The sequence below is a fragment of the Rhizobium sp. BK008 genome (assembly GCF_014197345.1).
In the GTDB taxonomy this organism is placed as follows: Bacteria; Pseudomonadota; Alphaproteobacteria; order Rhizobiales; family Rhizobiaceae; genus Rhizobium; species Rhizobium anhuiense.
Genome location: NZ_JACIFK010000001.1, coordinates 2,075,957 through 2,132,256 on the forward strand (window position 1 = coordinate 2,075,957; position 56,300 = coordinate 2,132,256).

The 56,300-nt window shown below is 61.2% G+C and carries 53 protein-coding genes, 1 tRNA gene and 3 pseudogenes (2 of these 57 running past the window's edge); 24 read left to right on the forward strand and 33 right to left on the reverse strand.

Annotation, left to right across the window (positions count from 1 at the left end):
* Positions 1-249: the final stretch of a GNAT family N-acetyltransferase gene (locus tag FHT69_RS10210; RefSeq protein ID WP_097631035.1), read on the forward strand. Its footprint begins 993 nt before the window's first position; 249 of the gene's 1,242 nt are visible here — the last part of the coding sequence; its start codon lies beyond the left edge, outside the window; it ends in the stop codon at positions 247-249.
* Between the two features lie 107 nt (positions 250-356).
* Here FHT69_RS10210 and FHT69_RS10215 read toward each other — a convergent pair whose 3' ends face one another.
* Positions 357-2,522: a GumC family protein gene (locus FHT69_RS10215; RefSeq protein WP_183905287.1), complete on the reverse strand. Its 2,166-nt coding sequence runs from the start codon at positions 2,520-2,522 to the stop codon at positions 357-359.
* 192 nt (positions 2,523-2,714) lie between these two features.
* Here FHT69_RS10215 and FHT69_RS10220 point away from each other — a divergent pair, with 192 nt between their 5' ends.
* From FHT69_RS10220 to FHT69_RS10235, 4 genes and pseudogenes are all read left to right on the forward strand, one after another.
* Positions 2,715-3,290, forward strand: a complete 576-nt coding sequence (locus FHT69_RS10220; RefSeq protein ID WP_047616454.1) for a polysaccharide biosynthesis/export family protein — start codon at positions 2,715-2,717, stop codon at positions 3,288-3,290.
* A gap of 3 nt (positions 3,291-3,293) precedes the next feature.
* Positions 3,294-4,464: pseudogene (locus FHT69_RS10225) on the forward strand (glycosyltransferase family 4 protein).
* A gap of 73 nt (positions 4,465-4,537) precedes the next feature.
* Positions 4,538-6,100 carry an undecaprenyl-phosphate glucose phosphotransferase gene (locus tag FHT69_RS10230; protein ID WP_047616450.1) on the forward strand — a complete coding sequence of 521 codons (1,563 nt, stop codon included), beginning with the start codon at positions 4,538-4,540 and terminating at the stop codon, positions 6,098-6,100.
* Complete coding sequence (locus FHT69_RS10235; RefSeq protein ID WP_063474290.1) at positions 6,097-7,341, forward strand: O-antigen ligase family protein; 1,245 nt, start codon at positions 6,097-6,099, stop codon at positions 7,339-7,341. Before FHT69_RS10230 ends, FHT69_RS10235 begins: the two co-directional genes overlap by 4 nt.
* Before the next feature lie 52 nt (positions 7,342-7,393).
* Here FHT69_RS10235 and FHT69_RS10240 read toward each other — a convergent pair whose 3' ends face one another.
* The 3 genes from FHT69_RS10240 to FHT69_RS10250 form a co-directional block, all read right to left on the reverse strand.
* Complete coding sequence (locus tag FHT69_RS10240) at positions 7,394-8,227, reverse strand: carbohydrate ABC transporter permease (RefSeq protein ID WP_183905288.1); 834 nt, start codon at positions 8,225-8,227, stop codon at positions 7,394-7,396.
* Entirely contained in the window at positions 8,227-9,120 is an 894-nt protein-coding gene (locus FHT69_RS10245; protein ID WP_047616639.1) for a carbohydrate ABC transporter permease, read from the reverse strand. Before FHT69_RS10245 ends, FHT69_RS10240 begins: the two co-directional genes overlap by 1 nt.
* 133 nt (positions 9,121-9,253) lie before the next feature.
* Positions 9,254-10,591: an extracellular solute-binding protein gene (locus tag FHT69_RS10250; protein WP_063474288.1), complete on the reverse strand. Its 1,338-nt coding sequence runs from the start codon at positions 10,589-10,591 to the stop codon at positions 9,254-9,256.
* A 177-nt stretch (positions 10,592-10,768) separates the two neighbouring features.
* Here FHT69_RS10250 and FHT69_RS10255 point away from each other — a divergent pair, with 177 nt between their 5' ends.
* Positions 10,769-11,383, forward strand: coding sequence for a GNAT family N-acetyltransferase (locus FHT69_RS10255; RefSeq protein ID WP_025554907.1), 615 nt, complete (start codon positions 10,769-10,771; stop codon positions 11,381-11,383).
* Between the two features lie 20 nt (positions 11,384-11,403).
* Here FHT69_RS10255 and FHT69_RS10260 read toward each other — a convergent pair whose 3' ends face one another.
* Positions 11,404-13,161: a glycogen debranching protein gene (locus FHT69_RS10260; protein ID WP_183905289.1), complete on the reverse strand. Its 1,758-nt coding sequence runs from the start codon at positions 13,159-13,161 to the stop codon at positions 11,404-11,406.
* Between the two features lie 361 nt (positions 13,162-13,522).
* Between FHT69_RS10260 and FHT69_RS10265 the strand changes: the two genes are divergently transcribed.
* From FHT69_RS10265 to FHT69_RS10275, 3 genes are all read left to right on the forward strand, one after another.
* Entirely contained in the window at positions 13,523-14,704 is a 1,182-nt protein-coding gene (locus FHT69_RS10265; protein ID WP_183905290.1) for an ROK family transcriptional regulator, read from the forward strand.
* A gap of 82 nt (positions 14,705-14,786) precedes the next feature.
* A complete protein-coding gene (locus tag FHT69_RS10270; RefSeq protein WP_047616439.1) occupies positions 14,787-15,080 on the forward strand; it encodes a helix-turn-helix domain-containing protein in 294 nt (97 codons plus the stop codon).
* 60 nt (positions 15,081-15,140) lie between these two features.
* Positions 15,141-15,290, forward strand: coding sequence for a hypothetical protein (locus FHT69_RS10275; protein WP_047616637.1), 150 nt, complete (start codon positions 15,141-15,143; stop codon positions 15,288-15,290).
* Positions 15,291-15,293: 3 nt separating this feature from the next.
* On the opposite strand, the gene FHT69_RS10280 is transcribed toward FHT69_RS10275, so the two are convergent.
* Complete coding sequence (locus FHT69_RS10280; RefSeq protein ID WP_029872887.1) at positions 15,294-15,506, reverse strand: hypothetical protein; 213 nt, start codon at positions 15,504-15,506, stop codon at positions 15,294-15,296.
* Positions 15,507-15,700: 194 nt separating this feature from the next.
* On the opposite strand from FHT69_RS10280, the gene FHT69_RS10285 reads away from it, so the two are divergent.
* The gene (locus tag FHT69_RS10285) at positions 15,701-15,934 is read left to right on the forward strand and encodes a DUF982 domain-containing protein (protein ID WP_047616438.1); all 234 of its coding nucleotides are present in this window, start codon (positions 15,701-15,703) and stop codon (positions 15,932-15,934) included.
* Positions 15,935-15,940: 6 nt separating this feature from the next.
* Here the strand turns inward: FHT69_RS10285 and FHT69_RS10290 are convergent, their stop codons facing one another.
* A complete protein-coding gene (locus FHT69_RS10290) occupies positions 15,941-16,156 on the reverse strand; it encodes a hypothetical protein (protein WP_183905291.1) in 216 nt (71 codons plus the stop codon).
* A 499-nt stretch (positions 16,157-16,655) separates the two neighbouring features.
* Between FHT69_RS10290 and FHT69_RS10295 the strand changes: the two genes are divergently transcribed.
* Positions 16,656-17,288, forward strand: a complete 633-nt coding sequence (locus tag FHT69_RS10295) for a class I SAM-dependent methyltransferase (protein WP_063474285.1) — start codon at positions 16,656-16,658, stop codon at positions 17,286-17,288.
* Between the two features lie 196 nt (positions 17,289-17,484).
* Here FHT69_RS10295 and FHT69_RS10300 read toward each other — a convergent pair.
* The 7 genes from FHT69_RS10300 to bcsN all read right to left on the reverse strand — a co-directional run bounded on the left by FHT69_RS10300 (position 17,485) and on the right by bcsN (position 27,523).
* Positions 17,485-17,561 (reverse strand) — tRNA-Pro (locus FHT69_RS10300).
* A gap of 98 nt (positions 17,562-17,659) precedes the next feature.
* A complete protein-coding gene (locus tag FHT69_RS10305; RefSeq protein WP_063474284.1) occupies positions 17,660-18,328 on the reverse strand; it encodes an HAD family hydrolase in 669 nt (222 codons plus the stop codon).
* A 90-nt stretch (positions 18,329-18,418) separates the two neighbouring features.
* Positions 18,419-20,794 (reverse strand): cellulose synthase, encoded by a 2,376-nt coding sequence (locus FHT69_RS10310; protein WP_183905292.1) that lies wholly within the window; start codon positions 20,792-20,794, stop codon positions 18,419-18,421.
* Entirely contained in the window at positions 20,791-21,837 is a 1,047-nt protein-coding gene (locus tag FHT69_RS10315; RefSeq protein ID WP_097631042.1) for a glycosyl hydrolase family 8, read from the reverse strand. The genes FHT69_RS10310 and FHT69_RS10315 overlap by 4 nt, the downstream gene beginning before the upstream one ends.
* Positions 21,834-24,296 (reverse strand): cellulose biosynthesis cyclic di-GMP-binding regulatory protein BcsB, encoded by a 2,463-nt coding sequence (locus FHT69_RS10320; RefSeq protein ID WP_183905293.1) that lies wholly within the window; start codon positions 24,294-24,296, stop codon positions 21,834-21,836. Before FHT69_RS10320 ends, FHT69_RS10315 begins: the two co-directional genes overlap by 4 nt.
* Positions 24,293-26,485, reverse strand: a complete 2,193-nt coding sequence (gene bcsA, locus FHT69_RS10325) for a UDP-forming cellulose synthase catalytic subunit (RefSeq protein WP_047616634.1) — start codon at positions 26,483-26,485, stop codon at positions 24,293-24,295. Before bcsA ends, FHT69_RS10320 begins: the two co-directional genes overlap by 4 nt.
* A gap of 57 nt (positions 26,486-26,542) precedes the next feature.
* The gene (gene bcsN / locus FHT69_RS10330) at positions 26,543-27,523 is read right to left on the reverse strand and encodes a cellulose biosynthesis protein BcsN (protein WP_063474334.1); all 981 of its coding nucleotides are present in this window, start codon (positions 27,521-27,523) and stop codon (positions 26,543-26,545) included.
* Positions 27,524-27,849: 326 nt separating this feature from the next.
* Between bcsN and FHT69_RS10335 the strand changes: the two genes are divergently transcribed.
* A complete protein-coding gene (locus FHT69_RS10335; protein ID WP_063474280.1) occupies positions 27,850-28,164 on the forward strand; it encodes a DUF1236 domain-containing protein in 315 nt (104 codons plus the stop codon).
* A gap of 149 nt (positions 28,165-28,313) precedes the next feature.
* Here the strand turns inward: FHT69_RS10335 and FHT69_RS10340 are convergent, their stop codons facing one another.
* Positions 28,314-29,960 carry an ATP-binding protein gene (locus tag FHT69_RS10340; protein WP_047616423.1) on the reverse strand — a complete coding sequence of 549 codons (1,647 nt, stop codon included), beginning with the start codon at positions 29,958-29,960 and terminating at the stop codon, positions 28,314-28,316.
* A gap of 384 nt (positions 29,961-30,344) precedes the next feature.
* On the opposite strand from FHT69_RS10340, the gene FHT69_RS10345 reads away from it, so the two are divergent.
* Complete coding sequence (locus FHT69_RS10345) at positions 30,345-30,692, forward strand: response regulator (protein WP_018447482.1); 348 nt, start codon at positions 30,345-30,347, stop codon at positions 30,690-30,692.
* A 6-nt stretch (positions 30,693-30,698) separates the two neighbouring features.
* Here FHT69_RS10345 and FHT69_RS10350 read toward each other — a convergent pair whose 3' ends face one another.
* The 6 genes from FHT69_RS10350 to FHT69_RS10375 all read right to left on the reverse strand — a co-directional run bounded on the left by FHT69_RS10350 (position 30,699) and on the right by FHT69_RS10375 (position 35,142).
* Positions 30,699-31,238 (reverse strand): MerR family transcriptional regulator, encoded by a 540-nt coding sequence (locus FHT69_RS10350; protein ID WP_047616421.1) that lies wholly within the window; start codon positions 31,236-31,238, stop codon positions 30,699-30,701.
* Between the two features lie 149 nt (positions 31,239-31,387).
* The gene (locus FHT69_RS10355; protein ID WP_047616420.1) at positions 31,388-31,726 is read right to left on the reverse strand and encodes an integration host factor subunit alpha; all 339 of its coding nucleotides are present in this window, start codon (positions 31,724-31,726) and stop codon (positions 31,388-31,390) included.
* A gap of 106 nt (positions 31,727-31,832) precedes the next feature.
* On the reverse strand, positions 31,833-32,804 hold the full coding sequence (locus FHT69_RS10360) for a beta-ketoacyl-ACP synthase III (protein WP_097631044.1): 972 nt from the start codon (positions 32,802-32,804) through the stop codon (positions 31,833-31,835).
* Positions 32,805-32,824: 20 nt separating this feature from the next.
* Positions 32,825-33,871 carry a phosphate acyltransferase PlsX gene (gene plsX / locus FHT69_RS10365; protein WP_047616628.1) on the reverse strand — a complete coding sequence of 349 codons (1,047 nt, stop codon included), beginning with the start codon at positions 33,869-33,871 and terminating at the stop codon, positions 32,825-32,827.
* Between the two features lie 99 nt (positions 33,872-33,970).
* Positions 33,971-34,525 (reverse strand): YceD family protein, encoded by a 555-nt coding sequence (locus FHT69_RS10370; protein WP_047616418.1) that lies wholly within the window; start codon positions 34,523-34,525, stop codon positions 33,971-33,973.
* 11 nt (positions 34,526-34,536) lie between these two features.
* Positions 34,537-35,142, reverse strand: coding sequence for a ubiquinol-cytochrome C chaperone family protein (locus tag FHT69_RS10375; RefSeq protein WP_052213390.1), 606 nt, complete (start codon positions 35,140-35,142; stop codon positions 34,537-34,539).
* A gap of 187 nt (positions 35,143-35,329) precedes the next feature.
* On the opposite strand from FHT69_RS10375, the gene FHT69_RS10380 reads away from it, so the two are divergent.
* Positions 35,330-35,863 (forward strand): outer membrane protein assembly factor BamE, encoded by a 534-nt coding sequence (locus tag FHT69_RS10380; RefSeq protein ID WP_047616416.1) that lies wholly within the window; start codon positions 35,330-35,332, stop codon positions 35,861-35,863.
* Between the two features lie 68 nt (positions 35,864-35,931).
* Here FHT69_RS10380 and FHT69_RS10385 read toward each other — a convergent pair whose 3' ends face one another.
* From FHT69_RS10385 to ribH, 3 genes are all read right to left on the reverse strand, one after another.
* A complete protein-coding gene (locus tag FHT69_RS10385) occupies positions 35,932-38,070 on the reverse strand; it encodes a sodium-translocating pyrophosphatase (protein WP_047616414.1) in 2,139 nt (712 codons plus the stop codon).
* Between the two features lie 198 nt (positions 38,071-38,268).
* On the reverse strand, positions 38,269-38,751 hold the full coding sequence (gene nusB, locus FHT69_RS10390) for a transcription antitermination factor NusB (protein WP_018241520.1): 483 nt from the start codon (positions 38,749-38,751) through the stop codon (positions 38,269-38,271).
* A gap of 3 nt (positions 38,752-38,754) precedes the next feature.
* Entirely contained in the window at positions 38,755-39,210 is a 456-nt protein-coding gene (ribH, locus tag FHT69_RS10395) for a 6,7-dimethyl-8-ribityllumazine synthase (RefSeq protein WP_004674116.1), read from the reverse strand.
* A gap of 345 nt (positions 39,211-39,555) precedes the next feature.
* On the opposite strand from ribH, the gene FHT69_RS10400 reads away from it, so the two are divergent.
* The 3 genes from FHT69_RS10400 to FHT69_RS10410 all read left to right on the forward strand — a co-directional run bounded on the left by FHT69_RS10400 (position 39,556) and on the right by FHT69_RS10410 (position 41,170).
* Positions 39,556-39,915, forward strand: a complete 360-nt coding sequence (locus tag FHT69_RS10400; protein WP_047616410.1) for a hypothetical protein — start codon at positions 39,556-39,558, stop codon at positions 39,913-39,915.
* Positions 39,916-40,124: 209 nt separating this feature from the next.
* Positions 40,125-40,628 (forward strand): cupin domain-containing protein, encoded by a 504-nt coding sequence (locus FHT69_RS10405; RefSeq protein WP_097543002.1) that lies wholly within the window; start codon positions 40,125-40,127, stop codon positions 40,626-40,628.
* Between the two features lie 26 nt (positions 40,629-40,654).
* Positions 40,655-41,170 (forward strand): GNAT family N-acetyltransferase, encoded by a 516-nt coding sequence (locus tag FHT69_RS10410; RefSeq protein ID WP_063474277.1) that lies wholly within the window; start codon positions 40,655-40,657, stop codon positions 41,168-41,170.
* A 183-nt stretch (positions 41,171-41,353) separates the two neighbouring features.
* Here the strand turns inward: FHT69_RS10410 and FHT69_RS10415 are convergent, their stop codons facing one another.
* The 7 genes from FHT69_RS10415 to FHT69_RS10445 all read right to left on the reverse strand — a co-directional run bounded on the left by FHT69_RS10415 (position 41,354) and on the right by FHT69_RS10445 (position 48,036).
* On the reverse strand, positions 41,354-41,971 hold the full coding sequence (locus FHT69_RS10415) for a riboflavin synthase (protein WP_047616404.1): 618 nt from the start codon (positions 41,969-41,971) through the stop codon (positions 41,354-41,356).
* Positions 41,971-43,209, reverse strand: coding sequence for a bifunctional diaminohydroxyphosphoribosylaminopyrimidine deaminase/5-amino-6-(5-phosphoribosylamino)uracil reductase RibD (ribD, locus tag FHT69_RS10420; RefSeq protein ID WP_063474275.1), 1,239 nt, complete (start codon positions 43,207-43,209; stop codon positions 41,971-41,973). The genes FHT69_RS10415 and ribD overlap by 1 nt, the downstream gene beginning before the upstream one ends.
* Before the next feature lie 3 nt (positions 43,210-43,212).
* Positions 43,213-43,689: a transcriptional regulator NrdR gene (nrdR, locus tag FHT69_RS10425; protein ID WP_003547190.1), complete on the reverse strand. Its 477-nt coding sequence runs from the start codon at positions 43,687-43,689 to the stop codon at positions 43,213-43,215.
* A gap of 9 nt (positions 43,690-43,698) precedes the next feature.
* Entirely contained in the window at positions 43,699-44,997 is a 1,299-nt protein-coding gene (gene glyA / locus FHT69_RS10430) for a serine hydroxymethyltransferase (RefSeq protein WP_183905294.1), read from the reverse strand.
* A gap of 216 nt (positions 44,998-45,213) precedes the next feature.
* Complete coding sequence (locus FHT69_RS10435; protein ID WP_047616400.1) at positions 45,214-46,515, reverse strand: murein L,D-transpeptidase; 1,302 nt, start codon at positions 46,513-46,515, stop codon at positions 45,214-45,216.
* A gap of 439 nt (positions 46,516-46,954) precedes the next feature.
* Entirely contained in the window at positions 46,955-47,470 is a 516-nt protein-coding gene (gene ldtR / locus FHT69_RS10440) for a transcriptional regulator LdtR (protein WP_003547156.1), read from the reverse strand.
* Between the two features lie 128 nt (positions 47,471-47,598).
* The gene (locus FHT69_RS10445; RefSeq protein WP_047616398.1) at positions 47,599-48,036 is read right to left on the reverse strand and encodes a DUF6163 family protein; all 438 of its coding nucleotides are present in this window, start codon (positions 48,034-48,036) and stop codon (positions 47,599-47,601) included.
* Positions 48,037-48,266: 230 nt separating this feature from the next.
* On the opposite strand from FHT69_RS10445, the gene hemB reads away from it, so the two are divergent.
* The 6 genes and pseudogenes from hemB (at position 48,267) to FHT69_RS10475 (ending at position 52,352) form a co-directional block, all read left to right on the forward strand.
* A complete protein-coding gene (hemB, locus tag FHT69_RS10450; protein ID WP_183905295.1) occupies positions 48,267-49,280 on the forward strand; it encodes a porphobilinogen synthase in 1,014 nt (337 codons plus the stop codon).
* Between the two features lie 91 nt (positions 49,281-49,371).
* Complete coding sequence (locus FHT69_RS10455; protein ID WP_047616624.1) at positions 49,372-49,830, forward strand: RDD family protein; 459 nt, start codon at positions 49,372-49,374, stop codon at positions 49,828-49,830.
* Between the two features lie 218 nt (positions 49,831-50,048).
* Positions 50,049-50,825, forward strand: a complete 777-nt coding sequence (locus tag FHT69_RS10460; RefSeq protein ID WP_063474272.1) for an arginyltransferase — start codon at positions 50,049-50,051, stop codon at positions 50,823-50,825.
* Positions 50,826-51,710 (forward strand): DMT family transporter, encoded by an 885-nt coding sequence (locus FHT69_RS10465; protein ID WP_063474271.1) that lies wholly within the window; start codon positions 50,826-50,828, stop codon positions 51,708-51,710.
* A 57-nt stretch (positions 51,711-51,767) separates the two neighbouring features.
* Positions 51,768-51,986 (forward strand): annotated as a pseudogene (locus FHT69_RS10470) (AbrB/MazE/SpoVT family DNA-binding domain-containing protein); the annotation flags it as partial.
* An 11-nt stretch (positions 51,987-51,997) separates the two neighbouring features.
* Positions 51,998-52,352, forward strand: a pseudogene (locus FHT69_RS10475) (type II toxin-antitoxin system death-on-curing family toxin).
* Here FHT69_RS10475 and FHT69_RS10480 read toward each other — a convergent pair.
* Complete coding sequence (locus FHT69_RS10480; RefSeq protein WP_063474270.1) at positions 52,336-52,794, reverse strand: SRPBCC domain-containing protein; 459 nt, start codon at positions 52,792-52,794, stop codon at positions 52,336-52,338. The pseudogene FHT69_RS10475 and the gene FHT69_RS10480 overlap by 17 nt on opposite strands.
* A gap of 152 nt (positions 52,795-52,946) precedes the next feature.
* Positions 52,947-55,202 carry a DNA topoisomerase IV subunit A gene (parC, locus tag FHT69_RS10485; RefSeq protein ID WP_183905296.1) on the reverse strand — a complete coding sequence of 752 codons (2,256 nt, stop codon included), beginning with the start codon at positions 55,200-55,202 and terminating at the stop codon, positions 52,947-52,949.
* A gap of 342 nt (positions 55,203-55,544) precedes the next feature.
* On the opposite strand from parC, the gene FHT69_RS10490 reads away from it, so the two are divergent.
* Positions 55,545-56,300, forward strand: partial view of a membrane protein gene (locus tag FHT69_RS10490; RefSeq protein WP_047616388.1) — the 5' portion only. It continues 432 nt past the right edge of the window; the window shows 756 of its 1,188 coding nt (coding positions 1-756); its start codon is at positions 55,545-55,547; its stop codon lies off the right edge, out of view.

The window sequence follows — 56,300 nt, forward strand, 5'->3', positions numbered from 1 at the left end:
TATTGGCAGACCATTTCGGGATTGCATGGCAAGGGTGTCGCGCTGTTCGATTTCGGTCTCGGCGACCAGACCTACAAGCGCTCCTGGGCGCCTGTGGAGACCGCCCACTACGACGTGGTGCTGCCGGTCTCGCGGTTCGGCGTTCTCGCCGGCGCCGCCCACCGGGTCGTCACCCGCAGCAAGGCCCATATCAAGGCGCGCCCGAAGCTTTATAGATTCGCCCAGGGCGTCCGGGCACGAATTGGCTAGAGCGGTTCAGCTTTTAACTGAAACGCAGAACCGCTCTATCCTTTTGTTTTTACGCATGTCGTTGCCGCAAAACCGCGGCACACTTTTGCGCGACATGCTTCAACCGTTCAGGCCGCCCGGCCGAACTCCTGCTTGGCCCCTTCGCCGCCCGACATCAGCACGACGCGCTCATAGCCCGCAGCCTGGAATTCCGTCATCAGTGCAACGAAGATGGTCTCTTCGACTTCAGGCAGCGAGAGGATGATCTCGACGTCGCGGCTGCGCGTCAGCCGCGAGACGCCGGCCACATCGGCCGAACCGCATTCGACCACCACGAGGTCGTAGGCGGCGGCAAGCGCATCGAGCAGCAAGGACAGCCGGTCGACACCGCGCATGGCCCGGCGCACGTCGCTCTGGCCCTGGGGGATCAGATGGGCATCGGACAGGCGGTCGCTGTGGATCGTGTCGCCGAAGGCGGCTTCGCCGCAAAGCAAATCGGTGACGCCAAGGGCGGCCTGATCCTCGACCATCAGTTCCGTGGGGTAGCCGGAGCCGGTCATATCGATGAGGATGACGCGGCGGCCGGCGTCGGCGAGCGTGCGGGTCAGCGAAACCGTCGCCGCCGAACCATTGTCACCGGTCGGGGATATGGCAATTGCCAGCGGCGCACGGCTGCCGGTCAGATAATCCGCAACTGAGGCGATGGAGAATTCATTGTCGTCCTCCGGCGCCTCGGCAGCCTCCACGGCCGCTACCGGCTCATCCTCGTCCGCGACCACGGCGAGCATGCTCGGCTGCACGGGCTTTCTGACTGCTACGGCGATCGGAGCGGCCTGCGGCACATGCTTCTCCTCGACGGCTGCTTCCGCCTCGATTGCCTCCGGGGACGCATCCACCGGGCGGAGCGCCCGGCCGCTGAAAAGTTCGGCCAGCATGGTGATGATGGCGCTCATAATCAGCGTCGCGACGGCAGCGACGACGACGATCGGCACCACCTTGGGGAAATAGGGATCGACCGGCTCGACGGCCCTGGACACGATGCGGGCATCCGCTGGGCTCGAATTGCTGTCGGCGCGGGAGGCGGCCTCGCGATAGCGCACCAGATAGGTTTCGAGCAGCTGGCGCTGGGCGTTGGCCTCACGCTCCAGCGCATTGAGACCGACCTCATCCTCACCGGCGCGGGCGCTGGTGGCCTGCACCGTGTCCGACTGGCGCTCGAGTTCGCTGGCGCGGAGATCTGCGACCTTGGACTCGTTCTCGATGCTCGTCAGGATCTTCTGCGTCTCCTGGCGGATCTGGGTACGGATATCGGCGAGTTGCGCACGCAGGCTTTTCAGCCGCGGATGGTTGTTGAGAAGACTGGTCTGCAGATCGGAGATCTGCGACTGCAGGCCGGATTCCGTCGCCTTCAGCCGCTGGATCGCCTGCGAGGACATGATGTCGGGCAGCGTATCGGAGGCTTCGCCCGAAGACAGCGCATTGCGCACCGCCTGCGCTCTCGCCTCGGCATTGGCCTTGTCGCCCCTGACGCGGGTCAGTTCGGCGGAGATATCGTTCAATTGTTGCGCCGGAAAAGTGGTCGTGCCGTTCGTCTGCAACAGCCCGTGCGAGGTGCGGTATTCGGCGACCTTCTTCTCGGCTTCGCTGACCTTCCGGCGCAGGCCTTCGATCTCCGGCTCCAGCCAGCGGGTCGCCTCGGAGTTGGAATCGAGCTTGGCGCCGCTCTGGGTCGAAAGGTAGACATTCGCCATGGCGTTCGGAATTGCGGCGGCGAGTTTCGGGTCCTTGGAGGTGAAATTGATGCCGATGACGCGTGAACCCGGTACCTGATAGACCTGCAGGCGCTCGACGAAGGCATCGATGACACGCTCTTCCGGCGGATTCTCCAGCGGGTTCTTTTTCAGGTGCAGCTTCACCAGGATGCTGCTCATCGCCGAGCCGTTGGCGGCATCGTCGAATTCCGGCAGGTTGTAGAGCTTCAGGTCGTTGATCACCTTCTTGAGGAGATCTGCCGATTGCAGGAGCTGCACCTGGCTGGCGATGTTGAGTTCATCCATCAGCGGACCGGCGCTGGCGTCGTTGACCTGCTGGGTGTTGGCAAAGGCCGGCGCACGGGGTTCGATGAGGATGCGCGTTTCGCTGCGATATTGCGGCGACATGATCTTGGCGCCGGCAAAGGCGACGCCCGCCCCCACGAGGGTGATCGTCAAAATCCGCAGACGGCGCGCCCAGACCGCGCGGGCCAACTGGCCGAGGTCGATGTCCACATCCTGATCACGAGCTACGCTGGACATGCTCTTACTCCACAACAAAGGTGCCGCAAGCGTAAACGACCATGGTAACTCAACGGTTAATGGCGACCTTGCCAAGTAGAGGAGGGACGATCGATCAAGGATACCGGGAAATTGCAAGCGTCCTTTACCGGGCATTAACCCTAACGGATCGATAACGACTGCACCGAGTTCATTTTCTGTGAGCACAAACGGATGTCTTTCGTCCAGCCCAAGATCTTTTTGGCCCTGAGCCTTGCAGCCATGACGGCAGCACTGGGCGGCTGCACGACGTATAAGCCGGCTCCGAAGGCCTTCAACGAGGCGACCATCCAGCCCTATACGCTCGACAGCGGCGATCGGTTGCGTGTTACCGTTTTCGACCAGCAGAGCCTGACCAACACCTATACGGTGGATCAGGCCGGCTATATCGCCTTCCCGCTCATCGGCCAGGTCCCTGCCCGCGGCCGGACCCTGCAGCAACTCTCGGGGCAGATCGCCCAGAAACTGCAGCAAGGCTATCTTCGCGATCCCGACGTCACCATCGATGTCGATCGCTACCGTTCGATCTTCATCATGGGTGAAGTCGGCCAGCCCGGCCAGTATGCCTATGTTCCCGGCATGACGGTGCAGAATGCCATCGCGGTTGCCGGCGGCTTCACCAGCCGCGCCAACCAGAGCATGGTCGACGTCACCCGCAAGATCAACGGACAGGTGCTGACCGGCCGCATCAACATATCGGGCCCGATCATTGCAGGCGACACGATCTACGTTCGCGAACGGCTCTTCTGAGCAATGTCAAAACAGAGACCGCTCCGCATCCTCCATTGCTTCAGGTCGCCGGTCGGCGGAATATTCCGCCATGTCCGCGATCTGGTCGAGGAGCACAGCAAGGCCGGTCATCAAATCGGCATCCTCTGCGACAGCTCGACCGGCGGCGAGTACGAGGACAGCCTGTTCGACGATATAAGACCCTATCTCTCGCTCGGCCTGACACGCGTGCCGATCCGGCGTTCGATCAGCCCGTCCGATATTGCGACGATGTGGGATACATACAAGAAAATCAAAAGTTTGCGGCCGGATGTGCTGCACGGACACGGCGCCAAGGGCGGCGTGCTCGCGCGACTTGCCGGCTCAGCGTTGCGGGTGAACAGGTATCGCGTAGCCCGCCTCTATACCGCACATGGCGGAAGCCTGCATTATTCGCGCTCCTCCTTCAGTGGACAGTTCGTCCTGAGGATGGAGCGGCTGCAGGAATATTTCACCGATGCGCTGGTCTTCATCTGCGAATATGAGCGCGACACCTATGCACGCAAGGTGGGTAAGCCGCGGACGAAGACGAAACTGATCTATAACGGTATCAGCGAGCGTGATTTCGAGCCGATTCCGACCCGTTCGGATGCCGTGCATTTCATCTATGTGGGAATGCTCCGGGACCTCAAGGGTCCCGATCTGTTTGTCGATGCCTTCGCCAAGACCGAACGGCTGCTCGGCAGGCCGCTGTCGGCGCTGATGATCGGCGACGGGCCGGATCGCGACCGCTACCGCGAGATGATGGTCGAACGCGGCCTCGGCAAACGTATCGGCATGCTGCCGGCAATGCGGGTGCATGAGGCTTTCTCGATGGCGCAGAACCTCGTCGTTCCCTCGCGCGCCGAAGCCATGCCCTATATCGTGCTCGAGGGGCTCGGCGCCGGCAAGACGATCATCGCAAGCCGAGTCGGCGGCATTCCCGAGGTGCTCGGCGCCGACAGCGCTGCACTGGTGGAGCCCGGCAATTCCGACGATCTCGCCCGCGTCATGGCGGAAACGCTGAGCACGCCCGGCTGGCACGCCAGGACGATGCCGAAGCCCGAGGCGGTGAAGGCGGTGTTTTCCTCCGCCGTCATGGCGCGCGATGTGCTGAAATTGTACCACGAACTCGTCGAGACCGCTGCCGGCCCAAGCAATGCCCGCCGCCTCGTAAATATTTCTTAGGGGCTTTCTGGTATTTCGCTCGGTGACAATGAGCGACAATGCCCCATAGACAAGCTGGCCCCATGAACAAGCTGGAAAAAGGCGATCAATTCGACGTGGAAGCGCTGCGCAAGCAGGTCTCCGACATCGAGGTGCGCGGCGACGCAGGTCAGGAAAAACCTTCCGACCCGACCGAGATCAACCCCTATGCCCGCCAGATCGCTGAGCAGTTCCGCGATGGAACCTATTCGCCGGCCATCATCATCGGGCAATTGCGGCTGTTGGAATTCCTGGCGCTCTTCGCAATCGCCCTGATCGTCCACTATGTCTGGCCCGGCGACGGCCACGATTCCGCGCTGGTGCGGGCTGGCATGGCGGCGATCGCTTCTGCCTTGACCGTCATCGGCCTCCAGCTTACCGACACCTACACCATTCCCGCGCTTCGGGCGAAGCTGCGGCTGATGCCGCGCATTCTGGCGTCGTGGACGATCGCGCTTCTTCTGACCCTCGGCCTGTTTACGCTCATTCGCGGCACCACATGGGCAATGGTCGATGCCTATATTTCTTGGTTCGCAGCCGGCGCGCTCTTCCTTGTGGCCGAACGTTTCCTCGTCGCTTACGGCATCCGCAACTGGGCGCGCAACGGCATCATGGAGCGCCGCGCCGTCATCGTCGGCGGCGGCGAGCCGGCCAAGGATCTGATCCGCGTCCTCGAACAGCAGGACGACAACGACATCCGCATCTGCGGCATCTTCGACGACCGCGGAGAGAAACGCTCGCCGATCATGGTCGCCGGTTATCCGAAGCTCGGCACCGTGGCCGAACTCGTCGAATTCGTACGGCTGACGCGCATCGACATGCTGATCATCGCCCTGCCGCTTTCGGCCGAGGCCCGCATCTACGACCTTTTGAAGAAGCTCTGGGTTCTGCCGGTCGATATCCGCCTTGCCGCGCATGCCAACCGGCTGCGCTTCCGGCCGCGCGCCTACTCGCATGTCGGCACGGTGCCGATGCTCGACATTTTCAAGAAGCCGATCCGCGACTGGGATTCCGTCGCCAAGCGCGGCTTCGACATCTTCTTCACCGTGGTCGCGCTTGCGCTGCTCTGGCCGGTGATGGTCGCGACCGCGATCGCCATCAAGGCGACCTCCGAGGGCCCGGTCTTCTTCATGCAGAAGCGCCACGGCTTCAACAACGAGATCATCAACGTCTTCAAGTTCCGCTCGATGTACACCAACATGGCCGACCCCACAGGCAAGGCTGCGGTGACCAAGGGCGATCCACGTGTTACCCGCGTCGGGCGTATCATCCGCAAGAGCTCGATCGACGAATTGCCGCAGCTTTTCAATGTGCTGAGAGGCGAGCTTTCGCTGGTCGGTCCGCGGCCGCATGCCGTTCTCGCCCAGGCGCGCGATCGCGCCTTCTCCGATGTCGTCGAGGGCTATTTCGCCCGCCACCGCGTCAAGCCCGGCGTCACCGGCTGGGCGCAGATCAACGGCTGGCGCGGCGAAGTCGACAATGACGAGAAGATCAAGTTCCGCACGGCTTACGACCTCTATTACATCGAGAACTGGTCGCTCTGGTTCGATCTCAAGATCCTGTTCCTGACACCGATCCGGCTGCTCAACACGGAAAACGCCTATTGAGCGCGATCGAGGCGACATATCCCCGTGTCGCCCACCCGCAGCGGATGACGCTGCGCCTGATCGGCTCGGCCTTCGTCGCCTTCGGCGTCTTCCTCTCCGGTTTCGTGATCGACGAGCCGGCGCCCTATGAACTCTGGATGGCCGGGCTGATCGGCCTCTGGTTCATCCTGGGCCTCAGGATTTCGCGCGGCGTAGCGCCGCTGCTCGCCTTGCTGCTCACCTTCAATATCGGCGGCATGCTGTCGCTGACGCAGATGAAGGACCTGGCGACGGGGCCGATGTATATCGCGGTGTCGACTTTCCTGGCGCTGACGGCGGTGTTCTATGCAGCAATCATCGAGGACAGCCACAAGCGGCTGCCGTTGATGTTCAACGCCTGGACCTTCGCCGCCGTCGCCACCTCGGCGCTCGGCGTACTCGGCTATTTCCACGCATTTCCGGGCGCGGAGGTCTTCACGCTCTACGACCGCGCCAAAGGCGCCTTCCAGGACCCCAACGTTTTCGGCCCCTTTCTGGTGCCGCCATCGCTCTACCTCATCCACGGCATTCTGGCCGGCGACCTGAAGAAATCGCCGTTGAAGGCCGCCGCCCTGCTCGTGCTTGCACTCGGCATCTTCCTCTCCTTTTCCCGCGCCGCCTGGGGGCTTTTTGCGCTCGGCCTGGTGCTGCTGATCTTCATCATGCTGCTCAAGGAGCGCAGCGGCGCCTTTCGTCTGAGGGTCCTGGTGCTATCGCTGGCGGCGATCATCATGCTGGTCGCCTCGCTGCTGGTGGCGCTGCAGATCCCGAAGGTCGCCGAACTGTTTTCAGCGCGCGCCCAGCTGGTGCAGCAATATGACGGCGAACATCTCGGCCGCTTCGAGCGCCACCGGATCGGCTTCACCATGATGATGGAGCGCCCGCTCGGCATCGGTCCGCTGGTGTTCGGGACGATGTTTCCCGAGGACGAGCATAATATCTGGCTGAAATCGCTGACCACCTATGGCTGGCTCGGCTTCGTCAGCTATGTCGGCATGCTTGTCTGGACGCTCGCCCTCGGCTTTCGATACCTGCTGCTCGACCGGCCGTGGCAACCCTTCCTGATGGTCGCCTGGATCTCCGTCCTCGGCCATGCGGCGATCGGCAACGTCATCGACATCGACCACTGGCGCCATGTCTATCTGCTGCTTGGCACCGTCTGGGGCTGCGCGGCGCTGGAAGTGCGCCACAAGCGCGAGCGAAGGCGCCAGGGACCGGCGTGAGGCCTGACCCTCTGGCGCATCGTGCTTTGCGCGTCTGAAATCGCACAGCTGTCTATTTCGTGGCTCCTGCCGTCAGGCCGGCAATGAACCGCCGCTGGAAAACCAGATAGGTCAGGATGAGCGGGGCAATGACGATCACCGCACCGGCGGTCAAAACCGGCGTATTGACAGTGTAGCGCCCTTGGAAAAACAGCATACCGAGGGGCAGCGTCCGATAGGCGTCGTCGTTGACCAGAATGAAGGGGATCAAAAACTCATTCCAGGTCCAGATGAACAGGAACAGCGCCAGCGTCAACATTGCCGGCACCATAAGCGGGATAACGATCTTACGGAGGATATAGAAGCGTCCGGCGCCATCGAGAACCGCCGCTTCGAGAACTTCTTCCGGCAATTGCTGCATCGCGCTGGCGAGGAAGATCGTTGAGAACGGTATCGACATCGCGATCTGCGGCAAGATCAGAGCCGCATAGGTGTTGATCAGGCCGAGATAACGCATTTCATAATAAAGCGGGATGATGAAGGCCTCCGCCGGCACCATCATGCCGAGCGTCAGGATAGCGAACAGCGTGCGCCGAAACGGAAATGACAGGTAAGCGAAGGCAAAACCGGTCAGCAGGCCCAGAAAGACGCTGGCAGCAACGACGGGTATGACAACTGTAATCGAATTCCAGAAGTAAACGTTGAAATGTCCGGCATTCCAGGCATCGACGTAATTTTCGAAATGGGGATATGCCGGCAAAGCGAACGCACCCTGCAGAACGTCAGCCTTGCTCTTTATCGACGTCAGAAGCAGAAGCAGGAAGGGGATGATGGTGACGAAGGCAAGAAGCCAGAGGACAATGCGGAGGAATAGCGCACCGACGGGAAAGTTGGGCGAACGGCTCATCAAGCCAATCCTTTATTCTGCGATCCCACAAATCGGTGAATTGCATAGTTGATGACGAATGTGAGTACCGCGCCGACAATGGCGATGGCCGCCGCGGCGCCGAAGCGATTGAGCTCGAAGCCGAGCTGATACATGTAGATATTCGGCACGAGGGTGGCGTTGGCGGGTCCCCCTCGGGTCATCGTGAAAATCAGGTCGAAGCTCTTGATCGACGCGATGACCGTCAAAAGCAAAACCACCCTTATCTCAGGCAATAGAAGCGGCAGCGTGATCCAGAAAAAGGTTTTTCGCGCCGAAGCGCCGTCGACCTTGGCGGCGTCGAAAAGAGACGGGTCGATGCGCTGAATTCCTGTGAGGAAGATGACCATGCAAAAACCGAAGAAATACCAAGTGGCAACGATCCCGACCGCGGGGAGCACAAAATTGAAATCGCCGAGCCACGGCAGCGCGAAGGCGCCCAACCCTACTGCTCTCAGAAACTGATTGAACGGGCCAAAGGCAGGATTGTAGAGCCATGCCCAGATGATGCCCAACACGGCCGTCGGCATGATGTAAGGCAGGAACAAGAATGTCCGCAGCGCAAGCTGTTCGCGTTGCTTCAGATTCCAGACGCAGGCGGCAAGGCCTATGCCGAGCACCAGCGGCAGGACACAATAGAAGATCATCAGCGCGGCATTGTTACGCAAGGCGATATAAAAACGATTGTCGGAAAAGAGATCGACGTAATTGCCCAAGCCAACCCAACTGGGCATGCTCAAGCCGTCCCAACTGGTCAGGCTCAAAGCCAAAGCCGCAATGATCGGTCCAAAGACAAAGGCCGCATAGAGCAGCAATCCAGGCAATAAATAGATAAAATTGGTGTGTTTCGAGCCATCAAGTGCGGAGCGTTTCATCCAGTACTCCATGAAGTCAAGGCGCTGGTGATCGCGCTGCAAGCCGCAGCTCGCAGCGCTGAATTTAACGTGGATCGACAAGACGCGGGCCGCGGCGTCCAAGGCGGACGGCCGCGGCCAGCGCCCGCACCTTTTATTTCTTATCCTTCAAATACGCCTGATAATCCTTGTCCATGGCGTCGACGAAGGCTTCGGGGGTGATATTGCCGGACAGAAGAAGCGGCGTGTTGTCGTCTATCGTCTTCAGCATCGTCGGGCTCGACCAGTCGGGGTAATGGCCGAGCGCATCGTTCGCGTTGAGTGTCTTCCACATTTCAATGCCGGAGCTCAGCAGCGGCGTGAGCTTCGGCTTTGCGTCGGCCGCCAGCGACGTTGCCGGAAGATAGCCGGCAGCGGCCCAGGTTTCAGCAGCCTTTTCCGAAACCATATAGTCGATATAATCACCTGCCAGGTCCTGCGTTGCCTTGGTTTTGGCAAGGCTCGTTATCGCCCAAGCAAGGTCCACGCCTCCGACACTCAATGGTTTGGAAATGCCCTTCGGGGCGGGAATGGCCATGAAGCCGATATCCGGATTGTGTTGCATGTCACCGAAATACCAGGTTCCGGAGATCAGGAAGGCACCCTGCCCTGATATGAAAAGCTGGACGGCGTCATCCCCCGAGATGCCCTCGAAACCGGGGAAAAAATAACCGCCCTGTGCCCATTGCTGCACGAGTTTCGCGGATTCGATGTTCCCCTTGGTGTTCCAGGAACCGCCCCTGCCGTAGATCAGATCATCAAGTTCGGCGCGATTGCTCGCGTCGATATGCGCTTGCTCGATGGCGCCGATCATGTGCAGGGCCAGATGCTGCTTTGCCGAACCCATCATGAAGGGCGCAACGCCTTTTTCCTTCAGCTTATCAAGATCGGCCAAAAACTCCTCGAAGGTTTGCGGCAATGCTACGCCCGCATCGTCGAGGATCTTTTTATTGTAAAAGAGACCAACGATCTCACCGAGGCCTGATATGCCGTAGGTCTTGCCGACCCCGAACTTTCCATCCTCCCAGCGGTCTCGAGCAAGTACTGAATCCGACTGCCGCTTGTCCCAGCTGTATTTCTTGATGTAGTCATCAACCGGAAGGAGCAATCCTTCCTTGACCATCGCGCCCATGTCGCCGGCGCCCTGGTTAACCTTCGTGATGACAGGGCCGTTCCCTGCCGAAACCGCAAGCTTCAGCGTCAACTTCATGTCATCAAAGGTGCGGGCGGTGCGTTTGATCGTGACACCGGGATGCGCAGCTTCGAACTCCTTGTTCAGTTGCTCTATAACAGCGCTCTGACCTTCATAGGTCTGGTCATCCCACACAGCCAGATCGTCAGCGCGCGCGGCTGCCGAAAGGCCCAAACTTATAAGCGCTGCACCAGCAAGCGCGACGGCTGCCTTCCATTGGCATCCCGGCAGTATGTTGATCGATTTCACGCTTCTATTCATCGGTTCCACCTCATTGATTTATTCTCCACTTTCCGTTCAGACCTGCCGCCCAGGCGACGGCCGAACGTTTTCTTCCCCCAGAGCTTTGCCGGGCTGGCGAATCTGAGGTAATCGTCAATGCATGAGCCTCCCTCGCAACCTGAAATGAAAAAACGCCACGCAGGAGGTGGCAAAGTGATGGACAACAACTGCTCCATCCGCCCGGCGACCGAAGCGGATACCGAAGCCCTTTTCGACATCTGCCTGAAAACCGCGAACGGCGGCGACGATGCCAGCGCGCTCTATAGCGACCCGCATCTGCCCGGCTACATCTGGTCGGTGCCCTATCTCAAATTCGCCGAAGACTTTGCCTTTGTGTTGATTCAGGACGGGCGCCCGGTCGGCTATATCGTCGGCGTCCCGGATACCAGCGCGTTCGACAGAGAGTTGCAGGCGAATTGGTGGCCGTTCGTCCGCCAGGAGATCGCTGGCCTGACGCCCGCCCGTCCGCGCGACGCCGACGTGATCGAACGTATTCAAAACCCGCGCAGCGGCACGCCGTGGCTTCAAGACGACTACCCCGCGCATCTTCACATCAACATCCTTCCCGGACTTCAGGCAGCCGGTTGGGGACGCAGGATGATCAGCATTGAGCTTGAGGCGCTGAGAGATCACGGCGTCCGAGCGGTGCATCTCGGTGTCGATCCCAACAACCACCGCGCCAGGGGCTTCTACCATCACCTCGGCTTTTCCGAATTCGAACGGGATGGTTCCGTCGCCTTCGCGATGCGGATCGATGAGGGGTCCCGCTAGAACCGACGGCGCAGTATTGTTCATGACCTTGGCTCCGCATTTGCAGCGTCCAGCCCATATTTCAAGACGACCGCCGCCGGCATGGCACTCCAGCCCTGAAGCAGGGAACCGCGCCCATAAGGCGGCGAGAAATATTCCACCGCACCGATCCAGCCATTGTCGAGGCAGGTTTCCCACCAGCGTGTCAGTGCGTAGCGTGCACCCCCAAGTCCGTGGCGAAGGCGTTCTTCGGCATAGGCGCCATCCCAATACGGCCAGTCCGAGCCATTGTGGTAGCGGTAGGGAAAAGCGGTCTTGGATCGCAGATCGCCTTGCCGCTTGAATGGCGGATAGGCGCACATGACACCCCAGCTGCCATAGGGCTGTTGTTGATTGTTGCGCGTTTCCAGTCTGTTTTCAAAAGCTTTCAACAGGCCGACGGCCCTATGCTTCGAAATTGCGCTGAATCGCGACAAGGTCAGGCTGTCGAGAGCCAGATGATCCTCGATGAAAGCGCCAGGCGTTCCATAATCGATATATCCCGCCGTTGCCGGCACGAAGAGCCTGGCCTCGATTTCTTCACGGGCCAGATTTGCGGTCTTGAGCGCGCGTGCGGCAAGCGTCGGATCGTGGCCCTCGCCAAGCCTTGCCACCGCGTCCATGGCACCGACGAAAAGACCGAGGTCATAGGAGACGAGACCCTCACGATAGACGTTGTCGGCCCAGTCCCGGTCGTTGCGCGGTTTCAGCGGCAGAACGCTGTCGGGCGCGGCCAGGCCGAGATAGCGATCGGTGATTGCTCTGACGATCGGCCAGTGCAGTTGCACCTCTGCCAGGTCTTGCGTCACGCTGAAATAATCGCTCAGAAATAGAATGAAAAAAAGCGGGCTGTCGAAGTGATCGCTCCACCAGTCCTGCGGACGGTTGTGGTATTCCGGCACGGCTCTTTTGTGGTTTTTGGGATTGGCCTTGCTGTCGGCGACGAAGTGCTGCCAGGCCTGTGATTGCGCCGGCCCCGTCAAGATCACGCCGCTCGGGGCCTCCCCATCCGACTGCACTCCCTTGGCGAGAATTCGGATCTCATCGCGCACCGCCTCCGGCGCCAGCATCAAAAGAGGCTGCATCGTCCAGTAGCCGTCGCGGTAATAGGTTCGCGCCGGAGCACTATAGGCCTGCCCGGCGGCAAGGCCAGCGAAGGCCCCGTTTTCGTCGTGCCTGATGCTGGAAAGAGCGGCGTGTATCCCCTGGCTGACCATGCTGCGCATCAACGGATCGGCCTCGGGCATCCTGTCGCAACGCGCCGCATATTCAGCGGCTTCCCCGATAATGGCTTCGCTGGTGAGGCTCAACGCTTTCTCAGCTTCGTCTCCTGAGGCGCCGATGGCGATCCGCAAATCCGAACCCGACGTTTCGACAATGAGGACACCCCAGGCCATTTCGAAAGTCTGCCGATGGTGGTTGCGGGTGACCCTCACCCTGGCACCCTTGCCATCCGGCTCGTGCCACCAAGCGCAACGACGCGCAGGGTACACGCCCCGAAGGCTTGCTTGGCGGATCAGCATTACCGGTCGCGACTGCGCGACAAACACGCCGCCCTGTTTCGACACGACTCGGTTCGGGGCATAGGCATAAGGGCCGGTGAATGGAGAAAATCTCACACGCCCCAGGCTGCCGGCTCCCCACAGGGCAAGATCAGCATATCCACCCGGATGAACATCGGCCTGAAGGCGCGGCGTCATGACAGGCAGTAAAACGGGCTCTTCGGCGAAAAGCTGTCCATCAGTCGAAGGCTTTATCATGGGCAGATCCCCGCACGCCAAGTTCAACAGACAGCAGGACGAGAAAAAGAAATAGAGCCGAATAAGCCCAGGCCGCTCCTCTTCGGACGACCTTGGCGAGCGCATGTCTACCCGGACGAGACGTATGGCGCATACTGCTCCTCGACCCTCTTTATATCACGCGCATTGGATTGCGCGTTGATCTCAGCCTACAGGCCGATCCCTATTTGTCAAGGACATAGACAAATTGCCGATCTTGCTATACTCAAATCCGGGAGGACGGCGGAGCTAAGCTTCCGAATTTCTCTTCTTCTTGATAATTATGATCTAATATCGCCCCAATTAAGTATGCGCTCCGAACTAATTGGATCGATCTGGCTGGATGGCAATGACATCTTCCGTCGTACAGACACCCATCGCACGAAAAATTTCAACCAATGCGGTGATCCGAACCATTTTGGCAAACGGGCCGATCTCCCGCGCCGATATCGCCAAGCTGACCGGTCTGTCAAAGCAGACGATTTCCGAGGTCGTGCGCGACCTCGAGGATGACGGATGGCTGAAACCTGTCGGGCAGACCGACGGTCGTCCAGGCCGGAATGCCATTATCTATGAAATCAATGCGAGGGCCGGACTGGCTGTCTCTATCGATCTCGGAGGCACCAAGATCGCCGCAGCCATCTGCGATCTGTTGGGAAACGTGGTTGCCGAAACCAAAGTGGCCACCGACCCGCGCGGAGGCATGCATCTCGTCAATCAATTCAGCGATCTTCTCGTTGAACTCGCGCTTGCGGCCGGGACCACCGCCGACAAGCTCCGTCTCGCCGTCCTGGGCACACCCGGCGTGCTCGATCCGGTCACCGGACACATCAACGTCGCGCCGAATATCCCCGGCATCGACGCCATAAATCTGCAGCAAGTCTTCAGCGACAGAATGGGTATCACCGTGATCGTGGAAAACGATGTGAACCTTGCGGCGCAAGGGGAGCGGTGGCAGGGACACGGTGTCGAAACCGGCAATTTTGCTTTCGTTACCCTTGGAACAGGCGTCGGCATGGGCATCATCGCCAACGGAACTCTGTTGCGCGGCGCGCGTGGCGCGGCCGGCGAAATCGCCTATCTCCCGATCGGCGGGGATGCGTTCGATCCCGGCGGCTTTACGCTTGGAACCTTTGAGAGCGCGGTCGGCAGCGTGGCGATGCTGCGCCGCTACACCGGTTTCGGCGGGCGTGACGCATCCACCGTGGCCGATCTCTTCGCCGCGTTTGATGCAGGAGATACAAGCGCCGTGGCCGCAATCGAAGAGACGGCCAGGCTGGTGGCGGTCGCCATTGCGGCAATCGGAGCAACTCTTGATCCTGAACTGGTGATCACCGGTGGCAGCATCGGCTCGAGACCGGAACTCGTGGACGCCATCCGGCGTTTCCTGCCGCGTTGTACCCCTTATCCGCCGCGCATCGAGATCAGCCGCTTCGGAAACCGGGCCGCCCTTATGGGCGGCGTGGGGATCGCGGTCCAGCGCATGCATGATGATCTGTTTGGCGTAAAACTGAGGGACGTTTGAAGAATGCATGCAGCATTGCTTCGTTCGCCAATCAATCGCCGGGCCACTTGAGAAGCGCTGCAAATGCGCTAGATTTTCCACCATGATAACGGCAACGCAGATACGCGGCGCGCGCGCCATGATCGGAATGAGTATCGAAGAGCTCGCCGCCGCCAGCGGCCTGCCCGTGGAGACCGTGACGGCGCTCGAAAACGGTGAATTTGCGGGCGAGCCGCACGCGCTGTTCGATGTGCGCAGTACGCTCGAAGCGCACGGCATCATCTTCCTTTCCAGCGGCAATCAAGATGAAGGCGGCCCCGGCATCCGGTTGCGCGCACGCAGCTCCAGCGATGACGGCATCCGGCCGGAAAACCTCAACGCCGCCAACGACGACTGACGGAACCAATCGGTGCGCTAAGCGTTTCGCTGTCCCATGAACACATCCGGGGGCAGTCTCTTGAACCGAAGCAATGGTCTCTACGTCATCATCGGCGTTCTCGTCGTCGCCGTCGTCGGTCTCGGCGCCTACATCTTCCACGAGGAAAGCAAGCCGCAGGGGATCGAGATGAGCATCGGCAAGAATGGTGTGTCGATCGAGCAGAACTGATCGTCAGAGATAGGTTTTTGCAAGATCGGCGAGTTTGCCGCCGTCTTTCACGCCCTGCCTGTAGAGCTGAATGATGACCGCACCAATCCGCTCGGCCTCCGGTGTCGTCCTGGCCAGGCCGCGTTCGTCGCAGACCTTGTCGAGCACTTGCGACAGCAAATCGAGATCTTCCGAAAATAGCGGTAAATCATGCGGATGAATTGATGATCGTAACATCACGCCGCACATCCTCCGAGGGCAAACGCATTCACGCTTGCATCGCCGGCCGCCCTCCGCAACCGTCATAAAATCATTATGCGCGACGGTCCGAACTTTAGCAACTGCGCAAATTCCCGGGGAATAAAATTATGGAACAAAATTTTGTCCCGCGCGTTTGGTGGCGCTTGTAGCAGGAATCAGTGAGTGCAGACGTGAGCGAAATACGCTTTCCCTCCCCCGTCCGGGTCCTTTCTCCAAATAGCAGCCTGATCGTTTCCACCGTCTGGGAGGCCGTCGAATATCTGAAACGGTGGCCCAGCAAGCGCGGGCGCGACTATCGCGTTGCGCGCCAGCATTGCCTGGATGCGCTCGACGGACTGCGCAGCCCGCGCGCAGCGCAGGCTTCCTTCGTCACGGCAGCCAAAGCGGCAGGATTGCTGGTGTGAATTGCTCTAGCTGCTACGGCCGCTGGCGGCGAACTGGGGATGGATGGAGCCTTCCGTGATGATCTTGGCGGTCACTTCGATCACCTGCTCCTCGGCGAGTTCAGCGAGCGCGAGGGCGACATCGCCCTCTGACCAGCCGGCTTTGACGGCCTCTTCCGACAGAGCTTGGAAAGCGGCTGCGAGGGCCTGCCTGCAAGTGAGATTCTGCTTCATATCCGCCATGCGCTCGCACTAGGCTATTTCTGACAGGGATAATGTTAATCTACACATATTCGCCAGAAAGCGAAGAGGGTTCAGATCTTTTTCAAATCAAAATTGGGCTCTTAACTTCAAAGCTCTGTATAGCCTTAACAAAATGCAACAATCATCACCTCTCCCAACTGAGGGAGTACCAAAAAGAACTACAGGAACTATTTGCGACACACTCCCAAAGGGTATTCCGGCGCGTTATTTATTTTAAATGGTCGAAACGGCTGGAGCCGATACAGCGGCCCTTTGGTCCGCGAGAATGCGGCAACCTCAATTGCGGCCCGTTTTCAGCATCTTCCTGGCACCCTGTCAATCAGCTTCGCGGATTTCCCCGAGACGAGCGCCGGGACCGCTGGAGATCCCTTGGCAGCCGCGAACGCCTTCGGCGTTTATCACCTTAATACCACAACGACACCACACTGCCGTCAAAGTCCGCCGTACCATTGCGGCGGCTCACTTATCAGGAGGTAATATGTCTATCGAACTGGACGCGACTACCTATGTCCACGCCAAGCCGGCGACCGCCCATTCCTATATCTTGCCGGCCGTTGTCGATGTTCTCCAGAATAATTTTCAGGAGGCAAACGAGACTGCGGTCTTCGACCTCGGTTGCGGCACCGGCGGTGCTGCCGCCGTGCTGGCAAAAAAAGGTTACGACGTCGTCGGTGTCGATCCGTCCGAGGACGGCATTGCGAAAGCGAGAACGGCTCATCCCGATCTTCCGCTGGAGATCGGCTCTGGTTACGAAGATCTCTCCAGCCGGTACGGGACCTTCGATGCGGTGATAAGCCTTGAAGTGGTGGAGCATGTTTATGATCCCAAATCTTTCTCGGCCACCATTTACGATCTGGTCAAGCCCGGCGGCATCGCGGTCGTGTCGACGCCTTTTCACGGCTACTGGAAAAATCTGGCGTTGGCCGTAAGCGGAAAGATGGATGACCATTTCATGCCGCTCAAGGACCATGGCCATATCAAATTCTGGTCTCCCGAAACGCTCAGCACGCTGCTCGTCGAAACAGGCTTCGAAGACGTCGACTTCGAATATGTCGGGAGGATTCCGCTGCTGGCGAAGTCGATGATCGCGATCGCTCAGAAACCGCACTGAAGACGGCGTAAGGCCCGCCGTGTTTTCAATGACGGCGTAGCAACTCGTCTGCAACATCAACAAATGACGTTTTCGTTCGGGACTTTTCCGGGGTTTTCGGTTCCCGTTTCAGCACTACTGGCCATGTCTCGTTCCGTTTTCCGCCGCCGGCGGGACGAAGAAAGTGACATTCTGACTGGGATTTCAAGGGGATAAATGGTCGGGGCGACTGGACTCGAACCAGCGACCCCTTGACCCCCAGTCAAGTGCGCTACCGGGCTGCGCTACGCCCCGACCTGCCGAAACGGCTTGCTTCGTTTAGTTTTTCAGCGCGTGCAATGCAAGCGGAAAAACCTTGCCTCCCACAAAAAGGAAGCGGTTTGTGCGAATGCTCAGATCGCGGCGAGTGCCAATCGGCCTTCAGCGGTTTGAATGGGCTGCCATGCCTGGTAGTTGGCGATCGAAAAATGCGGTGTTTCGAATGGGGTGGCGTGGGTTTCGGTGATGACGGTGACGTCGGCGCCGGCGGCTTCACCGGCGAGGATGCCGGCGACGGCATCTTCGAAGACCAGGCATTTCGCGGGATCGACGCCGAGGCGGCTTGCGCCGAGCAGATAACCTTCGGGGCTGGGCTTGCCTGATTTGACCTCCTGGCCGCTGACGATGACCTTCGGCATCGGGATGCCGGCGGCAGCCATGCGGCGCCTGGCGAGCTCGATCGGCGCCGAGGTGACGATTGCCCATTTGCCATCGGCAATGGCGGAGAGGAAGCGGATGGCGCCCTGGATTTCGACGATGCCGGAGACATCCTCCATCTCCTCGGCGAGCAGCAGATCCGACTCGTGGGCCGGATCGACGCCGGGCAGGCCGAGCCCGCGGATGACGTCGGAGGCGCGGATGCCGTGGATGGTCTTCAGGAAAACCTCCGGTTCGAAGCCGTGGCGTCTTGCCCAGTCGCTCCAGACGCGTTCGACGACGGCGATGGAATTCAGGAGGGTTCCGTCCATATCGAAGAGGAAGGCATCATAGGACCTGTCGAGGACGTCATGGCGAGCGGGCACGGGCTTTTCCTTGAAGCATGAGGCCGGGAAGCATGAGGCCGCGGCGGCCCCTGCGCAGGCGAGTAGCGGAGAGCGGCGGCGGCGTCAACGTCAGTCGTTGACGTCCGGATGGGTGACGTTGCGGACGTCGGCAAGGCCGCGGGCGGCATCACGGCTGCCGGTCGCGGCAGCGGCTTCGAAGATACGGGTCGCATCGCCGTACATTTTGAGATTGAGGTAGCAGTAGCCGCGCAGAACCATCAGGTCGATACGTTCCTGCTGCAGCTGGGCACGCTGATCGAGATAGATCAGGGTTTCGCGATAACGGCCGGCATCGAAGGCCGAAAGCGCCCGGTCGGCGAGGATCGCCACCTGAAGCTCGGCGGCGCGCTGTCGGTTCTGTGGCGCCTTGGTGGCCGCGACGGCAGCATTGCCGGAAAGGCCGGCGCGCAGATAGGCAAGACTCTGGCCGTAGGCCGCGTCTTCACGGACCTTGCGGGCCGGGCTCTGCAATGCCGCCTCGAAGGCCGAGATCGCCTCCATCGGCCGGTTGATATCCATCAGGCACCAGCCGCGCGACAGGGCGTCGGCCGGGCTGAGCTGCCCTGCATCGATGGTCGTCGAGCAGCCGCGTGTCTGGCGCGGACCGCGCTGGACGGTCACCGTCTGCAGCGAAGGCCTTGCCGCGCCACCGGCGACTTCCGGCTCCGGCTGCTGTGCAGGTCCCTGCTCGGCTGGGAGCGGTTGAGCGGCGGTCGGACGCGGCGGCTGCGTCGGCTGAACCGGCTGCTGCGGAGCGAGCGTCCCCTTCTCTGTCGCGACCGCATTCGGCGTCAGCGAGGAGGTATCTTCGAGTTTGGTGATCCGGGTCGACCGGCCGGCCCAGGCGCGCTGGAGGTCGAGCACGCCCTTGCGGTCGCTCAACTGCTCGCGGGTGATGACAAGGCCATAGGCGGACGGTTCGTCATCAGGTTTCCAGGCAAGAGCCGTCTCGAACCAGCGTGCGGCGGTCTGGAACTGATTGAGTGAACGGGCATACCAGCCGAACTGCTGCGCCGTCGGCGCGTATTTGCGGGCGATGACTTCGGCGGCGACGCGATGCAGCACATCCTCGGCCAGATCGGCCGGCGGCTGCAGCGCCATCAGATTGGCGGTGGCGGCGAGATAGGTTGATGTTGCATCCTCGGAATCGGCGCGCCAGCGGAACATCACCTCTTCGGCTTCCTGCGGCGCCTTGCGGGCAATCAGCGCCAGCGCCAGCCCCTGCGAAGCGGCCGCCGAATCTTGCTTGGCGCGGGCGGCGCGGAACCACTTCTCGGCATCGGCATCGTTGTTGCGGCGAAGCTGATACCAGCCGAGCAGCAGCGCATCCGAGGCAAGCCCCTGGGTCGCGGCGAGCTTTTCGAGACGGGCGACATAATCGGGCGCGATGGCGAGATTCGGATCGTCATTGCCTTCGGCCATGAAGCGCCGGGCGAGGTTGTCGCGGATCGCATCGAATTCGCTGCTGCCCTCACTGGCAGGCCTCTCCAGCGCGAGCAGCGCCTGCATCGGCTGGTAGGCAAGCAGCGTCGAGGCTTTTTCGACCGTCGCCTGCCGCTCGGCCGGATTGGGGCAGTTCTTCAGGATATAGGTGTAGGCGTCCTGGCCGCGCTGCGTCCTCTCGGTCCGGATGAAAGCTTCGGCCACGCGCCAGAGAATATCGATCTCGCTGCAGGTGAGCAGGCTCGGCGTTGCGGCAGCGGTATCGACCACCGTTGCATATTGCTTGAGGTCGGAAGCATTGATGAGGCGGGCGCGCGCCTCGGCGACATCGAGCCGGTCGAGCAGATCGGCCGGCGGCTGCCATCCGGCATCGGCTGCCTGGCGGTCAGCGATCGCCTTGCGCAGCTCCGCATAGCGGCCATCGGAATAGAGTTGCCACATGGCCTCAAGCTGTTTGTCGCCATTCTGCGGCACGGCGAGCGGATCGGCCGGCGGTACCCAGTTGGGGTAGAGCGCCTGAAGGCGGGAGATTTCGGCCTGCAGGCGCAGCTTGTCGCCGCGGCTGGCGAAATAACGAAGCGCACTTTCATCGACGGCGGGCGGCGGCGGCGCCGCAGCCTGTTGCGGCGCGGGCGGCTCGGAAACGATGGGGGGCGTGACCGGCGCCGGCGGGGCGGCCGTCTGCGGTGCCGCAGGTTGTGATGCCACAGGTGGAGGCGCTTCAGGCTGCTGTGCTGCGGCATCCGGCGCGGAGGTATCCGGTGCCGGCGGCGGCGAGGAGGTGATTGCCTCGATCTTGTCGGCGACGAGCTGCGCGTTGAATTCGGAATTGCCGCCGGGAGCATCGGCCGGCTTGATGCGGCCCATCATCATCAGCTCCGGCACCGGCTTGCCGGCAGGCCCAAGGCCGAACCGTTCCTGCAGAGCGGCACGATCCTTCAGCCCGGTGACGAGGGTCGCCACCACGACTGCCGCTGAAACCGCCACGAGGGAAGACTTCACAGACACTCCGGATGCTTCTCCCCGATATAGGCCAGCCCCAGCAACTGGAGCGTAGACGGATAATAGAGTGCGGGCGCAAATTGCAGGGCCGAGCCCGGCAGCTTGGCCCCATCGATTACACAGGCCACAACATCGTTAACAATTCTATAACCCGGATCCGGCAACACCGCCTTCGGCCGGCCGGTGGTGAGATCGAAGGTGGCAGGAACACCGTCTTTCGACATCCCCTCGCGCAGGTGGGTCAGCAGCGCCTTGTCGGTGACGCCGCCGCGAACGAGATAAAGCGGAATGCGAATGGCGTTATAGGCAAATTCCGCGTCGAAACCCTCGGCCGGCTGCGGCTGACCGCGCAGGCTCACCCATTCGGCGGGAAGCTTGCGCGGGCCGAACTGCATCGTCTTCAGCAGCGCCACGCCATCTTCCGACAGTTGTTTCCAGGCATCCGACGGAGCGAGCGCCGCCATCACCGGAATAGCCTCGTAAATCCAGTAGGACGGGTTGACGACGGGACCGTCGTCACGGTCGCTGCCGGTAAAACCCTCGCTTCCCGGCAACAGGAGCGTCCGGCCAGCCGAGCGCACGACGGTTTCGGCAAGCAGCGCCTGCGCCATGCGGGAGGCGGCAAGGATATAGTCCTCGCGTTTCCACGCCGTGCCGGCCAGCGCCAGCGCATAGGCGATCAGCATGTCGCCATCCGAGGCGTTGTTGGTGTCGGTGACGTGCGGCTTGACGTTCGGATCCCATTTCCAGACGGCCAGGCCATCGTCGCGCAGCAGCAGTTCGGTGCGGGTAAAATACCAGATCTGCTCGAAATCGGCGGGGCTAGCGGCGAGATAGGCGAGCAGCATGCCATAGCCCTGCCCTTCGCTGTGGCTGATATTGCCGTTGCCGTTGTCTACGATACGGCCGCTCGCATCGAGAAACTTCGCCTTGTATGCCGACCATGCGCCGGCATTGATCATCGCCTGCTGCGCAACGGCGGGCGCTCCAGCCGGAGCGAGCGCGACCGATGCCGCAAGCAGGAGCGCGCGTAACCGTCTCATTTCGACCGACCCAGCCTTCCGAGCATGCTTGAGGTGGTGACCCCGATCAGCAGCACGAAGACGACCAGCAGGAAGGCATAGGAGAGGATATTCGTCGACAGCCAGTTGGCGGCGATCAAGCGGTAATTGGAGATCGACCAGGGGGTGGACGGCACGAAATCGAAACGGGTGACGGGCACGGTCTCGATCTTGCCTGTCTTGCTCGAGTAGGTGGTGATGTGGCCTGATATCTGCGGCCAGTTCAGCTGCGCGGTCAGAACCTCCAGCCCTTCGCGCAAATCCTTCGCCGACGGCGCCGTCACCACGGTCCACGCGCCCGCCCCCGCGGGACTGGAGCCCTGGGCCACCAGGAGCGTGTCGACGTTGGACGGCGTGAAAATCTCCTCGGCGCCGGGCACGAATTGCAGCGAACTGCGGGAGATATCGAAATTGCGCGACACCCATTCGCGGAAAGCCGTGATCCGGTTGTGCAAGACACCGCCGCTGACCTTGGAATTCCATTCCTCAAAGGCCGTACCGGTATCGACGACGCTCGCCTGCGTATCGGCCACCGGACGCCACGAGGCCTGGCTCTCCGTCGAAATATTGGCCTGCGACAACGCGGTGGCCGGCATCTGCGAGACGGAGCCGATGAAGATGGCGTCGCGATCGCCGATCATATTCGGCGAGGCGACGGTGTCGACGGCAATCGGATGGCCGGCCGTGATCGCCATCTGGCCGAGCAGCGTGGCGGCGGCCGAAAGCGTATCGGCATCGACGCGGTCGATAAAGAGCGGCGTCGGCTCGGTGGCCCGACCATAGGGATAGGCGGTGCCGGACATTGCCGCCAGATTCGGACGCTGACCGACGCGGGCAAAATCCGGAATCTGCAGCTCGGATGTGTCGAACAGGGCAAAGCGCGGCGTCGCACCGGCCGTGGCGCCCGGCGCGCAAGCCGCATCGTCCTTGGTCATCAGGATCGCCTCGATCGCCACCGAATTGAGACCGGGCTTGAAGTGCCGCATCGTCACGCGGATCGGCAGATGACGGAGAATGCCGCCGGTGGTGGTGGTAATCGGCACGGTGGAGGCGATGTTGTCGTTGACGTAGATATCGATGTGGCTGCCGGGCAGCACGTTATCGGTATAGGCGGCGTCGAGCAGCACCTTCGCCTCGCCGTAGGCATTGGCATAAAAATCGGCCGGCACGGCAACATTGAAACTGGTCCGCAGCCGCCGGCCGGAGAATTCGGTGGTCTTCACGCCGAGTTGGGACAAGGCGATGTTCGTATCGGAAAAGACCAGCGGCGCGTTCGGCGCGCTCCAGCGCTCGGTCGTCAGCACGTCGCGGCGGACATCCGAGGACCTGTCCGTCGGCGAGACGATGGTATCGATCGCCGAGGAGACCGCCTGCCAGGAGGGGCCGCTGATCAGAAGCACCGGCGAACCGCTGCGCGGATCGGTGGCGAAAGCGGCGAATGCCGCACTTTCGGCGCCGGGCGGCAGGCTGGGAAAGAGCGGCCGCAGCTCCGCCGCGGTACCGACGAGCACGCTGAGTTTACCTGGCCCGGCGGCCGGAAGCGAAGCGGTGCTGAAGGCAAAGATCTGGTTCGGCATGCTGCTCAGCACCGACAGGCCCTGCGCCAGTCGCAGCAGCGGCTTGGTGGTTCCCGGCTGCTCCAGTGCCGGGACGACGATGTCGAACTCGGTCTTGCCGGCGCTGTTGACGCCGATGGCGCGGATCGCGTCGGCGCTCGACAGCTGGGCGGCATCCCTGCCGGCAAAGCTCAGATAGGTTCCGGCCGGATCGATGTTCGACCACAGCTCATAAGTGGACTGGATGCTGCAATCGGTGCGGTGGCGCTGGGCGGCCTCGAAGGTGACGAGATTGGCGCCGGGCTGCAGCAAACCGGGCGGAACCTGGAAGGTGACGGCCGACGGTCCATCCGGCGAGCCGACGCGCTGTTGGCCGATCGGGCGGTTGTTGAGATAGACGGTCACCGCCGATGCCTCAGGCGCGACGACGATCGCATTCTGGTAGGCGAAGGTAAAGCTTGCCTTGGCCGCCGCCTGTTCCGGCGTCAGATAGACCGACCATGACCGGCGATCGTATTCGCCACTGAGATCCAGTTTCGAAAAGGGCACGACATAGCGACGGACATCGCCGGAGCGCGGCGGCGCTGCGGTATTTGCCGCCGCGGCTGGCTGGAGCGCGGGTGCTGCCAGTTGCGGCTGGACGACAATCGTCAGAGGAACGGCTGCGGGAGCAGGAGCGGCCGGCGTTGCAGGTGCGGGTGTTACGGAAACCGGAGGCGTGCCGGCAGCGGGTGCAGGGGCTGTCGGCGGCGTGGGTGGCGTCAATCTCGGGGTAACGGATGCCCCGGGTGGCCGGTCGCCGGACATGTCGAAGGGCGCCGTCTGCGCCTGGGCAAAGGCGGAGGCATTCAGCAGGAGAAGCGAGGCGGCGACGATCCTTCTCATCCAGCATTGACCTTTGCCGCCCGCTGCTGGGCTTCCCGCTCCGGCCGCATGCTGCGGAAGAAGTAAATGAGGCCCCGGCTCGTCTGGTAGAACGACAGGCCGAGGAACCAGATGGTGCCGCGGATCAGGCCGGGATTGCGGCGGCGCGAGGCCTGAAACTCGGTCCACTGACCGGAATTGGCAAACATCAGGTCGGCGATCAGGCGATGGTCGAGCGCGCTTTTCGGCACGTACTGGCAGCCGACATTGCTGATGTCGCCCGACGGCTCGATGTTGCGGACGATGAGCGGTAGGGTTTCCAGATCGGCGCCGCTATAGGGCCGGAAGCGGATTTCGCCGAGTGCGCCGACCAGCATCTCGTCGAGTTGCTTGTTGAAGATGTGAAGCCTCGCACCGTGGACGGAAACGTCCTCGATCGAAGCCGCGTACCACTTGCCGTTGGCGCCGAATTCGCAGCGCCGGTTGACCCGGACGCGGCGGGACAAGGCGCGCTCGCCGCGTTCCGACACGACACCCAGCGCGCAACCGGCCATGATCAGGTTGATGAGGTTCCAGCCGCCGACGACGAGCGTGACGTCGGCCTTATAAGGCTCGGCATAGATCCTGTAGATGGTGATGATGAGCGCGACGATCTGTACCGCAAAGATGACGAAGAACGGACGGCTGATCTCCGACAGACGGCTGACGGCGATCGATTCATCCTTGGCGGTGACCTTGAAGGTCGGCTTCCTCGGATTGAGCATGACGGAGACCACGGCCGGCAGCAGATGTACGGTCTGGACATATTCGTACAGCTCGGAAATCCAGGGCCAGCGGAACGACCCGTAGAGGTAGTTCTGCATCATCAGGTTCACGAGCATGTAGGCCAGCGTATAGGCAAGGAACTCGCCGCCGGAGGCGGTGAAGATCTCCAGATCGAAGAACAGGTAGAAGAGCGGCGCAAACAGGAAGATCGTCCGCGGGAACGGGAAGAGCCAGAAAAGCGTAGACGACATGTAGCAGAAGCGCTGCGGGATCGTCAGGCCGCGCTTCAGAAGCGGGAAGCGAAAGCGCAGGATCTGCATCATGCCCTGCGCCCAGCGGCTGCGCTGACCGATGAAGCTTGCGAAGGTGGCCGGCTGCAGGCCGGCGATCAGCGGCTTGTCGACATAGATGCTGTTCCAGCCGCTGCCATGAAGCGCCAGCGCCGTCTCGCAATCCTCGGTGATGCTGATGCCGGAAAAGCCGTTCTGGGATTCGAGCGCCTTGCGGCTCAGAACCGCCGCCGAGCCGCAGAAGAAGGCGGCGTTCCATTTATCGAGGCCGCGCTGGATGATGCCGTAGAACATCTCGTTCTCGCTCGGCATCTTGTCGAAGGTGCGCAGATTGCGCTCCAGCGGATCAGGATTGATGAAGAAGTGCGGGGTCTGGACGAGGAAGAGCTTCGGATCGTCTTCGAAATAACCGACGGTCTCGAGCAGGAAATCGCGAGCCGGCGCGTGGTCGGCATCGAAGACGGCGATGAGTTCGCCGGTCGAATGTTTCATGCCGTTGTTGAGATTGCCGGCCTTGGCGTGCTCGTTGCGGTCGCGCGTGAGGTAGCTGACGTCGAGATCCTGACAGAGTTGCTTCAGCTCGATATGGCGGGCGGCAGCCGCCTGGGCTTCGAGCAGCTTGCCGGAATTGCGCTTCTGCAAGGTGCCGCCGTCGTCGAGCAGCCAGACATGCAGCTTCTCGGCCGGATAATCCATGGCCTTGGCGGCGGCGAGCGTGTTTCCGAGAAGCCCGGCATCCTCGTTATAGGACGGTACGAAGACATCGACATGCGGCAGACGCCCGGGATTGGCGGCACGCGAGGGGCGCGGCGGCAGCGGTGTGGCGACGATGAAAAGGCTGAGCGCCAGCATCGCGACGCTATACATTTCGGCGAGATAGAGCAGCAGGCCGGGAATGAAATTCTCAGGCTGGTTCATAGGCGGCAGCGTATTGGTGGTGCGCCAATAGACATAACGCAGCACGATCGAAGTGCCGAAGGCAAGCGCCACGAGGCGCCACGTCCCCTCGCCCTTCAAGACCTTGATCACCGCCATGACGGTTACCACGGTGATGCTGGTGATGAGCTGGGTCTGCAGGTTGACCGGCAGCGTGATCAGCACGATCAGGCAGAGCGAAACCACGGCCCATATGATGACACTGCGGGCTTTGCGCATCGTCGTTCCTTCGAAGTTGCTCAACCAGGGCGCCTTCCGGCGCCCCTGGCATGCTCACTATTTCCGGCAGGCGGCCGTCATGGCCGCGTCGCCTATACAGTCCGGCGAAGGCACGGTGACGCCGATCGCCCTTGCCGATTGTTGGTTCGGCGCAGGCGCGGCATCCGGCTTTGCGCTCGTCTGTGGCGCCTCGCCCGGCAGCGGCACGCGCGGGCCAATGGGCGCGGGCATAGGTGCTGCGCCTTGAGCCGGTTGCGAGGTCGGGGTCTTGCGAAGAGGCGTTGCCCGCGGCCCGCTGACAATCGCGGGCGCCGGCTCATAGCCGATCGGCATCGGACTGGCGCGATAACCGCCCTCGTCGGGATAGATCGGCGCGCCGCTGCGCCCGAGCGCACCATCGGCGGGCGGCGGATTGCCGTAAGGATTCCAGATCTCGCCGTCGAACGTGCCTGATACGGTGTAGCCGTAGACAATGCCGAGCAGCTGACGCTCGGTAGCACTCGCATCGCAGAGACGCAGACGCAGCTGGATCATGCCGAAATTGCGCGCCTGGGTATTGGCGGCGGCACTCGACCGGATCTGTTGCCAGGCATAGATGCAGGTGTCGCCTGCGCGGCTGCGGCCGGCGGCATAGCCGAAGGGCCCATAAGCGTTTTGCAGGAAGGTCGCCGAGGTCGCCATCGGCACACCGGGGGCCGAGCGGGCCACCTCGCGGGTAATGCCGCTCTCGTTGATCATGCTGAAGCCGGCATTGCCGGTGCCGGGATTGGCGCCGGAAGCGCCGAGGAACTGGACCTTGAGGAAATTCTGACCGGGCACGGCGGATGAGGTAAACAGCGAGATCGTCTGCTCGACGCCGTTGCCGCGCTTGCGCTCGACGACGCTGACGATCGACGGGCCGCCCGGCGGCGGCAGGACCAGCGCCTTTTCAGGCGCCACGGTTTCCGGCCCGGAAGGCTGATGCACACCGCCGGTCGACGTGCAGCCGGCCATCACGCCTGCCACGGCCATCAGCGATATCGTCTTCCGCAAACGCATGTTTCGAGCCGCCGCAATCGTCTTTTCAGATATCCATTCGCGAACCGAAACGCGACGGACCTTCGAATCAACGACCACCCGGCCGTTCATCCGACATAAACCGCCAGCATGGTTAATGAAGAGTAAAAAAGAACGAGCCGCTGATATCACCGGAGGGAATCACACTGGACGTTATTCGGACAGCTCAACCGTATGATGCACAAACCAGTTTCGCAACACCTCAACCGCTCTCATTGCGCGTGTCTCCGTCCGGCAAAAGTCAGTGGGGAACTATGCCGCATGGCCGGCGTTGCGTTGATGTCTGGGTAGGAAAAGGAGAATATCCCATGCGCAAGATCATGCTGGCTGCGGCCGCCATGCTGACCATCAGCTCCGCCGCCTTCGCGCAGAGCACCGTCATCGTCACCGATCCCGCACCGACCGGCTCCGTGGTATTGCCCGGCGAAGTGCGCACCTATGTGATGGAGCAAACCGCGCCGTCCGTCGTCTATGAAGGCGATATCGCAGTCGGCGCGACACTGCCCGATACCGTCGAAGTGCATACCGTGCCCAACGTCGACGGCTACGGCTACACCGTCGTCAACGAGCGGCGCGTGATCGTCGAGCCGAAGACGCACCGCATAATCCAGGTCCTGGAATAATCTGATCTAACCGTGGACGTGCGGCCGTCTAGAACAGGATGATTTTAGGCCCGGCCAGCCTAAAATCTAAATCCTGTTCTAAATTAAGGAGTAGAACATGATGTCGTGCGAAAACCGCACACACTTTTCGGCATTATGATCTAGCGGCTTCACGTCCGCTCATCTTCCATCCTCACCGGCACATTCAGAAGTTCACGAATCTTGTGGGCGAGCTGCTCCAGGCTGAAGGGCTTGGCGAGCAGGGAAACGCCGTGATCGAGCACACCATTGTGGACGATGGCATTGCGGGTGTAGCCCGTCGTGTAGAGGATCCGGATCGCCGGCCATTTTTCCTGGACGACATCGGCAAGCTGGCGTCCGCTCATCTGCGGCATGACGATATCGGTGAAGATCAGGTCGACTGCCGCATTCTCCTCCAGAAGCAAAAGCGCCTCCATACCGCTTGCCGCCTGCAATACGGTGTAACCGAGTTCATGCAGGCTTTCTGCGGTCATGGTGCGGACGTTCTCATCATCCTCCACCACCAGGATCGTATCGTTGACGCTGCCCTGAGGAAGCGGCTGAGCGCCGGCGGCGCTCAAGCGGGCGTCCGTCGCGCCGACATGACGGGGAAGATAGATCTTCACCGTCGTGCCCCTGTCGATTTCCGAATAGATCTTGATGTGGCCGCCGCTCTGCTTGATGTAGCCGTAAACCTGGCTAAGGCCGAGACCGGTGCCCTTGCCGGGTCCCTTGGTCGTGTAGAACGGGTCGAAGGCGCGCTCGATCACCTCCGGCGACATGCCGGTGCCGGTATCGGTGATGCTGATCATCACATACTGGCCGGCCTCCACCTCCGAATGCATGCGCGAATAGCGCTCGTCGAGTTCGGTATTGGCGGTCTCGATCGTCAGATTTCCGCCGCCCGGCATGGCATCACGGGCGTTGACGGCCAGGTTCAGAATAGCGTTCTCGAGCTGGCTCAGATCGGCAAAGCTTGGCCAGAGGCCACCGGCGAGCACGGTCTCGATCCGGATCTGCTCGCCGAGCGTGCGCCGTAGCAGCTCGGACATGCCGCCGACCAGCTTGTTGAGGTCGATCACTTCAGGCGCGAGCGGCTGCTGGCGCGAGAAGGCGAGAAGGCGCGCGGTCAGAACGGCCGCCCTCTGCGCGCCGTCTTTGGCGTTCTGGATGGAATTCAGCAGCCGGGGATCCTCGTTGCCGGTCAGGCGCCGCTGGGCGAGATCGAGGTTACCGATGATGATCGCCAGCATGTTGTTGAAATCGTGAGCGACGCCGCCGGTCAGCTGTCCGATCGTCTCCATCTTCTGCAACTGGCGGACCTGCGCCTGAGCGGCAGCATTCTCTTCCATCTCGTGCCGGAGCTCGGCCGTGCGCTGGACCACCGTCTCTTCGAGGCGCGTGTTGAAGCTGTTGAGCTCGTTGCGAAGGCGGCTCTGCCGCTCATGGGCGATAATGATCATCTCCATCAGGCCGACGATGATCGCGGCATTGATGAGATAAGTGGAAAGACCGACCCATTGGCCGGCGCTGACCGGCCAGAAAATATTGTGCGGCTCGACGAAAAATTGCTGGACGATGAAAGCGGCAAGCATGGCCGCGACAAGGCCCGGCCCGGCGCCGCCGATGAAACTTGCGAGCAATATCGCCGGAAGGAAGCTCAGAAAGGGAAAGCCGGAGAGATAGTCGCTGGCGGCAAGCCTCAAAAGAAACGTCAGACCAACGAAGGCAACGGCAAGCGGGTAGGTAAAACCCGGCCTGTGACGCAGCCAATCCGTGGCACTCAGCAAATCCATCCGACACCCCTTCTTACAGCACCGCCATGTCTTTTCAGACGCGCAAAAGACGCTGTAACACTTTGGATTTCTGCATAATTTTATCCCGAAATCGATTCGGATTTCAGGAATTATGCAGCAAGTGGCCGTTGCGCGGCCGGCATCCCAGCTTTTGCACATCGAATTTCAACCGGCAATATGCTGTTTCTCACACTGCCGGGCACGACGTCTTGACGAGCCGTGCAAGCGGTCCACATAAACCATCATGCCTACGCATCGTGCTTTCCGAAAATCAGAATCGATTTTTGGAAAGCACGATGCGTAGGTTTAAAGTGTCGGAGCGTCCTTTGTGCATCCGAAAGGACGCACGGCGCTCTAGCAAGGGGGCAATGGGTGGACCGGATCATGAAAGACATATTCATCGTCGAAGACGACGCGCTGATTGCCATGCTGCTCGAGGACATGCTCGCCGATCTGGGTTACCGGGTCTGCGCCAGCGCGCCCGATCTGGAGCGAGCGCTGGCAACCGCCAGGGATACGGAGTTCGACGCTGCCATACTCGACGTCTCGCTGGCCGGGCAGAGTTCACTGCCGGTCGCAAAGCTGCTCGACGAACGCGGCAAACCCTATCTCTACGCGACGGGATACGGCACCGCGCCTGATGGCAGCAGCCCCAGCACATTGCCCGTGCTGCAAAAACCCTTCCAGCTTAGCGAACTCGAACAGGCGATGAAGCGGCTGACCGAAGCCTGAAGCGGTTCAGCGCACCTGGTCGAGCAGGCGCTTGCATTCCAGGAGATCGTAGAGCGCCTCCTGCAGTAGCGCCCTGTCTTCCTTGCCGACGCTCGACTTGCCGATCGAAACTTCCTGCTCGTCGTCTCCAGCGACGAAATTGAAGAATCGGCGGGTGATCGGCGGCTTGGCGCGGCCGACGATCTGATCTTCGTCGGCCATGCCGACGCGCGGTTCGCCGGCACCGGCATCCTGCACGCCCGAGGCAAGCGCCTCGACGCTGGCGAGATCGCCGTGGCCGACCGATATGACGAACTTGTTGCCGTTGGTCTTCAGAAGCTTCTGCACACCCTTGATCGTATAGCCGTGATCATAGAGCAGATGCCGGATGCCCTTGAGGAGATCCACGTCCTCCGGCCGGTAATAACGACGGCCGCCGCCGCGCTTCATCGGCTTTATCTGGGGAAAACGCGTTTCCCAGAAGCGCAGCACATGCTGCGGCAGATCAAGATCGTCTGCGACTTCGCTGATGGTGCGAAAGGCATCGGGGCTCTTGTCCAACGTCATACTGCTACGCGACCTCGCGGCTCGATCCAACGGCGACTCATCATATTTCAACGGTTTGGCGTCGACAATTCAAGTCATGTCTCGACGTTGCGCACAACGTTGGACAGTGCGAAAGCAAAAAACGCTGCTTAGAAACGGGAAGCCGATGATCAGGGAGCCGGATTCTGCGGCTTCAGCTTGATCTTGCGAGCGACATGCGCCTTGAGGATGCGCGTCTTCAACACGTTCGACGCCTTGAAGGTCATGACACGGCGCGGGGAAATCGGAACCTCCTCGCCGGTCTTCGGGTTGCGGCCGATCCGCTCGTTCTTGTCGCGCACCTGGAAAGTGGCAAAGGAGGAAAGCTTGACGGTTTCACCGCGCACGATCGCATTGCAGATCTCGTCGATGACGGTTTCGACGAGTTCGGCAGATTCGGTCCGGGAAAGCCCGACCTTTCGGAAAACGGATTCCGCCAGGTCTGCTCGCGTCACTGTTTTTCCGGTCATGGTTTCCCCGCCCACTACAAACTATTTTGTGAAATCGCACGAAGAGTATTTGTCTTGCGCCTTACGGTCAAGCTCTTGTTCGCCGCCAGTTTTTTAGGATTCCTGCCTACCAGCGCAGCAGAACGGCGCCCCAGGTAAAGCCGCCGCCCATCGCTTCGAGCATCACCAGGTCGCCCTTCTTGATGCGGCCGTCGCCGGCAGCGGTCGCCAGTGCGAGCGGGATCGAGGCGGCCGACGTGTTGCCGTGCAGGTCGACGGTTACGACGACTTTCGCCGCGTCGATGTTCAGCTTCTTCGCCGAACCATCGATGATGCGTCGATTGGCCTGGTGCGGCACCAGCCAGTCGAGATCATCGGCAGTGGTGCCGGTCGAATCGAAAGCCGCCTGAATGACATCGGTGATCATGCCGACGGCATATTTGAAGACCTCGCGGCCTTCCATGCGCAGCTTGCCGACAGTGCCGGTCGTCGACGGTCCGCCATCGACATACAGCTTTTCCTTATGCGAGCCGTCGGAACGCAGATGCGCGGTCAGCACGCCGCGGTCGGCAACGGTGCCCTCGCCTTCGATCGCTTCGAGTATGATCGCGCCGGCGCCATCGCCGAAAAGCACGCAGGTGGTGCGGTCGTTCCAGTCGAGAATGCGCGAAAAAGTTTCGGCGCCGATGACGAGAACACGCTTGGCAAGCCCGCCGCGGATATAGGCATCTGCTGTGGTGACCGCATAGACGAAACCGGTGCAGACGGCCTGAACGTCGAAGGCGAAGCCGTGGCTCATGCCGAGACGGTTCTGGATGTTGACCGACGTTGCCGGAAAGGTGTTGTCCGGCGTCGAGGTGGCGCAGATGATGAGATCAATGTCGGCGGGCGTCAGACCGCCATTGGCAAGGGCTGCACGCGCGGCGGCCTCGCCGAGCGACGCCGTCGTTTCGTCATCACCGGCGATATAACGCTGGCGGATGCCGGTGCGCTGGACGATCCATTCGTCGGATGTGTCGACGATCGCCTCCATGTCACCATTGGTCATCACGCGCTTCGGAAGTGCGGCTCCGAACCCGCGAACCACTGAACGGATCATATTTGACTGAACCCTATCGCTCATGCCGCTTCCGGGCCCATTGGGGGCAGCCGTTTGGCATGATATTTCTTAAGATCGTTTTCTATTTTCTGATTGAGGCCGTTCTTGGCCATGTCGTAGCCGACTTCGATGGCGGCTGCGATGCCTTCGGCATTCGCTCCGCCATGGCTCTTGATGACGATACCGTTCAGGCCGAGAAACACGCCGCCATTGACCTTGCTCGGATCGAGCTTCTCACGAAGCATGTCGAAGGCGCTTTTGGCAAAGAGGTAGCCGATGCGGGCGAGCAGCGTGCGCGACATGGCGGCACGCAGATATTCGCCGATCTGCTTGGCGGTGCCTTCGGCGGTCTTGAGTGCGATGTTGCCGGAGAATCCTTCGGTGACGACCACGTCGACCGTGCCCTTGCCAAGGTCGTTGCCCTCGACAAAGCCGGAATATTCGAGCGAATCGATATTGGCCTCGCGCAACAGCCGGCCGGCCTCCTTGACCTCCTCCTGGCCCTTCATCTCCTCGACACCGACGTTCAGAAGGCCGATCGTCGGGCGTTCGACTTCGAACAGCGCGCGCGCCATGGCGCCACCCATCAGGGCGAAATCCATCAGCTGCTGCGCATCGGCGCCGATCGTCGCACCGACGTCCAGGACGATGCTCTCACCCTTCAGCGTCGGCCAGATCGCAGCGATCGCCGGGCGCTCGATATTGGCCATGGTGCGCAGACAGAACTTCGCCATCGCCATCAGCGCCCCGGTATTGCCGGCCGAGACCGCGACATCGGCCTCCCCCGTCTTCACCGCCTCGATCGAACGCCACATGGTGGAGATATAGCGGCCGCGGCGCAGCGCCTGGCTCGGCTTCTCATCCATAGCAACGGCAAGTTCGCAATCGTGAAAGAGCGATTTTTCTTTGAGTTTCGGAAACTTGGCGAGAACCGGATCGCACTGTTCCTTGAGACCGTAGAAAACGAAGGAAATATCCGGATGCCGATCCAGCGCCTTGGCGGCGCCGGGGATGACAACCTGGGGACCAAAGTCGCCACCCATGAGGTCGAGAGATATTCTGATCACGCGTCCCTGATCCTTCTTTTCGCCGAGGGGCGAAATTTCGGCCAAAATACCGGTTTTGGCGTCGCTTACAACTGAATTGTGTCAAATGCCAGAGACGCTTCAGTCCTTTTTCCAGTCCTTGAGGACCGCGAAAGCGGAGGGTTTTTTATCGTCCTCGCCGCTATCCTCGATATGACCTGAGAATTCGATACCCTCCTTGCGCGGATAGGGATCAATCGCCAAAGCGGCGAATTCTGCAACCACCTCGCCGGCATCGATCGTATCGCCGACAAAGGTTTCGGGCAGATCGGGACCGTCGGGATCGAGCAGCATCTCGCCGGCGTCGCTGCCGGGCTGGCGCGCAAGCTTGGAGCCCTCCGGCACGAAGATCTGCTCGAAGCTCTCATCGATGGCGGATTCGACCGGTTCCAGCGTCACGACGCAGGACTGGACGATCTTCGCCTGCACGCGGCCCTTGATGCGCACGCCGTCGCGCTTCCAGCGGGCAATCTGCAGATCGGCGCTGAGATCGTCGACGGAAACGACGTTCCAGGTCTTGGCAAGCGCCGTGAGTTCGCTGGCGTCGGCCTCGACATGGACCTCGACGGGGTTGGCCGAAATATGGCCGACCTTGACATGATAGGAGAAGGGAACATCGTCCCGATCATTCTTCATCGTTTCCTCCTTCAGGCAACCGGTGGGCTGGCGACCGGCGGAAGCGTTGCCGAGCCGGTGGCGATCACCTCTTCGGCTAGAGCGGACAGATGCGCTTCCGCGGTGATCATCCATCCGGCGAGGCCGGACATATCGGCCGGCGCTTCGGTTTCGGGGTAGATATTGCGTTGAAGAGCAAGAGCCAGGGCTTCGGCATCGCCGGTGTCCATCGCCTTCGAATAGGCTTCGAGCCGGCCGTAAAACATGCCGGCAAGCTTCTTCATGCGCTTCGGCACGCTGTTGTCGCCGATGCCGAGCTCGCGGATCGAATAGTCGATATCCTGGAAGAAGGCGTCGACGATCTCCTGGGCGATCTCCTGACCGCTGGTGGCGGAAGCGCGCGTGCGGCGAAAAAACAGAATCATGGTGATCGACAGCATCTCGAAACGGCCCATGACCGTATCGGGCACATTGAGCTGCTCGTAGAGTTCCGGCATGCGCGCGGCCGCCGCCAAGGCCGCATATTGCCTGTCGACGATCGCCTGATTGTTGTTTTTCTTACGGAAGAGCCCGAAGATCATTGTTTTTTCCGGAAATGCCTCATTCTTCATGCCGGCTGGCGTCTGGCCTTGTTGCATGATTTCGAAAGCTGGTTTACCGAAGCAGGCGCGAATTGCAATGCTGATCGTGGCCAGTTTCGGGACAATGCCTTCAATGCGTCTACGAAGCGAATTCGGGACATTCGACTCGGAATGGCCACAATGGTTTTGCAGGAGGAAAGCGTGCAAGGCCCAAAATGGCTGCTATCGACACTCAAGGGAGTAGATGTCGTTGAAGAAACGGTATTTCAAGTCTGACATGAAATTCTTCAGCAGTGCGGCCATTGCCTTCATAATCGCCTCCACATCAGCTCTTTCCGGCTGCCAAACCAGCACCGTGCTCAACGGCGGTTATGTCGCCGACCAGCAGTCGCTGAACCTCGTTCCGGAGGGTTCAAGCCGGGAGCAGGTGCTGCTGTCGCTCGGCACCCCCTCGACGACGGCGACCTTCGACGGCGAAGTCTTCTATTATATCTCGCAGCGACGCACGCGTGCCGTCGCCTTCCAGAAGCTGAAGGTCGTCGACCAGAGCGTTCTGGCAATCTATTTCGACAAGGACAACGTCGTCAGCCGCCGTGCCAACTATACGCTGCAGGACGGCAAGGTGTTCGACACGATCGGACGCGTCACGCCGACCGGCGGCAAGGAACTCACCTTCCTGCAGCAGATGCTCTCCGGCGGCAGCGCCGCGAGTGCTGCCCGCAGCCTGTTCGGCGGCGGTGCGGGCGGTACGCCGCAGAACCCAAGCAGCCTGCGCTGATCGGACATACCTCATACGAAAAACCCGCCGGATCGCTCCGGCGGGTTTTTTAATGGTCTCTGATCTGTCTAGCCAGCAAGAACGGCGAGCAGCAGAAGTGCGACGATATTGGTGATCTTGATCGCCGGGTTGACGGCGGGGCCGGCGGTATCCTTGTAGGGATCGCCGACCGTATCGCCGGTGACGGAGGCCTTGTGCGCATCCGAACCCTTCATGTGACGCACGCCGTCCTTGTCGACGAAACCGTCCTCGAAGCTCTTCTTGGCATTGTCCCAGGCGCCACCGCCCGATGTCATCGAGATGGCGACGAAGAGGCCGTTGATGATGACGCCGAGCAGCGATGCGCCGAGCGCGGCAAAGGCGGAAGCCTTGGAGCCGGAGATGAGCAGCACGCCGAAATAGACGACGATCGGCGCCAGCACCGGCAGCAGCGACGGCACGATCATCTCGCGGATGGCGGCCTTGGTCAGAAGGTCGACGGCCCTGCCGTAATCCGGCTTTTCCGTGCCCTGCATGATGCCGGGCTTTTCCTTGAACTGACGGCGGACTTCCTCGACGATCGCGCCGGCCGCACGGCCGACGGCGGTCATGGCAATGCCGCCGAAGAGGTAGGGAACGAGACCTCCGAAGATCAATCCCGCCACGACGTAGGGGTTGGAAAGATCGAAGGAAATTTCGCCTATGCCCGCGAAATAAGGGAACTTGTCGCCATTCGCCGCAAAATATTTGAGGTCGTAGGAGTAGGCGGCGAAGAGAACCAGTGCGCCGAGACCGGCGGAACCGATGGCATAACCCTTGGTGACGGCTTTGGTCGTATTGCCGACAGCATCGAGCGCGTCGGTGGATTTGCGCACTTCCGGCGGCAGATGCGACATTTCGGCGATACCGCCGGCATTGTCCGTCACCGGTCCGAAGGCGTCGAGCGCGACGATCATCCCGGCAATGCCCAGCATCGCCGTGACCGCAATGCCGGTGCCGAACAGGCCGCCGAGCTGGTAGGTGGCGAGAATGCCGCCGACGATGACAATCGCCGGCAGTGCCGTCGATTCCAGCGAGACGGCCAGACCCTGGATGACGTTGGTGCCGTGACCGGTGACCGAGGCCTGGGCGATCGAAACGACCGGGCGCTTGCCGGTGCCTGTATAATATTCGGTGATCACCACGATCAGCGCGGTGACGACGAGGCCGATGACGCCGCAGAAGAAGAGGTGCGCGCCCGAGATATCGGCGCCGCCGACGGAGCCGATCGAGCCCCAGCCGATGGTCAGCGAGGTGGCAGCGCCGAGACCGACGATCGACAGCAGGCCGGTGACGATGAGGCCCTTGTAAAGAGCGCCCATGATCGAGCCGTTCGCACCGAGCTTGACGAAGAAGGTGCCGATGATCGAGGTGATGATGCAGGCACCGCAGATCGCCAGCGGATAGACCATCGCAGACTGGAGGATCGGCGCGCCGGCAAAGAAGATGGCGGCGAGAACCATGGTGGCGACGACCGAGACCGCATAGGTCTCGAAGAGGTCGGCGGCCATGCCGGCGCAGTCGCCGACATTGTCGCCGACATTATCGGCAATCGTTGCCGGGTTGCGCGGATCGTCTTCGGGAATGCCGGCTTCCACCTTGCCGACGAGGTCGCCGCCGACGTCGGCGCCCTTGGTGAAGATACCGCCACCGAGACGGGCGAAGATCGAGATCAGCGAAGCGCCGAAGCCGAGCGCCACCAGCGCATCGATGACTTCGCGCGAGCCGCTCTCATGGCCGAGCCCGATGGTCAAAATAGTGTAGTAGATGGAGACGCCGAGCAGCGCCAGACCGGCCACCAGCATGCCGGTGATCGCACCCGACTTGAAGGCGATGTCGAGGCCAGCGGAAAGGCTGATGGAGGCTGCCTGGGCGGTGCGCACATTGGCGCGGACGGAGACATGCATGCCGATGAAACCGGCAGCGCCTGATAGTACGGCGCCAATCAGGAAACCGATGGCGGCCGTGGCGGAAAGAAGCAGCCAGGCTGCGATGAAAACAACAACGCCGACAAGGGCAATGGTTCTGTACTGGCGCGTCAGATAGGCTTGAGCGCCTTCGCGGATGTAACCCGCGATCTCCTGCATGCGGCTATTGCCCTGATCGGCGGCAAGCACCGACCGGGTTGCCCAGGCGGCATAGACCACCGAGAGCAGACCGCATGCGATTACGCATAAAAGAATGGTCATTTCGCTCGTTCCTCCCATAGGCCGGAGATCACTCCTTCTCCGGCAGATACGCCGCCGAATCGCCTTCCTCTCCACAGAAATGCCACAGCTAAGCGGTGCGGAGATTGCGTGGTCGATCACGTTGCGTCAAGACCGCAACGGGCGAAAACCATTGCAGTGCGAAGAAAGACGCAGGGAGATTGTTTGGCGGCTAAGGAGTTATTTCTTCGCCTCGCCGCGGACCTGCTTGGCGATGCGGTCGAGCACGGCGTTGACAAGCTTCGGCTCGTCGTCGTCGAAGAAGGCCTGGGCGATCTCGACATATTCGGTGACGATGACCGCCACGGGAACGTCCTTGCGGTCGGTGATCTCGAAGACGCCGGCGCGCAGAATGGCGCGCACGGTGCTGTCGAGGCGCGACAAGGCCCAATCATCCTGCAGGGCCGCGGCAATCAGCGGATCGAGGCGGACCTGATCGCGCACGACGCCGGAGACGATGGAACGGAACCAGGCGGCATCGGCCTTCAGATAGGTCGCGCCGTCGAGTTCCTGGCCAAGACGGTGCGCCTCGTATTCGGCGACGATTTCCAGAACGCCGGTGCCGCCGACATCCATTTGATAAAGTGCCTGAACGGCAGCAAGACGGGCAGCGCCCCGCTGGTTTGCAGTCTTGACCGGCCGTTCCGTCTTGTCGTCGTTCATTCGTTATGCACCCAGTTTCTGCTTCAGCTCGATCATCGTCAGAGCTGCACGAGCGGCAAATCCGCCCTTATCCTTATCCGAGCGGCGCGCGCGCGCCCATGCCTGTTCATCGTTTTCGACGGTCAGGATGCCGTTGCCGATGGCAAGGGACTCGCTGACCGCAAGATCCATCAAGGCGCGCGAGGATTCGTTCGACACGATATCGAAGTGATAGGTCTCGCCGCGAATGACCATGCCGAGGGCGACATAGCCGTCATAATGCGTGCCGCCATTGTCGTCTCCATCGAGCGACATGGCAATCGCCGCCGGAATTTCCAGTGCGCCGGGAACGGTGACCACCTCGAAGGTGGCGCCGGCTTCTTGCAATGCGAAGGTCGCGCCTTCGAGCAGGGCGTCGGCCATGTCGTCGTAGAAGCGGGCCTCAACGATCAAAATATGGGGAGCGGTCTCTCTCGGCATGGTTCACCTTCGGTTGGCGGGACATTTCCCACTCGGCAGCCCGCGGTCAAAACATGCCTTCGTCCGAATGGCAAGCAATTTCGCCCGATGCCCCAATGCCAAAGAAGAAATATCTGCAAGGGGATAGCCGCGTCCTGCCTGCACTGCTGGGCAAGCCTTTCAAATCAGCTTTCCCGGATGCCTTGAAAACGGCAATTCGAAGGCGGTTTTCATGAACAATTCTTAATGGATTTTCAGTGGCTTAACCCATTGAATCGCGAAGGGGGCGACGCCAATTCCATGTCGTGACGCAGACGATCCCCTGCAACGACAGTCGACCGTCAAAGCAGATGAAAGGATACCATCATGAACCGCGTTGTCACCATCACCCTCGCCGCAGCCCTGTCCTCGCTCGCATTTGCCGGCGTCAGCCGGGCCGAAAGCCTTGGAATGAACACGGCCCAGGGCATCGAACAGACACTCCGGACCTTCCACGGCAATGATTTCAATGTCGAGCAGGTCCATAACTGGCGCAATCTCGACGACGAAACGACCGGTCCGCGCTCGGCGCCGGAACGCTCCGGTCAGGCCGTTCGCGGCATCCAGGCCTCGATCGACGCCAACAGATCGCTGGCCCACCGGCTCAACAATGAAGGCGTCGACGTCCGCAACATCGTCAACGCCGAGCAGGCAGCCGACGGAAGCTTGACCTTCTACGTCCGCTGACGCTCCAGCGCATACCCCCGAGATCGGAATCGATCTTCGGGGGTATGCGTGGGTTGAAGTGATCGAGCGTCCCTAGCGTGTTCCATTCCATGCGCGGCCGCTCACAGCATGGGCGGCGGTCTCCTCTCCGCCCATGCCGGGGATTTCCGAGATAGGCATTGAATTTTCCGGCGCGATGATAGTTTCTCTTCCTGCAACAGGAGAACATCATGGCGATGGAACCGAAGGCGGTGATCAATACCGCCGATCTCAAGCTCGACCATTGGAAACAGGGCGAGTTCTATGAAAGCGTCGACACCTCGTTCGGCACGCTTCTCGGCCTCGCCGGACTCGGCGTCAGCTACAACGAGGTACCGCCAGGCAAGTCGGGCTGTCCCTTCCACAATCATCATGTCGAAGACGAACTCTTCCATATAATCGCAGGCACCGGCGAATACCGCTTCGGCGACGCGCGCCATCCGATCAGGGCGGGCGACGTGCTCGGCGCGCCGGCTGGCGGGCCGGAAACGGCGCACCAAATCATCAACACCGGCACGACGACGCTTGTCTATCTCGGCATCTCGACGATGGCGAAGACCGAGATCGTCGAATATCCCGATTCCGGAAAGTTCCTTGCCAAGACCAACAGGGACGGCACAAAAGCCGGGCGCTTCCGCCACATCGGACGGCCGGAAGGTGATCTCGATTATTGGGACGGCGAGCCCGGCGCCTGAGGGCGCGATTTCCATAAGGACCTGATGTGACCGACATTCCGACCTTCGAAACGGCGCGGCTGACGATGCGCCCTCACCGCCTCGACGATTTCGAGGCGCATGCGGCATTATGGGCAAACGAGGACGTCGTTCGCTTCATCACCGGCGTGCCATCGACGCGCGAGCAGAGCTGGAGCCGCATGCTGCGCCTCGCCGGCATGTGGCATCATATGGGCTTCGGCTTTCTGGCGATCATCGAAAAAGAGAGCGGCCGGTTCATCGGCGAAGCGGGCTTCCTCGAAGCCCGCCGCGAGATGGAACCGTCGATCGAAGGGACGATGGAAGTCGGCTGGGCGCTGATGCCCTTAGCACACGGCCGCGGTTATGCCACCGAGGCGCTGGCAATCCTGATCGGCTGGGCGGAGGTGCATTTCCCAGGAAAACCAATGAGCTGCATCATCAGCCCCGAGAATGAGGCTTCGTTGCGGGTGGCAGCCAAGCTCGGTTTTCGCGAGACGGCGCGGACGCAATACAATGGCGAGATTATTCAGTTTTCGCGGTAGCGGCCCCTCATCCGCCTGCCGGCACCTTCTCCCCGTAAACGGGGCGAAGGGAATATGCGGCGACCTCTCCGTCCTTCGCCGGCGTCTCGCATGGCACGTCCCCTCGCCCCGCTTTTACGGGGGTCCGAAGGACGGGGCGATACGAGTGGCTCGACCCCGGCAGGTTAGGGTGAGGGGCACATTTCAGGCTGAGGCGCTGGGGAATTCGGCCAGCCGGGCGGCGTAACGCGCCATGGTATCAACCTCGAAATTGACGAAATCGCCGGCCTTGCGGTCGCCCCAGGTGGTGACTTCGAGCGTATGGCGGATGAGCAGCACGTCGAAATCCGTGCCGTCGACCGCATTGACCGTCAGCGAGGTGCCGTCGAGTGCGATCGAACCCTTGGGGGCGACGAATTTTGCGAGGTGTTCGGGCGCACGCAGGCGGTAGCGCGTGGCGTCACCCTCCGATGTCACCGAGAGGATTTCCGCCTTGCCGTCGACATGGCCGGAAACGATATGGCCGCCGAGCTCATCGCCGATCTTCAGCGACCGTTCGAGATTGATGCGGCTGCCTTCCCGCCAGGTGCCGATCGTCGTCAGCCGGAGCGCCTCCTCCCAGGCCTCGACCTCGTACCAGCGGCCGTTGCTGCCTTCGGCCGGCAGGGCGGTGACGGTCAGGCAGATGCCGGCATGCGAGATCGAGGCGCCCATGTCGATGGTCGCGGGATCATAGGCGGTCGCGACCCGCAGGCGGATGCCTTCCTTCAACGGGGAAACGGATTCGACCGTGCCGACATCGGTGACTATTCCGGTGAACATCAAAACCCTCTTTCATATTCGTCCAGGCGATCTTCGCCGAACATCCGCGTGCCCCTATGGGCAAAACCCGATGGTATGTCGGTTGCATCAAGCGGCGATTCAATACCGCGCTGGCCGATAACGACAGGCGCCTGATAAAGCTGGATACGGTCGACGAGGCCAGCCTCGAGGAAAAGCCGCGCCGTCTTTGCGCCGCCCTCGACCAGAAGCGAGGAAATACCGCGTGTTGCGAGTGCCGGCAGCAGGATTTCCGGATGGTAAGGATTGCAATAGACGATCTCGACGCCGGCGGCTTCGAGTGCGGCGCGGCGCGAGTCCATGTCGGTAGCGTCTGTGGGTGGGGTACCGCCTTCTGCCCTGCCGGAGTACCGGGGCCGAGCCACAGGTCTCGACCCGTCCTTCGGACCCCCCACAGGTGGGGAGGTGTCCGGCAGGATAGAGGGGGGTAGCCCCTCCGCATCCGCCGACAAAGGCCACACTTCCTCACTCGCCACCACGATGACAGGCACGTCCCGCGCCGTCAGGGCGAGCTTGCTGGTCAGCGGCAATGCCAGGGTGGGATCGAGAACGATGCGGATCGGGGACTGGGCTTCGAGACCTGGTGTTCGCACCGTCAGCAGCGGATCGTCCGCAATCGCCGTGCCGATGCCGACGAGGATCGCATCGGTTTCGGCGCGCAGCGCATGCACCTGCGCGCGGGCAAGCGGGCCGGTGATTGCCACCTGTCCCTCCCCCTGACGGCCGACCATGCCGTCGGCGGAAACGGCAAGCTTGAGAGTCACATAGGGCCGGTTCTTCGTCTGGCGGGTGAGATAGGCGGCAATCGAACGCCGGCCCTCTTCCTCCAGAGCACCGGCATCCACCTGTATGCCGGCTTCACGCAGCATGGCGATGCCGCGGCCCGAGACACGCGGATCTGGATCGGTGACGCTGATGACGACGCGGCCAACGCCAGAGGCGATCAGCGCCTCGGAACAGGGCGGCGTCTTGCCGTGATGCGAGCAAGGTTCGAGCGTCACATAGGCGGTGGCGCCGCGGGCGAGCGCGCCGGCTTCAGCCAGCGCCTGCGTCTCGGCATGCGGGCGGCCCCCGAGCGCCGTCACCGCCCGGCCGACGATGACGCCATCCCTGACGATCACGCATCCGACGGAGGGGTTGGTAGCGGTGCGGCCGAGATGCCAGCGCGACAGGCGGATCGCCGCCGCCATGAAACGTTCGTCATGCGGCGTGATGCTCATGGCTCACCTGTCCAGCGGGTCGCGGGCAATCTTGGCGTTGATTTCCGAAATGACCTTCTCGAAATCCTCGGCAAGCGAGAAATCCCGATAGACCGAGGCGTAGCGCACGAAGCCGACATCATCGAGGCTCTTCATCGCCTCCAGCACCTGCAGGCCGATCTGCTCGGAAGAGATCTCGGTTTCGCCGGAGCTTTCAAGCCGGCGGACGATGCCGGAGACGGCGCGCTCGATGCGATCCCGCTCGACCGGGCGCTTGCGTAGCGCCACCTCGAAAGAGCGCACCAGCTTGTCGCGGTCGAATGGCACCTTGCGGCCGGTCTTCTTGATGACCATCAGCTCGCGCAGCTGCACGCGCTCGAAGGTGGTGAAGCGACCGCCGCAATCCGGACAGATGCGCCGCCGGCGGATGGAGGTGTTGTCCTCCGCCGGGCGCGAATCCTTGACCTGAGTATCTTCCGAACCGCAATAGGGGCAGCGCATCCCTACTCCTTATCCCATGTAGCCATACATGGGGAAGCGGTCGGTGAGATTGACCACCTTGCCGCGCACGGCGGCTTCTACGGCGGCATTGCCTTCATCGGAATTGGCGACCTTCAGGCCGTCGAGAACCTCGACAATGAGATTGCCGATTTCGCGGAATTCCGCTTCCTTGAAGCCACGGGTGGTGCCGGCCGGTGCGCCCAGGCGCACACCCGAGGTGACGAAGGGCTTTTCCGGATCGAAGGGAATGCCATTCTTGTTGCAGGTGACGTAGGCACGGCCGAGCGCTGCCTCGGCGCGCTTGCCGGTGGCGTTCTTCTTGCGCAGGTCGACCAGCATCAGGTGGTTGTCGGTGCCGCCGGAGACGACGTCGAGGCCGCCTGATATCAGCGTTTCAGCGAGCGCCTTGGCATTCTTGACGACCTGAGCGGCATAATCCTTGAATTCCGGCTGCAGTGCCTCGCCGAAGGCAACGGCCTTGGCGGCGATGATGTGCATCAGCGGACCACCCTGCAGGCCGGGGAAAACGGCCGAATTGAATTTCTTCGCCAGATCCTCGTCATTGGTGAGGATGACGCCGCCGCGCGGGCCGCGCAGCGACTTGTGGGTCGTCGTCGTCGCGACATGGCAATGCGGGAACGGCGACGGATGAACGCCACCGGCGACGAGGCCGGCAATATGGGCCATGTCGACCATCAGATAGGCGCCGACGCTGTCGGCGATCTCGCGGAAGCGCTTCCAGTCCCAGATGCGGGAATAGGCAGTGCCGCCGGCGATGATGAGCTTCGGCTTGGTTTCTTCGGCCTTGCGGGCGACCTCACCCATGTCGAGCAGGTTATCGCCTTCGCGCACGCCGTAGGAAACGACGTTGAACCACTTGCCGGACATGTTGACCGGCGAACCATGCGTGAGATGGCCGCCCGAATTCAGGTCGAGACCCATGAAAGTGTCGCCGGGCTGCAGGAGCGCCAGGAACACGGCCTGGTTCATCTGCGAACCGGAATTCGGCTGGACGTTGGCGAAATTGACGCCGAACAGCTTCTTGGCGCGCTCGATCGCCAGTTCCTCGGCGATATCGACGAACTGGCAGCCGCCGTAATAACGCTTGCCGGGATAACCCTCGGCATATTTGTTGGTCATGATGGAGCCCTGGGCTTCCAACACGGCGCGGGAGACGATGTTCTCAGAAGCGATCAGTTCGATCTCGTGCCGTTGGCGACCGAGCTCCTTTCCGATCGCGCTGAAAATGTCCGGATCGACGTCCGCAAGCGAGCGATTGAAGAAGGATTCGGTGGAAGCATTGGTCATGGGCGGGCTCCTCAACTGGAATGCGCTGAGGTATTAGCCTTCCGCTGTGGCAAGGGCAATACGAAGAACGACATTTGCTGAGCAAAGCGCGCGCTCACGCTCTTTTCCGGCCGCGCCGCGCCGATGCCTGGCGGCCATTTTATGGAGAGCCCCTCCCGGCATAAAAAAACCGCGCCCGAAAGCGCGGTTCTCAAATTGCGATGCAGAGCTTGCCGCTTACTGAACCGGCTGTTCCATGCCAGCCGTGGTGTCGAGCGCCAGCTCGGCATTGCCGTCCATCTGATAGATGTCGTCACGGAACTGGACGATGCCGTCGGGCATGCCCCAGGCAGAGATATAGACGAAGTAAACCGGAACTTCCGCCGCGAGTTTGATCGGCGTGTTGACGCCGGTGGCGATCACCTGCTCCATCTGCTGGCGGCTCCAGCCGGGGGTCTCGCGCAGCAGCCAGTTGGTCAGGTCGCGCACGTTCTGCACGCGGACGCAGCCCGAGGATTCGAAGCGCATCAGCTTGTTGAACAGGCCCTGCTGCGGCGTGTCGTGCATGTACTCGCCGTTCTTGTTGTAGAAGTTGATCTTCGTCGACGCCATGGCGTTGATCTTGCCGGGGTCCTGTCGGAACATCAGGTTCGGCGCCTCGCCGTTCCAGTCGACGGTTTCGGGGGCGACTTCGTTGCCCTTGCCGTCGATCAGGCGGATGGCGTTCTTTTCGAGATAGGTCGGATCCTTGCGCATCAGCGGCATGATGTCCTTCTCGACGATCGAGCGCGGCGCCGTCCAGTAAGGATTGAGGATGACCTCGTAGATCTTCGAATTGACCAGATGCGTCGGGCGGCTCAAGCGGCCGACGACCGCGGTGTGACGCGTCGCGACACTGCCGTCTTCGACGGCCTCGACATAGGCGGCCGGGATATTGACCATCAGGTGACGGCGGCCCAAGTCCTCGGGGAAGGTCTGCAGACGGACGACATTGGTGTTCAGCTGCTGCAGGCGAACATCGGCGGGGATGTTCATCGCCTTCAGGGTGAATTCGCCGAGAACGCCATCGGCCGGCAGACCGTGACGCGCCTGGAAGCGCTTGACGGCGCCGTCGACATAGGAATCGAAGGCGTTGGACAGGCCGGCCTCGCGCGGCAGATCGCCGGTGATCGCGAGACGCTGGCGCAGCGCCTGGACGGCGGGAGAGCTGACGCCGAGTTGCAGGCGCTGATCACCGGGATTGACCTCGGGCCAGCCTCCGGCTGCGGCGATCTGCTGATACTGCATGATTGCCTGCTGGGCGCTCGCGACAGATTGGGGCCCAAGGATCGGCGTGTTGGAAACCATGGCGGTCGCCGTGCGCGACGCCGCCTTGGCGTCGAACTGGTCGTCCCAGTTGCCGCGGCGCGGCGCGTTGATCAGCGTATCGAGCGCCGATTGCGCAAATGCCGGCGCCGCGATCGCGCTGGCGCCAACCGTTGCCGCGGACGCAAGGAAAGCGCGGCGAGAGAGAGCTTCAATTCCGTTTTTCTTCGACATAGTCCCAACCACTCAATGCCGCCATAAGAACAAGCCGCGGCTCTTTGCGAAATCACTGCGCTTTAACGCAGATCCCTGTCCATTCGTTGTCCCGGCGTATCAAAAAACTCCGCCTCCCCCATCACAAGATTGCGATGAGAAAGCCTGAACTCTGATCGGTCCATTGAAAGCGCCGGTTGTTAAGCCTTCCGCTGCCACACCAATATGGCCAATTCGTGTTGCCAGGTCGGCAGAAGGACTGTCGGCTGCCGGGAACACGACGCAACGAACCATATGACGGGGTAAACCGTGCCGGTTAATAACGGCTAAAAAACGGCTTGAATACCGGGCTTTGCGCTTGTCAGCCATGCGTTGCAAAGATGCCACGCGGATCAAACGGCAAATCGGACGTGCAGGGAACACGTCCGATTTTCTGCAACCCTGAAAGGAGGTCCGGGTTTTAGAGGCGGTACAGGATCTGATCGTTCCAGAAGCGATCGAGACGCTGGAGCAGCTTGTTCATCTGTGTGAACTCATCGGTGCCAATGCCGCCGACCTTATCGATCGAGGCGATGTGGCGTTCGTAGAGCTTGGCCACCGTTTCGGCGATGTCCTGGCCGGTTTCGGTCAGGCTGATGCGGACCGAGCGGCGGTCGATGCGCGAGCGCTGGTGGTTGATGAAGCCGAGATCGACCAGCTTCTTGACGTTGTAGGAAACGTTGGAGCCGAGATAGTAGCCACGCGAGCGCAGCTCGCCGGCGGTCAGTTCGGAATTGCCGATGTTGAAAAGGAGCAGCGCCTGGATGGCGTTGACGTCGCTGCGACCCTGACGGTCGAATTCGTCCTTGATGACATCGAGAAGACGACGGTGCAGACGTTCAACGAGATGAAGGGATTCCATGTAAAGATCACGGATGTCATGATCCTGCTGGTCACGGAAGGTCGATACCGCCTGCGGCTTGATTTTCGTATTCATATTAACTGCCTCACTGTTTGTTTGGCGGTGTGTTTTCTTCCCGCCTTGAGTGAGACCCTATCGAATACATATAAAATTCGACTTAAACCGCAGGCTTAACGGAGCCTTACCGGTAACTCCACGTTGTCTCAGGGTAAATCAACGCTTACCTGGCGGCGATGCCGGCGCTTTTCCAGCCACAGCAGCAGGCGGAAAATCCAGTAAACGACGGCGACCAAGACATGCAGCAGGATGATCAGCTGGTTGGGGCCGAAAATATCCGGCAGCAGGCCATACATCAGGATCTGCCCGCCGGCAGCGAGCACCCAGATCACCGGTCCCCAGGAAACGGTGAGCCAGAGACCGAGGGAGGCAACGGGGAAAAGCACGGCGAGACTGGTGCTCGCCACCTTCCACGGCAGGCTCAAAAGATCGAAGCGGCCGGCGCCGACCAGCGAATAGCCGACGAGCATCGCCCAATATTGCAGGCCGAACCAGAAGCAGGAGACGGCAACCAGCCTCAGGAAGAGAATGAAGAGGATATCCGCCAGCGTGCGTTTCGGTATCGTCGGGGAATCGGTTTCCATAGCGCAGACATCGGTTTGGGGTTGCATCTTCACAAAGGCGCCCGCGCATCTGACAAGACGGGCTGAGGACGCTCTATCACATTGCGTTGGCGCATAACCCTGAAAATCGACTCCAAATTTCGCGGTTATGCGCCGGAGGTTTTCCGCCGCGGCCAATCGTCCGGTTTGGATTTTCCGGGCGCCATGATAATGAGCGCTCGGATAAATGGAATGGGCTTGGGACAGATATCATGCAGGACAGGACTCATCTCGTCGACGAGATCACCGGCCATCGCCGCATGCGGCGCAACCGCAAGGCGGATTGGACACGCCGGCTGGTGCAGGAGAACCGGCTGACGGTCGACGACCTGATCTGGCCGATCTTCATCGTCCCGGGTTCCGGCATCGTCGATCCGATCCCGGCCATGCCCGGCGTCAACCGGATGAGCATCGACAAAGCCGTGGAAGCCGCGCGTGAAGCGGCCGGCCTCGGCATTCCGGCACTTGCCACCTTTCCGAATATCGAGATAGAATTGCGCGACGAGACCGGCTCGAACAGCCTCGAAGCCAACAATCTGATCAACCAGGCGACGGCAGCGATCAAGAAGGCGGTGCCCAATATCGGCGTCATCACCGACGTCGCGCTCGATCCCTTCACCAGCCACGGCCATGACGGCATTCTGAGAGACGGCGAAATCGTCAATGACGAAACGGTCGACCAGGTGGCGCGCGCCGCCGTGATGCAGGCGGATGCCGGCGCCGACATCATCGCACCATCGGAGATGATGGATGGGCGTATCGGCGCGATCCGCATGGCGCTCGATGCGGCCGGCCACCAGAACGTCGGCATCATGAGCTATGCGACGAAATTCGCCTCCGCCTTCTACGGTCCCTATCGCGAGGCGATCTCGACGGGCGGGCTGCTGAAAGGCGACAAGAAGACCTATTATCTCGACCCCGCCAACGGCACCGAGGCAGTCCGCGACGCGGCCCTCGACGTCGAAGAGGGCGCCGACATGCTGATGGTCAAGCCCGGCCTGCCCTATCTCGATATCTGCTGGCGGATAAAGGAGGCCTTCGGCTTGCCGACCTTCGCCTACCAGGTTTCCGGCGAATATACGCAGATCAAGGCTGCGGCGATGAACGGCTGGATCGACGGCGAGCGGGCGATGCTCGAAACGCTGCTGTCGTTCAAGCGGGCAGGATGCGACGGCATCCTCACCTATTTCGCGGTCGAGGTGGCGAGGATTCTCGCGAAGCGGTGATTTCAAGCAGATTGGCGATTTGGGGGCAGATTATTGCATTTTGCCCTGCCGATACCATATCAGCGGCATCGTTTTTCCGCAGGAGATTGAGATGAGCTACAACCCCAATCCGCTTTATGCCGCACCGGAGGACTGGCGCGCCTATAGCGGCGTGTTGAGCCGCCGTGTCCTCGCCTTCATCCTCGATTACGTCATCGTGGCGCTGCTCTGCATTCCCGCGGCGATCGTACTGTTCTTCCTGTCGATCGTCACGCTGGGGCTCGGCTTCTTTCTCTACCCTGCCCTCTTCGTCATCGTCGCCGGCATTTATTTCGGCCTGACGGTGGGCGGACCGAGCCAGGCCTCGCTCGGCATGCGCGCCATGGGAATCGCAATCGTGCGCGTCGATGGGCGGCCGATGGATTTCATGACGGCGATCGTGCATCTGGCGCTGTTCTGGATCCTCAACTCGGTGCTGACGCCGCTCATCCTGCTGGCCGGCCTGTTCATCGAGCGCAGCCGTCTCGTCCACGACCTGCTGGTCGGCACGGCAACGGTGCGCACAGCCTGAGACCCTGGCTCAGAGCCTCATTGCAACTTTGGGCTTTTTGGGAGGGCGGAGACGAAATAAAGTCTCCGCCTTGCCTTTGCCGGGAACTTCGGACGCTCCATATCTAAAATTAGAAGACTGAAATGAAGGGCGAAACCCGCCCCGCTGTTGACGTTTTCTATTCTTAGGTCATGCTGTCTGAAAACGGCACTGTCTCGACAAGGAAATTTCCGCGACAAATGAATACGCAGACCACGCCATCCCCGCAGTTTTATCTGACGGCTCCGGCTGCGTGTCCATATTTGCCGCATGAGATGGAGCGCAAGGTGTTCACCCATCTGGTCGGCCCGCGTGCCGCCGAGATGAACGACATCCTGACGCAGGGCGGTTTCCGCCGCTCGCAGAACATCGCCTACCGCCCGGCCTGCGAATCCTGTCGCGCCTGCGTTTCCGTGCGCATTCTCGCCCAGGAATTCGAGCCGACGAAATCGATGAAGCGGGTGCTTGCCGCCAATTCCGACGTCATGGCCACTGAATTCCCCGCCCAGCCTTCCAGCGAGCAATATTCGCTCTTCCGGCGTTATCTCGATTTTCGCCACCAGCAGGGCGGCATGTCCGACATGACCGTGCTCGACTATGCGATCATGGTGGAAGACACGCACGTGAATACGAGAATCATCGAATACCGCCGGCGCGAGGAAGGCTCCGGACTGGAGCAGCGGCCGAAGGGCGAACTGCTTGCCGCAGCGCTGACCGATACGATGAGCGACGGGCTGTCGATGGTCTATTCCTATTTCAATCCGGCGCTCGATCGGCGTTCGCTCGGCACCTTCATGATTCTCGACCATATCAGGCGCACGAAAGCGCTGGGACTGCCGCACGTCTATCTCGGCTACTGGGTTCAAGGGTCGCGGAAAATGGACTACAAGACGCGCTTCCAGCCGCAGGAGCATCTGACGCCGCGCGGCTGGGAACGTTTCGATCCCGCCTCCATGCCCGAAAGCACCCACGACTGAATGTTCCCCACCGCTCTTTCCGATCATCGGAAGGGTCTGCTGCTGACGGCGATCGGCGGGCTGGCGCTTTCGATGGATATCCCGCTCGTCCGTCTTGGCAATGGCGACATCTGGTCGATCCTGGGAATACGAAGCGCAGCAACGATTCTTGCGACGCTCGTCATCCTTGGAGCAATGCGCCTTGCCTCGGGCAAATGGCCGGTCCTCATTCCTGGGCGAGCAGGCCTATTCGCCGGCCTGCTTTACGGCCTCTCCTCCCTCACCTTCGTGCTTTCAGTCTTCAATACGGCCACAGCCAATGTCGTCTTCATCGTCGCCTTCAACCCGATGTTCGCTGCCCTGCTTTCCTGGATTTTCCTGAAGGAGAAGCCGCAGGCCGCGACGCTGATCGCCATGCTGTTCATGATCTTCGGCGTCGGGCTGATCGTGCGCGAAGGGCTTGCGAGCGGCCATATTTTTGGCGACGCCATGGCGCTTCTCAGCGCGCTTATTCTTGCCGCAGCCATCACCATCGGACGTGGCTCGCGCCGGGAAATGGGCTTCGTGCCGCTGCTTGCCGCCATCCTGCCGGCCGCCCTCGGCCTCGCGCAAGCTCTGCCCTTGGGATTTTCCATCGCCCATCCCGGCTGGATCCTCTTGAATGGCGCCATCATGATGCCGGTCGCCTTCTGGTGCCTTGCAACGGGGCCGCGTTATCTTTCCGCGCCTGAAGTCGGCATGTTCTATCTGCTGGAGACCGTGCTCGCGCCGATCTGGGTTTGGCTGATCTTCGCCGAAACGCCGGCGGCGATGACGCTGGTCGGCGGCGGCATCCTGGTGACGGCGATCGCCGGGCATTGCTTCTGGATGGTGCGGGAGAAGAGCATCAGGCAACCAGCGGAATAGGACGTTGCCGCCGGATCGGACCGATGTTGTAACTCCGTTATTACAGGGGATAAAATGATGAAGGGCACAATCCGCAAGGTCGGCAATTCCCAGGGCGTTATTATCCCTAAAGAGGTACTGCAGCGGCTGGGCTTGAGCCGCGGCGACAGCCTCGAATTGCGAGAGGTCGAGGGTAATATTCGGCTCGTGCCGGAATCGGCGGACCTTGCCGAGCAAGTGCGGGCAGCCCGCATCGGCATGGAAAAATATCGAGTGGCGCTCCGCGAATCCGCCAGGCGATTGAAAATATGCATGACGAGCAGATCGCCGAGCACGGCGGTCTGTCTGGCCTCCGGGATGCCAACGCATTGGAAACCAGTTTGGCACGGCCGCTCGACAAGGCGGCACATGGCGAAACCGATATCTTCGTATTCGCCGCAGCCTATCTCTACGCCATTGTTAGAAACCACCCATTCAAGGATGGAAACAAGCGTACCGGCTATCTCGCGGCGTTTACGTTTCTATATCAACCGCTACGTCATCAATGCCGATAACGCGCAGGTTATTGCATTTGTACTCGACGTCGCCGCCGGCGAGATCGACGAGGAAGGCGCGACCCGCTTCCTTCGGGATTTCAGCATAGCGCTCAACCCGTCGCCTTGAACTGCTGCTGCTCCAGTTCCCTGCCAAGCCCCTCGATCACATGCGCCCAGCCTTGCCGGGTCTTTTCCTCGTGTTCGGCCCATTCGGCGCACATTTCGTGGGTCAACGTCAGGCGGCTGCCGCCGCCAAGAGGCTCGATCTCGATTTCGACGCGGTCGCAATTGTGATCATGCTCCTCGACGGAGAAGCTGAAGACCATGCGTCGTGGGCGCTTCAGTTCCAGGAAGACTCCCTGGTGGAAGGCGTCGCCGGTCGGGCGGCGGTCGACCACGAAGAAACGGCCGCCGACATGCGGATCGATCTCAGCGCGGATGACATGGCCATCATCGGTGGCAAACAGGAAGCGGCGGGCGATTTCGGGATTGAGCCAGGCGTCGTAGACGACAGCAGGCGGCACCCCGTAGGTGCGGCTGACATGCAATTTGATGGTGCTGGCGGGCATCGATTTTCCTCCGGTAGTGCGCGCACACTCCTTCCGTGCGCGGCCTGCGGCCATTCCGTCCGCCTCCGGAGCCGGCCTTTCATATTTTTGGTAACAGCAATGAGATAGAGGAGTTGCCGCGCCCGCCAAGAGACAAGCGCGGAATTTATGCCTCAGCCGGCGAATTTACCGCTGCGCGGGAAGCCCTTCGGCACGGTGCGGCCGGCGGTGGCGCGGTCTGCCAGCCATTCGGCAAGCTCGTCCTTGTTCTTCGTGAAGGTGCGGCCGGCACTGTCTTCCCAGACGAGGCCGTCTGATATCGCGAAGCAGCGGACGTCGGAAATACCGCCATCCTTGTAACGCTGCAGGCGCACGCCCTTGCCGCGCGACATTTCCGGCACCTGCACCAGCGGAAAGACCAGCAGCTTGCGGTTTTCGCCGACGACGGCGACATGGTCCCCGCTGACGGGCACGAGCAATTGCGTTTCCTCGGGCAGCGCGACGTTCATGATCTGCTTGCCCTTGCGGGTGTTGGCGACCAGCTCGGCTTCCGCAACGACGAAACCGTTGCCGGCTGTGGAGACGATCAGCTGCTTGCGCGAGGGATCATGGACGAAAGCGGTCAGCACCGCCTGGTCGTTGTCCATATCGACAATGATGCGCAACGGCTCGCCGTGGCCGCGGCCACCCGGCAGCTTGTCGCCGCCGAGTGTGAAAGCCTTGCCGCCGGTCGTGACGATCAGGATCTTGTCCGTCGTCTGCGCCGGGAAGGCTATCTTCAAGCCATCGCCTTCCTTGAAGGTCAGCGTCGCCGTATCGGCGATATGGCCCTTCAGCGCGCGGATCCAGCCCTTTTCGGAAATGACGACAGTGATCGGTTCCTTCTCGATCATCGCCTGCTGGATCGCTTCCTCGTCGGTCTCAGGCGCATCGGCAAACTGGGTGCGGCGGCGGCCGACCTCGGTCGCCTTGGCGAATTTCTTCTTCACTTCGCCGATTTCCCAGGCGACCGTCTGCCACTGCTTGTCGTCGGAGGCAAGCAGCGTCTCGATCTCGCCCTTTTCCCTGGTGAGTTCGTCGAATTCCTTGCGAATCTCGAACTCTTCCAGCTTGCGCAAGGCGCGCAGCCGCATGTTGAGGATCGCCTCGACCTGATTGTCGGTCAGATCCCAGCGCGCCATCATGACCGGCTTCGGCTCATCCTCCTCGCGGATGATGCGGATGACCTCGTCGATGTTGAGATAGGCGACCAGAAGACCGCCGAGGATTTCGAGGCGCCTGTCGATCGCCGCCAGGCGGAAGCGCGAGCGGCGCTGCAGGACTTCGCGGCGGTGGTCCAGCCACTCCTTCAGCACTTCGTTCAACGCCATGACCCGCGGGATGCGGCCCATGGACAGCACGTTCATGTTGAGCGGGAAGCGGCTCTCGAGCTCCGTCAGCTTGAACATCGATTCCATCAGGATCGTCGGATCGACGCTGCGGGTCTTCGGCACCAGCACAACGCGGATGTCCTCGGCCGATTCGTCGCGGATATCCTCCAGCAACGGCAGCTTGCGGGCGATCAGCAGCTCGGCGATCTTCTCGATCAGCCGCGATTTCTGCACCTGGAAGGGAATTTCGGTGATGACGATCTGGTAGCCGCCGCGGCCGAGATCTTCCGTCTGCCATTTCGCCCGCACGCGGAAACCCCCGCGGCCGGTACGATAGCTCTCGATGATGCTGTCGCGGCTGTCGATGATGATGCCGCCGGTCGGGAAGTCCGGGCCGGGAATGAATTCGACGAGCTTTTCGACGGTGGCATCCGGATGCTTGATCAGATGCAGGGCGGCATCGCAAAGCTCGTGGGCATTGTGCGACGGGATCGAGGTCGCCATGCCGACGGCGATGCCGGAGGAGCCGTTGGCGAGCAGATTCGGGAAGGCGCCGGGAAGGACGACCGGCTCGGTATTCGATTCGTCGTAAGTATCACGGAAATCGACGGCATCCTGATCGATGCCCTCGAGCAGCAGTTCGGAGACCGCCGTCATCTTCGATTCGGTGTAACGCATGGCGGCGGGGCTGTCGCCGTCGATATTGCCGAAATTGCCCTGGCCGTTGACCAGCGTGTAGCGCTGCGAGAAATCCTGGGCGAGACGGGCAAGCGCATCGTAGATCGACTGGTCGCCGTGCGGATGGTAGTTACCCATCACTTCGCCGACGATCTTGGCGCATTTCCTGAAGGCTGTATTCGGTCTCAGCCCCATCTCGTTCATCGCATAGACGATGCGGCGATGGACGGGCTTCAGCCCGTCGCGCACGTCAGGCAAAGCGCGGTGCATGATGGTCGACAGCGCATAGGCAAGGTAACGCTGCTCGAGCGCCGCCTTGAGGTCGACCGGCTGGATGTTGTCGTCGTCTCCGCCGGAAGGCGGCAAAATCTCTTGTCCCATAGGTCCTGACTAGCCCAGAAGCGGCCGGCGGGCAAGGAATCCGGGCCATTGCAGCTGTGGATGAAGTCTTGGGAATGACATCTCCAACGCATCGTGCTCTCCGAAAATCGGAATGGATTTTCGCAGAGCACGATGCGAGGATTGAAAGTGTTACAGTGTCCTTTGCGCGTCTGAAAGACGCGCGGCACTGTAAGGATGAGACAAACGTTCCGCCGTAATTTGGACTTCGTTTGCCGTTCCTTTCAACGGAAATTTAGAAGTCCGCAAATATAAAGCGGGCCCAATCCGTAGTAGCGTAACTGCAGATTTCCAACCGCCACACGCCACCAGAGGAATCACCCCATGAATATTTCCCGGACAACGCGGCTGATGCTGTCGGGCGCCGCCTTTTTCTCGCTCGCCGGTTCGGCTTTCGCTCTCGACGGCACCGATTTGCTGAAGAAGCTCAATGCCGCCTATGCCGCTCAGGGCGGGACGATTGCGGCTGAGAACATCGACATCGACGGCACGACCGTGACCTTGAAGAATGTCACCGTCAAGCCGACCGGCGGCGAGAGCCTGCCCATCGGCGAAGTCACCCTTTCCGGCGTCGAAGAAGACGAGGATGGCGGCTATTACATCGAAGAGGCCGCCTTCCCCGATATCAACAAAACGGAAGACGGCGTCACGGTGACGGCGCAGGAGCTGACGCTCGGCGGCATTTCGATCCCGGCAACGGCGGGCGGCGACACGCTCGATACCATGATGCTCTACGAAAGTGCCCATACCGGCCCGCTGAAGGTGGTCAAGGACGGCGCGGAAGTGTTCTCGGTGCTCGAAAGCAATATGAACCTGACGCTGCGCGAGGACGAATCCGGCTTCGATTTCGACGGCGCCTTCAAAAGCATGAAGGCCGATCTGACCAAGACCCAGGATGCGCAGAGCAAGGACGCGATCGAGAAGCTCGCCCTGCAGCACGTCCAGGGCGACATCACCATGAAGGGCGCCTGGGAACTCGCGCCCGGCACGATCGACATTTCGGAATTCGCCCTCGATTTCACCAACGTCGGCAAGCTCAATCTCGGTTTCAAGATCTCCGGCTACACGATGGCCTTCATG

Excerpts from the sequence above, each read along its gene's own strand:
- FHT69_RS10295 (WP_063474285.1), top strand. The coding sequence starts at position 16,656 with ATGTCTATCGAACTGGACGCGACTACCTATGTCCACGCCAAGCCGGCG.
- FHT69_RS10385 (WP_047616414.1), bottom strand. The coding sequence starts at position 38,070 with ATGACCATTCTTTTATGCGTAATCGCATGCGGTCTGCTCTCGGTGGTC.
- FHT69_RS10270 (WP_047616439.1), top strand. The coding sequence starts at position 14,787 with ATGATAACGGCAACGCAGATACGCGGCGCGCGCGCCATGATCGGAATG.
- bcsA (WP_047616634.1), bottom strand. The coding sequence starts at position 26,485 with ATGCGCAAAGCCCGCAGTGTCATCATATGGGCCGTGGTTTCGCTCTGC.
- FHT69_RS10345 (WP_018447482.1), top strand. The coding sequence starts at position 30,345 with ATGAAAGACATATTCATCGTCGAAGACGACGCGCTGATTGCCATGCTG.
- ribH (WP_004674116.1), bottom strand. The coding sequence starts at position 39,210 with ATGCCGAGAGAGACCGCTCCCCATATTTTGATCGTTGAGGCCCGCTTC.
- FHT69_RS10255 (WP_025554907.1), top strand. The coding sequence starts at position 10,769 with ATGGACAACAACTGCTCCATCCGCCCGGCGACCGAAGCGGATACCGAA.
- FHT69_RS10380 (WP_047616416.1), top strand. The coding sequence starts at position 35,330 with ATGTCGTTGAAGAAACGGTATTTCAAGTCTGACATGAAATTCTTCAGC.
- hemB (WP_183905295.1), top strand. The coding sequence starts at position 48,267 with ATGCAGGACAGGACTCATCTCGTCGACGAGATCACCGGCCATCGCCGC.
- ribD (WP_063474275.1), bottom strand. The coding sequence starts at position 43,209 with ATGAGCATCACGCCGCATGACGAACGTTTCATGGCGGCGGCGATCCGC.
- FHT69_RS10445 (WP_047616398.1), bottom strand. The coding sequence starts at position 48,036 with ATGGAAACCGATTCCCCGACGATACCGAAACGCACGCTGGCGGATATC.
- glyA (WP_183905294.1), bottom strand. The coding sequence starts at position 44,997 with ATGACCAATGCTTCCACCGAATCCTTCTTCAATCGCTCGCTTGCGGAC.
- ldtR (WP_003547156.1), bottom strand. The coding sequence starts at position 47,470 with ATGAATACGAAAATCAAGCCGCAGGCGGTATCGACCTTCCGTGACCAG.
- bcsN (WP_063474334.1), bottom strand. The coding sequence starts at position 27,523 with ATGCGTTTGCGGAAGACGATATCGCTGATGGCCGTGGCAGGCGTGATG.
- FHT69_RS10320 (WP_183905293.1), bottom strand. The coding sequence starts at position 24,296 with ATGAGAAGGATCGTCGCCGCCTCGCTTCTCCTGCTGAATGCCTCCGCC.
- FHT69_RS10350 (WP_047616421.1), bottom strand. The coding sequence starts at position 31,238 with ATGACGTTGGACAAGAGCCCCGATGCCTTTCGCACCATCAGCGAAGTC.
- FHT69_RS10240 (WP_183905288.1), bottom strand. The coding sequence starts at position 8,227 with ATGAGCCGTTCGCCCAACTTTCCCGTCGGTGCGCTATTCCTCCGCATT.
- FHT69_RS10405 (WP_097543002.1), top strand. The coding sequence starts at position 40,125 with ATGGCGATGGAACCGAAGGCGGTGATCAATACCGCCGATCTCAAGCTC.
- FHT69_RS10220 (WP_047616454.1), top strand. The coding sequence starts at position 2,715 with ATGTCTTTCGTCCAGCCCAAGATCTTTTTGGCCCTGAGCCTTGCAGCC.
- FHT69_RS10465 (WP_063474271.1), top strand. The coding sequence starts at position 50,826 with ATGTTCCCCACCGCTCTTTCCGATCATCGGAAGGGTCTGCTGCTGACG.
- FHT69_RS10315 (WP_097631042.1), bottom strand. The coding sequence starts at position 21,837 with ATGAGACGGTTACGCGCGCTCCTGCTTGCGGCATCGGTCGCGCTCGCT.
- FHT69_RS10290 (WP_183905291.1), bottom strand. The coding sequence starts at position 16,156 with ATGGCGGATATGAAGCAGAATCTCACTTGCAGGCAGGCCCTCGCAGCC.
- nrdR (WP_003547190.1), bottom strand. The coding sequence starts at position 43,689 with ATGCGCTGCCCCTATTGCGGTTCGGAAGATACTCAGGTCAAGGATTCG.
- FHT69_RS10250 (WP_063474288.1), bottom strand. The coding sequence starts at position 10,591 with ATGAATAGAAGCGTGAAATCGATCAACATACTGCCGGGATGCCAATGG.
- FHT69_RS10460 (WP_063474272.1), top strand. The coding sequence starts at position 50,049 with ATGAATACGCAGACCACGCCATCCCCGCAGTTTTATCTGACGGCTCCG.
- FHT69_RS10355 (WP_047616420.1), bottom strand. The coding sequence starts at position 31,726 with ATGACCGGAAAAACAGTGACGCGAGCAGACCTGGCGGAATCCGTTTTC.
- FHT69_RS10435 (WP_047616400.1), bottom strand. The coding sequence starts at position 46,515 with ATGTCGAAGAAAAACGGAATTGAAGCTCTCTCTCGCCGCGCTTTCCTT.
- FHT69_RS10400 (WP_047616410.1), top strand. The coding sequence starts at position 39,556 with ATGAACCGCGTTGTCACCATCACCCTCGCCGCAGCCCTGTCCTCGCTC.
- FHT69_RS10335 (WP_063474280.1), top strand. The coding sequence starts at position 27,850 with ATGCGCAAGATCATGCTGGCTGCGGCCGCCATGCTGACCATCAGCTCC.
- FHT69_RS10215 (WP_183905287.1), bottom strand. The coding sequence starts at position 2,522 with ATGTCCAGCGTAGCTCGTGATCAGGATGTGGACATCGACCTCGGCCAG.
- FHT69_RS10455 (WP_047616624.1), top strand. The coding sequence starts at position 49,372 with ATGAGCTACAACCCCAATCCGCTTTATGCCGCACCGGAGGACTGGCGC.
- FHT69_RS10370 (WP_047616418.1), bottom strand. The coding sequence starts at position 34,525 with ATGAAGAATGATCGGGACGATGTTCCCTTCTCCTATCATGTCAAGGTC.
- nusB (WP_018241520.1), bottom strand. The coding sequence starts at position 38,751 with ATGAACGACGACAAGACGGAACGGCCGGTCAAGACTGCAAACCAGCGG.
- parC (WP_183905296.1), bottom strand. The coding sequence starts at position 55,202 with ATGGGACAAGAGATTTTGCCGCCTTCCGGCGGAGACGACGACAACATC.
- FHT69_RS10280 (WP_029872887.1), bottom strand. The coding sequence starts at position 15,506 with ATGTTACGATCATCAATTCATCCGCATGATTTACCGCTATTTTCGGAA.
- FHT69_RS10245 (WP_047616639.1), bottom strand. The coding sequence starts at position 9,120 with ATGAAACGCTCCGCACTTGATGGCTCGAAACACACCAATTTTATCTAT.
- FHT69_RS10230 (WP_047616450.1), top strand. The coding sequence starts at position 4,538 with ATGAACAAGCTGGAAAAAGGCGATCAATTCGACGTGGAAGCGCTGCGC.
- FHT69_RS10260 (WP_183905289.1), bottom strand. The coding sequence starts at position 13,161 with ATGATAAAGCCTTCGACTGATGGACAGCTTTTCGCCGAAGAGCCCGTT.
- FHT69_RS10415 (WP_047616404.1), bottom strand. The coding sequence starts at position 41,971 with ATGTTCACCGGAATAGTCACCGATGTCGGCACGGTCGAATCCGTTTCC.
- FHT69_RS10480 (WP_063474270.1), bottom strand. The coding sequence starts at position 52,794 with ATGCCCGCCAGCACCATCAAATTGCATGTCAGCCGCACCTACGGGGTG.
- FHT69_RS10265 (WP_183905290.1), top strand. The coding sequence starts at position 13,523 with ATGGCAATGACATCTTCCGTCGTACAGACACCCATCGCACGAAAAATT.
- FHT69_RS10360 (WP_097631044.1), bottom strand. The coding sequence starts at position 32,804 with ATGATCCGTTCAGTGGTTCGCGGGTTCGGAGCCGCACTTCCGAAGCGC.
- FHT69_RS10340 (WP_047616423.1), bottom strand. The coding sequence starts at position 29,960 with ATGGATTTGCTGAGTGCCACGGATTGGCTGCGTCACAGGCCGGGTTTT.
- FHT69_RS10375 (WP_052213390.1), bottom strand. The coding sequence starts at position 35,142 with ATGCAACAAGGCCAGACGCCAGCCGGCATGAAGAATGAGGCATTTCCG.